A 49,978-nucleotide genomic window follows, 5' to 3' on the forward strand; every position below is an offset into this window, starting at 1 on the left:
GTGGCTAGGCTGGGTCGCGACCGCGACCGAGGTGGCGGTCCCGCCCGACAGGGCCAGCGTCACCGCATTGGCGGTGCTGTTGGCGGCAACGGTCGTGCTGACCGCCCCGGCCACCGGCGCCTGGACGGTGACGGCAAGCGTATAGGCTGCGGATGCGGTCTGGTTGGCGGCATCAGTGACCGTGACAGTGAACGAGTAGGACCCTGCCGTGGTCGGCGTGCCGGCGATGACACCCGTGGCTGAATCCAGTACCAGTCCGGCCGGCAATGTTCCGGTCGTCACGGCGTATGCGAAGGGAGCCGTCCCGCCACTTGCGGCGATCGTCTGGCTGTATGCAGTACCGACGACCGCGCCCGGCAGGACACCCGCCACCGGGGATATCATGACAGCGGGTGCCTGATAGGTGAAGCCTCCTGCCTTGGTGCCGGTGCCGTCCGGATTGATCACGACGACATCTGCCGGTCCGACGGTTCCCGCAGGGACGACCGCGGTAATGCTAGTAGCGGATACCACGCTGAACGAGGTCACCGGATGTCCGCCGATCGTAACGGCGGTCGCGCCGAGGAAGTACTTACCGGTGATCGTAATTGCCGTGCCGCCAGCGGCAGGGCCGGTCGCGGGCGACACCGAGGTGATCGTCGGCGTATCAAACACGCTCAGGACAGCTTCATTCGAATAGGTGATCTGGCCATCGGTGCCGCTCACGACCGCTCTGAAAACATAGCCGTCATATTGCGCCAATGTGGACAGGATCGTCATCGAATTGGATTGCGCGCCTGTGACGATGCTATTGTTCTGGATGTAGGGACCGTTGTAACCAGCGGTTGGTAATCTGGCCTGCCAGCGATAGCTGACCGCGTTGGTGGCCGTAACCGTCAAGGTCGCAGAACTTCCGACACGAACCCGTAGGTTTTGCGGGTGCGAGGTAATCACTGCCGTCTGACCGACAACGTCGATCGTGACCGTCGCCGGCGCACTCGTGCCGCTAGCGTTGGTGGCGGTGTAGGTGAAGCTGTCGCTGCCGCGATAGTTCGTCATCGGCGTATAGGTGATGCCGGTGCCCGAGGCCGTGGCGGTACCGTTTCTCGGGGCCGACGCGACCGCGACTGAAGTCGCCGCGCCACCCGACAGGACGAGCGTAATAGGATTGTTGCTGCTGTTGGCATTAACCGTCGCAGTCACCGCGCCCACCGTCGGAGGCGCCAGCGACGCAATCGGCGTCACTGAGTTAGACGCAGCCGATGCCGGACTGCTCCCGGCACTGTTGATCGCCTTTACCGTGAAGCTGTACGCCGTGCCATTGGTGAGGTTCGGGATGGTGATCGGGCTGGATGCGCCAGTCACCACGGTATTGCCGGGGCTGATCGTCAACTCATAGCCGGTGATGGCGGCACCGCCGGTGTTCGTCGGTCCGGTAAATGTCAGCGTCGCTTGCCCGTCGCCGGCGGTCGCGGTGCCGATCGTCGGCGCGTCAGGCGCGACCGCATTCACCGTAAAGCTGCGCGATACCGTTGCAGCGGCCTGATAGGTCGCGTCCCCCGCCTGATCGGCGTTGATCGTACAAGTGCCGACCGTGACGAATGTCAGCACCCCGGCGCTGGAAACGGTACAGACCCCTGTCGTCGCAGAGGTGAACGCGAGCGCAAGGCCGGAACTGACCGAGGCCGTCAATATCGGGGTGGTGCCGAAATTCTGTGCGCCGGGATCGGCGAACGTGATCGTCTGCGCCGCCTTCGTATAAGTGAAACCGTTCGTCACGGTCGTGGAACCGGCGGACGCTGTAGCAACGACGTTGACTGCCCCTGCAGCGTGTGCCGGGGTGCGGACCGTGACCGACGTTGCGGTGTTGCCCGTGAAGTTCGTCGCGGGAGTGCCGCCGAAGCTGACACTCGTGATGCCGGTCAGATTAGTGCCGGTCAGGGTGACCGAGGTACCGCCTAGGACGGACCCGGTCGTCGGTGAAAGCGATATGACGGTGGGCGTTGCCGAACCAGCCGGAGTACACGACACCGTGATGGTCGCGGTCCGGTTGTACATGGCCGGATTATCGGCACCGGTGGTGTTGCCTCCGGAGTCAAGACGTATCGGCATCGCGGACAGATTGAGAGCATCGTAAGCCGTTTGAACGGTAAACGATCCCGATCCCGATCCGGTCCGATTGAGTGCCGACGACGGGTATGGCGTACCCCCGCTGTCCGTTAGCTGGATATGGACATAGGGCGACGTACCACTGGTCGTGAAGCTCCAACTGATAACGTCCCCAGGCGCGAATTGGTTTGTCCAACCCATGACGTTGACGTCATGGTTGAAATTACCTCGCGAGGTATACACGCCGGACATCCTCGAGGGCGGGGTAAATCCCTGCTGGTAATCGGGAGACGCGCTATTTATTCGGCCGCAGCCGGCTGAAGCCGCGTACGCAACGCTCGGCGCCCATGCGAAAAGAGCACCAATTGCGAGGACAATACGAATCACCGCGATGTTGACCACGGGAAGCAACTTCTTCACTAAGACTATCTCCCTTGGCGGCCATGCAAAAACCGCCACTCCCTCTTATCCGAAAAAACTAAAGAAAACCTGAAAACACACGCCCTATATCTTCAAATGCAAATTCTGGCACAGGTATACAATTTTCATCTATGTCTGCCTGTTGATGAAAATCGGCGAGAATTTTCTTCAAAATTTTTCCTCGTGAAGAAAAATTGTTTTGAATGAAGGCTTTCTGCTGTTGGTAGGGTACCTATTCCCATTCCCCGCCTTGTGCCGATGCCATCGCGTAACCCGCGCTTCCCGGGGTCGGGAAGACGGTAAGGATCGGCGAATGGCGACGACGTGATCTACATTTTCGCCGATCTGCAAACGGGAACGGTTGTCTCCCGAAAGGCAGGCCATCGGTGGCACTGCGCCCAAAATGGTTGATAATGCCCAATCACGGCAATATTGGATGCAGAAGGGGCAGGGAGGCTTTTCAGCAAGTTTATCGTGACGTCTGAGCCGTCAGCCGTTCGCCTGTATAAGGCGCACCGTCCTGCGCTAGTGTCCTATGCCAAGAGGTTGCTGGGCGATTCTGCGACTGCGGAAGACATCGTCCACGACGCCTGGTTGCTATTCGATAATCGCCCTCAGGATCAGCCGGTTCGACAACCTCTGCCGTATCTTCGTCGTATCGTCCGCAATCTTGTCTTCGCGCAGTTTCGCCGACGTCAACACGAAGGTCACGTCGAGCATATCGATATTTCGAGCGTGATCGACAGCATTCCCGATAGCGCGCCATCCGCAGAGGTCGAGATAATTGCACGTGGCGAACTGCGATTAGTGATGGACGTTATCGATCGCTTGCCGGAGCGTCAGGTCGCAGCTTTCAAAATGTATTATTTCGAAGACATGACATTGCGCGAAATCGCCTTGAAGCTTGGCCTGTCCACATCGCGCGTGCACGTGCTGGTGACGGATGCCATAGAGCGTTGTGATGCACTTCGGTCCTTTGCGAAATGACCACGCAGGACGAAGGTGCAGCACGGAGAGACGCGGCGGATTGGTATGTCACGCTTCGCGAGAGCCCCGAAGACGACAGCCTGCACGCTGAGTTCGATCGCTGGCTTCATGCCGACCCCCGCCACGGCCAAGCTTGGACAAGCGTAAACAACACGATGAAGATCTTCCGTCAGGCGCCGGAAGCGTGGCGGGTGCCTGCCCTCACCGGGCCTGACCGACCGCGTAGACACCGCGCGCAACCGTCACGGCGGCATAGGCGGAAGCTGGTCTATACAGCCATTGCAGCCACCGGGGCTTGGGCGCTCCTCTGGCCGACGATAAGCCTTCATCTCCGCGCCGATCATGTCACGGGTACAGCGGAAATCGCACATCTCCGGCTGGGCGACGGCACGTCGGTCGCGCTTGGGCCGCAAAGCGCGCTTGTGTTCGAGACCGTCGGGGGAAAGCGAACGGTTCGCCTACTGGCCGGTCAGGCACTGTTCGATGTCCGGCGCGATCCGTCCCACCCGTTTGTGGTAGAGGCGGACGGCGTAACGACGACCGTGCTGGGTACCCGGTTCGATGTGCGACGATTGGAAGAATCGACCAGCGTCTCCGTGGCGCGCGGGCATGTGCGGGTCGGTGTCGCGGCACGATCATATCGTTCGCCGACAGACCTGTTGGCAGGCGAATGGCTTCGGATCGACGCGCAAGGGCGGGAGCGAAGCGGCAAGGCTGATGCCGTGATGGTGGGCGGCTGGACCAAGGGCGAGGCGCTCGCCGTGAATCGAACCATTGCCGACGTCGTTGACGAGATTCGTCCCTGGTTCCGCGGTCGGATTGTTCTGGCCGATGCAAAGCTGGGCGAGCGGCGCGTCACCGGCATCTACGATGTCCGTCAACCCGAGCAGGCTTTGGCTATGATCGTACATCCCTATGGGGGGCGGATACGGCGCATCACACCTTGGATCCTTATCGTCGATGGTCTGAACAGAGATTTTTAGTCTGCAATGCAATGATTTAAGGCGGCGCGCAAAAAATCGCCTGAAATTTGTGGAAAATACTCGTCCTCCACAATCTCATGATTGAGATGCGAATGCATCGCATTTGCGCAAAAGGGTAGTGGAGACTGAAATGACGATGGGGATCACGCGAGCAGAAGGGCTGTTGGGACGTAGGCGAACCGTGCTCGCTTTCGCAGCGGTATCAAGCGTCTTGGTCCAACTGGCCATTACCTCTCCCGCCTCTGCCCAACACGTCCGAGTCGCGGCTCAGTTCGACATCCCGCGCCAGTCTCTGGCCACGGCGCTAATCCTGTTCGGGCGGCAAGCTGGAATACAGGTAACGGCGGAAGGCGCGCTGGTCGAAGGCAAGATCGGGCAGGCGGTCGAAGGCCGACTTGCGCCGTCGGCGGCCCTTAGCGGATTGCTGGCGGGTACAGGACTAACATATCGGATGACCGACGAAGGCGCACAGATCGCGGCATCGCCGGTGACCGCCGGGGCCCGGCAGGATAAGGATATTCAACTGGGTCCGGTGCGGGTCCAGGGCAATGCTGCAAATGCGGGTTCGATCGCGCAGGCCGAAGACGAGGAACGCGCCACCGGTCCGGTCCCCGGTTATGTCGCGCGACGGAGCGGCACCGGTACGAAGACCGACACGCCGCTTGTCGAAACACCCCAGTCGATTTCCGTCATAACCGCCGATCAGATCGAGGCGACGGGATCGCTGCGGCTGGCCGATGCGCTGGCCTATACGCCGGGTATCGATGTTGCGGCGAACGGCACCGACTCGCGCTATGACTGGCTCACCGTGCGCGGTTTCGACCTGTATTCGCCAGGCTTCTTTCTGGACGGGCTAGCGTTGCGGAATGTCGGAAATTTCGCGGTTTGGCAGATCGAGAATTATGCGGCCGAACGGATCGAGGTGCTGCGCGGTCCCGCCTCGGTACTCTATGGAATGTCCAACGGTGCGGGCATGGTCAATGTGGTCAGCAAGCGCCCGACGGCCGAGCAGCGCGGAGAAATTCAGGCGCAATGGGGCACTTATGGCCGCAAGCAGATCATGGCCGATGTGTCCGGCCCGGTAAATGCGCAAGGAACCTTGCTCTATCGGATGATCGGTCTGGCGCGCGACGCGCGACTTCCCGCCGGTGGGATGCCCGATGACAGGGTGTTCGTCGCTCCCTCGCTGACATGGCAACCAAGCGCGGCGACGTCGCTGACGCTGCTGGGCCAATATGGCCGCATCAATGCCGGGGTCTACACGCGCGGCCGCCGTGCGGTGGGATCGCTGATCCCGACCGCGATAGGTACGACCATCCCGGTCCGCTTCTCCGCTGCCGAGCCCGACTTCGATCGCCTGCGACAGGATCAATGGTCGATCGGCTACCTGCTGGAACAGCGACTGGGCAACGCGTGGAAAGTTCGACAGAATTTGCGGTTCAGCGAGGTCGACAGCGACTTGCGTCAGATCTCGGCGGGTGACTTCGTGACGGCCGACCCGGTCGATCCGCGCAATCCCGCCAATTTCCAAACCGTGTCGCGCAACGTTTTCCTTGCGCAGGATAACGCGCGAAATTTCGGCATCGACACGCAAGTAGAAAGGCAGTTCGATACCGGACCGTTACACCACACGGTCCTGTTCGGTGTGGACTATCAGAACAGTCGGTTCGACACTGTCCTGCACTTTGGTGCGGCGCCGGAGATCAACGTCTATCGTCCCATCTATGGTCAGGCGATTGCGATCCCCGGACCGTATCAGGACAGCCTGACCCGATTGGTCCAGACCGGCATCTATGCGCAGGACCAGATCAAGCTGGGCAATCGATGGGTCGCATCCGTCGGCGTTCGCAACGACCATGCGATTACGCGTGTGACCGACCGGGCTAGCGGGGCGGCGTTCCGAATTGCCGACGACAAGGTGACGACCCGTGCAGGGCTGGTCTATGTGGGGCCGAGCGGCTGGGCTCCCTATATCAGCTATTCGACGTCGTTCACGCCAACTGCCACGATCGATCCCCTGACCGGGCGGTCGTTCGCGCCCGAAACCAGCCGCCAATATGAAGCCGGGCTTCGGTTCCAGCCGGTGGGACGCAACGACAGCTACAGCGTTGCGATCTTCGACCTTCGGCGAAAGAACTACATCACCTACGATCAGAATTTCATGCCGAAGCAGACCGGCGAAGCGCTCGTCCGCGGCCTGGAATTCGAAGGTAAGGTGGCGCCGCTGCCGGGCATGAATTTGATCGGCGCCTATAGCTACACCCCCACGGCCCGCGTCATCAGCAGTGCGACACCAGCGGCGATTGGCCGACAGGCGGTGGCGATGTCGCGGCACAAGGCATCCTTGTGGGTTGACCAGCGGTTCGACGGCGGTCTGCAACTTGGCTTGGGTGGCCGCTATGTCGGGCCGAACCAAGGTAATGAGGAGGCCGTACGCCCCTACAAGGTGCCCGCCTATTTGGTGCTAGATGCCTTGGCGACGATCGATCTGGGACGCTGGCGGCTGGCGGTCAATGCCCGCAATCTGCTGGACAAGGCCTATTTCGCCAACTGCGATGCCTTCGGCAGTTGTTACTACGGCGAACCGCGGCGCGTTACGGCCGCGCTTTCCTTCCGCTGGTAAGCAATGGCGTCTGGCGAGAAAGACAGGATGTCGGATGGGCCGACCGGTCGCGGGAGCAATTGCTTCCCGCAGCCCACATCCATGGAGCCATCCGACGCCGTGACGATCCAGGATGCTGGCACAGTGGGTCGCTATCATCCCGACGTTCGACAGCGGTGGTTCGGCATCGCATCGACCGGCGGTGTTGCCCTGCTGCTGGGCATCGCCTTTCTCATCGTGACATCGTCGGTCCGGTATGTCGAACCCACCCATTCCGCGAGCTTGACGACCTTCGATGTCAACACCCTGGACCAGCAGCCGGAACCGCTGCCTGCCCCTACACCGGCTGAGTCACCGGCTCGGTCGGAAATCGAACGGGCTGCAGAGAAGCGGGCGCTGATCCTGCCTATTCCTACCGCCGCGACACCCCCGATTGTGGCGGCGGCGCAGCAACAGCCCGTGCCTCAGTCGCCCCAACCTCAGGCATCCACACCGCCAAGCATGCAGGTAGCCCGTCAACCTAGTCCGGAAACCGAAGGTCCCGACACTTGGGAAGGTAGGATCCTGACAAAGCTGATCGCAAATCGCCGCTACCCTCGCGCAGCGCTGCTGCGCCGGTATCAGGGAATCCCGGTCATCAGATTGGTGATGGATCGAAACGGTGCAGTCCAATCCGTCCGCCTGGAGAGGTCATCGCGGATACCAGATCTCGACCGGGAAGCCCTGGCACTGCCCAAGCGCGCCGAGCCGCTTCCCACCCCCCCCGAGAGCAGAGAAGGCACGTCGTTCGAGTTGGTAGTACCGATCGAATTCAGTCTTGCACCATGATGCCGTGATCCAGTTGTTATGGTCTGGACCCGTTGATCACACCAGAAGATGACGGTCACAACGAGGACGGCGGCGGAAAAGAAGGCGGTGGGGCAGCGGTCGCCGAGCAGTCACTGCGGCTTCTGCATATCATCGAACAGCGCTGTAGCGCCGGGGTAGTCGCTGACGCAGCCCGCAGCCATGAAGAAGCTCCAGCGGCGCCCGTTCACATCGGCGACGGCATGGAGCTTGGTGTTCATGCCCCCCGGCCTTCGCCGTGCAGGCATTTGGTGCGGCCAATCAGGCGAGCGAGATCCCCATTTTGCCCCATAAGCTCGATGCCGTGCGGTGCGCCTTCAGGTAGAGCCCGCCCCGCCGAAGGCCTGGGTTGCGTCATCATGGGCAGCCAGCTGCAGCCAGACCTTCCATCTTTTGCATAAACACGCCAGCCGCGCCCCAACGCTTTCACCGATTGTACAGCGTATTCTGCGGGCCGTACGATCTATCGGCGCGTGCTGCACTTTATGACTGGCATGCCTGGTGCCAAGCCGAACCTTGAGCGGAATACCGTCCCGCTCTTGCCCTGGCCGGTGATTGACCAAGCGGCGGAGTTCAAAACGGCGCGCGCGTTGTCCCTCACGGTGTTGATCAGCAGTCGCGCCAGAATAACCTGAACGGCAAGGAAACGATGATGAAGGCCTAATATGTCGGCTTCATCGACCGGTTTGCGGCGCGTTACCCTGAGATACGTGTCGTTGCGGCTGGCGCTCTTCCTCGCACGACGAGCACCAGCTTATCTATGAGCCGAACGCATAAGGACATGACGTATTTTCGCTTGGTCGCATGCGTAACGAAATGCGAGATTTTGGTTCTGTCGCCTTGGAGAACCGCCATGTCCCACCCGTTTCGTGTCTTCACCAGGTTTGTTCTGATTGTGGCATTATTCGCCGCCCGGCATGCCGCCGCGCTGCCGAGCGAGCCGGGGGACCGGATGGACGGGGCGCCCGTGATCGACAGGCTGGAAGTTGCCGTCCTGCCCGCCGGCAAGACGCGGCTCTGGCTACGGGTCGACGACAATGAGATCGGACAGGGCTATTATGTGCCGATCGTCGTGGTGAAGGGTACGCAGCCTGGCCCCCGCTTCCTGCTGACCGCCGGTATTCATGGCGACGAACTGAACGGCATCGGCGTTATCCACCAGTTGGTCGAACGGCTCGATCCGGCGGCCATGAAGGGAACGTTGATCGCGGTACCGGGCCTTAATACGCCGGGCCTGCGCAATTCGACGCGCGCTTTTACCGGCGGCCACAATGGCGCAGGCGAAAATCTCAATCGCCTGATCCCTCACGATCCGCACGCGCACGGCGATGAAGGGAGTGCGGCGCAGCGTTATGCCGGGCGGCTATGGTCGCGCCTCTTCACCGGCAATACCGACTTCGCGATCGACCTGCATACCCAGTCGCGCGGCGGCACCTATCCGGCCTATGTCTTTGTCGCCACTCCCACCGCCAAGCATATCGCAATGATGCTGCGGCCAGACAGCATCTATGTGAATGCGGGTTATGACGGCGCTGTGGAGGACATGCTGAACGCCAATGCCATCCCTGCCGTCACCTATGAACTGGGCGGTGCGGAGGTGTTCGACAATGCGATGATCGCACGCGGCCTGCGCGGCGTGCGCAACGTGATGATCGACGAGGGAATGCTGCCTGGCAAACCCGATCTGCGTGATGCCGAACCGTTCCTCGGCAATGTCGTGACCAATGTCGAGAGCCCACGCGGCGGATGGGCGCAGGTGCGCGTGACGCTGAACCAATATGTGAAGAAGGGCGATGTGTTGGCGATCGTCACCGACCCGTTCGGCAGGACCATCGCCACGCTGACCGCCCCGCTCGACGCACGGGTCGCGGGCTTGGGTACCGACCCGCGCACCCAGCCAGGCGACATGGTCGTGCGCCTCTTGTCCTGGGACGACACACTGCCGTGCAAGCGCGATGGTTGCCCGTCAACCGTCGCGCCGATCAAGGCACGATAGACCCTGTCCTTCATTCTCAACCATCATCAACAGATGACGCCATTGCGTTTGGCTATGTCCCTCCCAAGGGCCAATAGCGCAATCGCGTGAACCGCCTGCGCAGGGCGGCCGCCACGTTGCCCGCCCGCCGGTGCATTCCGAATTGAGGATAGGAGCCGTCATGACAGATCCCCTGATGAACCTGTACAATCGCGCGCCGATCGCGGTGGAGCGTGGCGAGGGCGTGTGGCTGACCGATACCGGGGGGCGGCGGTATCTCGACTGCGTGGCCGGCATCGCAACCGATGCCCTGGGTCACGCCCATCCCGCCCTGGTCGCCGCGCTCAGCGAACAGGCAGGCAAGCTGTGGCATGTCTCGAACATCTTTCGCATTCCGGGGCAGGAAGCGCTGGCGCAGCGACTGGTGGATGCATCGTTCGCCGACTGCGTGTTCTTCGCCAATACGGGCACTGAGGCGGTCGAATGCGCGATCAAGACCGCGCGCCGCTATCATCATGTCGCCGGCCGGCCCGAGCGGATCGATATCGTCGGCTTCGCGGGTTCGTTCCACGGCCGTACCTATGCCGCGATCAACGCCTCGGGGAATGCCGGGTATATGGAGGGCTGCGGCCCCCGCCTACCGGGATTCATCCAGCTGTCGATCGACGATGCGGCCGCGATCGAGGAGGCGATCGCCCGCCCGACCACGGCGGCGGTGATCGTCGAGCCGGTACAGGGCGAAGGCGGCGCGCGCGCGCTGACCGGCGAATGGCTGCTGCGGCTGCGCGAACTGACCCGCCAGCACGGCGTCCTGCTGATCCATGACGAGGTACAGAGCGGCATGGGCCGCACGGGCAAGCTGTTCGCGCACCAGTGGTTCGACGGCGCCGAGCCTGACATCATGGCGCTGGCCAAGGCGTTGGGATCGGGCTTCCCGGTCGGGGCGTGTCTCGCCACCACCGAAGCGGCCAAGGGCATGACACCCGGCGTGCATGGCACGACATTCGGCGGCAATCCGTTGGCGATGGCGGTCGGCATCGCCGCGTTCGACACCATCGCGAGGCCAGAGACGCTGGCCCATGCCCGCGCCGCCAGCGCCGATTTCTTCGAACGGCTTGAGGCGTTGCGCAGCCGTTTCCCCGACGTGATCGCCGACGTGCGCGGCAAGGGGCTGCTGATCGGCCTGAAGATGATTCCGAACAATCGCGATTTCATGGGGATCGCGCGTGACCATGGAATCCTGGTCGCGGGCGGCGGCGAGAATTGCGTGCGGCTGCTCCCCTCGCTGTTGATCACGGCAGAGGAGATTGCCGAGGCTGTCACGCGGCTCGAAGCGGCCTGCATCGCGGCGCGCGGTGCCATGGTGCAGGCCGCATGAGCGTCTTGACCTCTCTTTGCCCGGCGACGGGTGAGACGGTCTGGTCCGGTCCCACCGCGACCAAGGCTGATGTCGCCGCGGCGGTGGTCCGTGCCCGCGTGACGTTCCGCGACTGGCGGCGGACGTCGCTCGAGCAGAGGGTGGCCATCGCGCGTTCCTATGCCGCCGAACTGAAGGCGCGAACCGCCGACCTTGCCGAACAGATCGCCCGCGAAACCGGCAAGCCGCTGTGGGAAACCATGCAGGAGGTCACCACGATGGTAGGCAAGGTCGAACTGTCGATCACCGCGCAGGCCGAGCGAGCCGGGGAAAAGCGCAGCACGATGCCGTTTGGGGAATCGGTACTGCGCCATCGCCCGCACGGGGTGATGGCGGTGCTTGGCCCGTACAACTTCCCCGGCCATCTGCCCAACGGGCATATCGTCCCCGCGCTGCTCGCCGGGAACACGGTCGTGTTCAAGCCATCGGAACTGACCCCGGCGGTGGGCGCGGCGATGGCGGCGGCATGGACCCAGGCGGGACTGCCCGAGGGCGTATTGCAGGTCGTGCAGGGCGCACGCGAAACCGGCGCGGCTTTGGTCGCAGCAGACATCGACGGACTGCTCTTCACCGGATCGGCGGCGACCGGCGCGCATTTCCGCCGCGCCCTTGCCGACCGGCCCGACGTGATCCTCGCGCTGGAACTGGGCGGCAACAATCCGCTGATCGTCTGGGACGGTGACGTGGCGGAGGTGGCGGCGCTGATCGTCCAGTCGGCCTATATCACCACCGGACAGCGTTGTTCCTGTGCCCGCCGACTGATCCTGCCGCACGGTGCCTTCGGCGACGCGGTGATCGATGCGGTCGCTGAGCTGATCCCGCATATCCCCATCGGCAGCTGGGACGAAAATCCCTATATCGGTCCGCTGATCTCCGACGCCGCAGCGGCCGCCGCCCGTGCACAGGTCGCCACGCTGGAAGCCGCCGGTGCCCGCTCCATCGTACCGTTTGGAGGAATTGCAGGGCGCAGCGCCGCCTTCGTCACGCCCGCACTGCTCGACGTGACCGGCGTGTCGGTGCCGGATGAGGAGATTTTCGCGCCCGTACTTCAGGTCGTCCGGGTCGCGGACTTCGACGCAGCGGTCGCCGCCGCGAACGACACGCGCTTCGGCCTGTCCGCAGGATTGGTGACCAGCGACGACGCGCTATGGGAACGGTTCGTGCTCGACGCGCGCGCGGGCGTGGTCAACCGCAACCGCCCGACGACCGGCGCGGCGGGCGCGCAGCCGTTCGGCGGGATCGGCGATTCGGGCAATCACCGCCCCAGCGCCTATTATGCCGCCGATTACTGCGCCTATCCGATGGCGAGTTTCGAGGCGGACAGTGCGGCGGGCAACTGGGATACGCTGAAGCCCCTATTGGGAGGCAGTGCGGCGTGACGATGGTCCTGCGTGCCGCCAGTCGGCACGACCTGTCGGCGCTCTACGAGATGGCGCAGACCACCGGTGGCGGGTTCGTGAACCTGCCGCCGGACCGGGCGAAGCTCGCCGAGCGACTGGCCTCTGCCGACGCCGCTTTTGCGCGCCATACCGACCGCTTCGGCGTCGACCGATTCCTGTTCGTGCTGGAGGACGATGCGACGCAGGCGATCCATGGCACTTGCCAGATATTCTCGCATATCGGCACCGACGCGCCCTTCTACAGCTATCGCATCGATCGGCATGGCGCGGACCATGCCGTGCTGGGTCGCTCGGTCGATCACAGCACGCTGACCATCTGCACCGATCATGCCGGGTGCAGCGAAGTGGGCGGGCTGTTCCTGCGTGCCGATGTCCGTTCCGGGGGCGCTGGCACGCTGCTGGCGCGCAGCCGCTATCTGTTCATCGCGATGCACCGCGCGCGCTTTGCCGACCGGACCATCGCCGAATTGCGCGGGGTGGTCGACGAGGCGGGCGAGGCTCCGTTCTGGGACGGTGTTGCCGCACGTTTCTTCGGCATGGGCTTTGCCGCGGCGGATGCGTTCAATGCCGAACATGGCACCCATGTCCTGGCCGGACTGATGCCGACCACGCCCGTCCTGCTGGCGATGCTGCCCGAAACCGCGCGCGCCGTGCTGGGCGTACCGCATCCCTCCGGCCGCCCCGCGCTGCGGCTGCTGGAGAAGGAGGGGTTTCGCCATGACCATTATGTCGACCTGTTCGACGGCGGGCCGACCGTGACCGTCGCGACCGACGACATCGCCACCATCCGCGCCGCCCGTACCGCCATCGTCCGTGCCGTGGGACACAGCGATGCCGCCATCCCCAGCATCGCCGCAGCGGGGCGGCTGGCGGGCTTTCGTGCCTGTTTCGCGCAGGTCCTCGCGAAGGATGACGGTATTCTACTCGACCCCGATGCCGCCCGCGTGCTGGGCGTCGGGATCGGCGACCCCATTACCCACGCCCCGCGCTGACCCTATCTGTCCGAGGTGACCATGCCCCACAGCTTCACGCCCGCCGATGCCATCCGCACCCGCTTTTCCGAAGCCATGTCGACGATGTACCGCGCCGAAGTGCCACTTTACGGCGACCTGCTGTCGATCGTCGCGGACGTCAATGCCAAGGTGCTGGCCGAACGCCCCGCGCTGGCCGCCGAGATGACGGCCGCCGACGAACTCGATCGGCTGGATATCGAACGTCACGGCGCGATCCGGTTGGGCACGGCAGCGGAACTGCGCATGATGCGCCAAGCCTTTGCGGTGATGGGCATGGTTCCGGTCGGCTATTACGACCTGTCGGTGGCGGGTGTTCCGGTTCATTCGACCGCCTTCCGCCCGGTCGACGATGCGGCGCTGGCGGCCAATCCGTTCCGAGTCTTCACCTCGCTGCTACGCCTCGAGTTGATCGAGGATACCGGCTTGCGCGCCGAGGCGGAGGCGATCCTGTCGACGCGCCGGATCTTTACCGACGAGGCGATCCAACTGATTGAACGGCACGCGGCGCAGGGCGGACTCGACGATGCCGAGTCCGAACGCTTCGTTCTGGCGCTGCTCGAAACCTTTCGCTGGCATGGCGATGCGCGGGTCGATGCTGCCACCTATGACCGGCTGCACGGCGCGCACCGGCTGATCGCCGATGTCGTGTCGTTCCGCGGGCCGCATATCAACCACCTGACGCCGCGCACGCTCGACATCGATGCCGCACAGGACGCGATGCAGGCACGCGGCATCGACGCGAAGGCGGTGATCGAAGGCCCCCCGCCGCGCGCCGTGCCGATCCTGCTTCGTCAGACCAGCTTCAAGGCGATCGAGGAGGATGTGACCTTCCCCGGCGACCATCCCGGCCAGCATACTGCGCGTTTTGGCGAGGTCGAACAGCGCGGCGCAGCGCTCACGCCAAAGGGCCGCGCGCTCTACGACCGGTTGCTGGCGACGGCACGCGCTGGGGCGGGATCGCAGGGGGCCAGCTATGCCGACCGGCTGAACACCTGCTTCGCCGCTTTTCCCGACACGATCGAAGCTTTGCGCGAACAGGGACTGGCCTGGTTCCGCTATGAACTGACCGAGGCCGGGCAGCGGCTGATCGCAACTGGCGTTCGTCCCGCAGGCGGCATCGATGACTGGCTGGCGGCAGGCCATGTCCGCGCGCTGCCGATCGTGTACGAGGATTTTCTGCCGGTCAGCGCGGCGGGCATCTTCCAGTCGAACCTGGGCGGCACCGAACAGCGCAGCTATGCCGCATCGCCGGCCCAGGCCGCATTCGAGGCCGCGATGGGCGATGTGGTCCAGGACGAAATGGCGCTCTACGCCGCTGCGGAGGCACGATCGATGATGGAGGTGCGCCAGGCATTGCGCGGGGCGGCGGCGGCCTGATGGCGGCGGTCGCCAACCTGCTTCGCGCCCTGGATCAGACGGGGTTCACCGGCGATGCCGAGGATGGCATCGGCGCGCGGCAGGTCGCGTCGACCGACAACAGCATCTATCAGGTCCGCCCGGCCGCCATCGTCTATCCGCGTACCGGCGACGACGTGACCCTGCTGGTTCGCGCCCTGCGCGACACCGATCTCTCCTTGACAGCACGCGGCGGCAATACTGGTACCAACGGCCAGTCGCTGAACGACGGGATCATCGTCGATTTCGCACGCCACATGCGCGGGATCGGGGCATTCGCCCCGCAAGCGAACACGGTCACGGTCGAACCGGGCGTCGTGCTGGACCAGTTGAACGCCTTTTTGAAACCGCATGGCCGCTTCTTTCCGCCGATGGTGTCGACCGCCAGCCGCGCGACGATCGGCGGCATGGTCGCGACCGATGCTTCGGGCAAAGGGTCGCGCCGCTGGGGCAAGACGTCGGACTATATCGTCGCGCTGGATGTGACACTGTCGGACGGTACTCCATGGCGTGCCGAGCCGATGACGCGGGCACAGGCGGAGGCCATAGCGGCGGGCACCGGCATCGTCGCCGACATCCACCGCGAGGTGCTTCGCATCGTCACGCAGCGTGCCGACGACATCGCGGCGATTTTCCCGGAGATGAACCGGGGCCTGACCGGCTACAATCTGCAAAAGACGTGGGACGCGGACGTCGACCGATTCTTCCTCGGCTATCTCCTCGCCGGCTCCGAAGGCACGCTCGCGATCACCCGTTCGATCACCCTCCGCGTGGCGCACAAACCGAGAAAACGTGCGCTGGCGGTCATCCGCTATGCTGCGTTCGACACCGCGATGCGCGACGTGCAACGCCTGATCGCCGCCGATCCGGTCGCTATCGAGATTCTCGACGACAAGGTGCTGGGCGTCGCGCGGAGCGACATCATCTGGTCGAGCGTCGAGGGGCTGCTGGGTGGGGCGAGCGATGCGCCCGTGGCGGCGATGAACTTCGTCGAATTCACCGCCGACGACGATGCAACCATCGATGCCGGCCTCTCCGCGCTTGCCGCGATCGGCCCGCAAGGCGACATGCGGATCGTGCGCGACGATGCCGCCATCGACCAACTGTGGGCCCTGCGCGAAAAGTCGGTCGGGCTTCTCGCCCGGCTGGGCGGCGCGCGGCAAGGCATTCCCTTCGTCGAGGACACCGCCGTCCCACCTGAAAAACTAGCCGATTTCGTGGCGGAGTTCCGCGCGCTGCTCGACGGGCACGGCCTGAACTATGGCATGTTCGGCCATGCCGATGTCGGCTGCCTGCATGTCCGCCCATTCCTCGACCTGCGCGATCCCGCACAGGCCACGCTGGTCCGCCCGATCTCCGACGAGGTCGCACGGCTGACCAAGGCTTACGGTGGGCTGCTTTGGGGCGAACATGGCCGCGGCTATCGGGGTGAATTCTCGCCCCTGTTCTTCGGCAGCCTCTATCCCGAATTGCAGGCGCTGAAGGCCGCCTTCGACCCCGACAACCGGTTCAATCCCGGCAAGCTCGCCGCGCCGGGAGGACAGAAGGTCGATCGGATCGATGGCGTACCGCTGCGCGGCGAAGCCGACCGGCAGATTGACGAGGCGCGCTCCAAGGCATTCGATCGCGCGATAGCATGCAACGGCAATGGCGCGTGCTTCGCGTGGGACTCACTCGACGTGATGTGCCCATCCTACAAGGCGACACGCGACCGCGCGCAGTCGCCCAAGGGCCGCGCTTCGCTGCTGCGCGCCTGGGCAAGGCTGGATTCGATCGCCGATCCGACTGCGGCGGAGGTTGCTGAGCGCGACGCAATGGCCGCCGACACGCAGGCGTCGCTCGCCACCTGCCTGTCGTGTAAGGCGTGTACGACGCTGTGCCCGGTCAAGGTCGACGTGCCGACGATGAAGTCACGCTTCGCCGAACGCTATTGGGCCACGCGAACCCGCCCCATCCGCCACCACGTTGTCGCGCGGATGGAAGCGATGCTGGCCGCAGCGCGCGTCCTGCCCGGCATCGCCAACCGCATCGCCAGCAGCGACTGGTTGCGCGCGACCCTGGAGCGTAGGTTCGGTTATGTCGATCTGCCTGCCTTAGTGGTTGCCAATCCGAGCACTCTGCCTCCGATCGTCTCGTCCGCTAAAATCAGGAAAATGCGCGCCGAAACGCTCGCGCGCACGGTTCTGCTCGTCGAGGACAGCTTCACTGCCAGCTTCGACGGTCCGCTGGTCGCTGCCGCCGGCCGGGTGCTCGCGGCTTGCGGCTACACCGTGCTGCGCCTGCCGCCACGCAGCAATGGCAAGGTGCTCCACCTGCTGGGAATGCGGGACCGCTTCGCACGCATCGCGCGCGCGCGAATGGCGGAAATACGCGCGCTGGCCGATCTCGGTGTGCGTCTGGTCGGGCTCGATGCCGCCACGGCACTGATGTTCACTCAAGAATTCAGCGAAATGACCGGTGAGAGCGTCGAGGTCGCGGGCCTGGAAGTGGCGCTGGCCCAAGCGGTGCGACAGGGGCGCGCCCCAACCGTCGTTCCAACCGTTCTCCCGCAACGCCTGCTCGGTCATTGTACTGAGCAGGCGCTGCGGCCCCAGGCGCTGGCAAACTGGACGGAGGCGCTGGCAGGCTTTGGCATTACCGCCATTCCCACCAAAACCGGCTGTTGCGGCATGGCTGGGCTGTTCGGCCACGAGGCCCAGAATCAGACACTGTCGCGCAACATCTTTGCGCTCGGTTGGGCTGATGCGACGCGGGACGATGCGATGCTCGTCACCGGCTTTTCCTGCCGCTGCCAGACCCAGCGCCTGACCGGTCGCCGCCCGCTGCATCCGGTGGAACTGATCGACCGGGTGCTGTCGGGATAGATGCGCCGTTGGGGATAGCCCGTATCCCCGCGAGGCATGGTCAAGGACGCGAAGCCCTACCGCCTCAACCGCGTCGCCAGCACGACGGCCGACATCGTTCTCCCGATCCCTTCCAGTCGCCCGATCGCGTCAATCACGTCATTCAACCGCTCCAGGCTGGGTGCCTCCACCAAAGCGATCAGGTCATATTCGCCCGCAATTGCATAGACTCCGGTCAGTTCGGGGATCGCCGCCAGCGCCTCGCTCGTCTCGTCCAACAGCTTGGGCAGCGTCGTCATCATCACATGCGCGCGTACCATGCGCCGGTCATGCGCCTCACCCAGCCGCACGGTATAACCGTCGATCGTCCCGTCCTGCTCCATGCGCGCGATGCTGGCGTAGACATGCGCGCGCGACACATTCAGCACATGCGCCAGTTCCGATACCGGAACGCGCGAATCCTGCCGCAACAGCGCCAGCAATCGCGCGTCCAGCTCGCGCTTCGAAGGATTGAGGTTATCGGCCGACATCCGTTTCTCCCGCATAGATGGCGGTACGTGGGGGTTGGTCGTCCGATATGCTACCACGATACATGCCGTCGCTGTTCATTGCGAAGGCGATGTGACCGCTGCCGTCCATCGCGATCAGCCCACCATCTCCGCCAATCTCGCCCACTTCCTCGATCGTGTCGCCAGCCGCCGTGGCGATGTCCTGCCCCTTCCACTGGACCCGGTCGCAAATTTGGCGCGCAGCGGCCTGCCGGATGAAGAATTCGCCAGTGCCGGTCGCCGACACCGCGCATGTATGGTCCACCGCATAGGTACCGGCCCCGATAATCGGTGAATCGCCGATCCGGCCCCAGCGCTTTCCAGTCAGCCCGCCAGTCGAAGTCGCGGCGGCCAGGTGCCCGCGCTGATCGCGCGCCACCGCGCCGACCGTGCCGAAGCGGTGCGTCGGGTCGAGAGCCGCGTGTATCTTGTCCCGCTTCCAATCCAGATATTCGCGCCAGCGCTTTTCAGTACGGAAATAGGATGGATCAACCTGTTCCACCCCCTGCTCGCGCGCGAACTGGTCCGCGCCCGCCCCGGTCAGCAGGACGTGGCGGCTATGTTCCATCACCGCGCGGGCCAGCACGACGGGGTTCTTGGTCGCACTCACCCCGGCCACTGCGCCCGCGCGCAGCGTTGCGCCGTCCATGATCGCCGCGTCGAGCTGATTCTTGCCCTCCGCATCGAACACCGCGCCACGCCCGGCATTAAAATTGGGATCGTCCTCCAGCACCTGCACCGCGGCCTGTACCGCATCAAGGCTGCTACCGCCCTTCGTCAGCACTGCTGATCCGGCGGCCAGCGCCGCGTTCAGCCCGCTGCGATAGGCACGTTCCTGTTCCGGCGTCAGCGAACCCCTGGGAATCACGCCCGCCCCACCATGAATCGCCAGCGACCAATGGCCGCCCGGCGGCAGCGGTACGTCGATCAGCCTGCCCGCAACCACCTTTGCCGTGCCGACGAACGCCGGCTTCGGCACCGTCATTGTGTTGAGGTCGATCATGCTTTCGGGTGCGATGCCGGTGATGCGAATATCTGCCCAATCTAGCGCCTTGCCGGGGGCCAACTTCGGTGTCCCTTGTGGCTGCACCAGCCAGGCATGGGTATTCGCCGGCCCGTAATAGGTCGCCTGTCCGTCCGCGTCGACACACAGCGTACCCGCTTCATCGACGCCCAGCCCGATGGCGGCCGGATCTCCGGTCGCGCGTGCCTTTGCGACGAAGGCGATCAGCCGCCCCAGCCGGTCGCGCTCATTGAAATGCGTGTCGGTGATGACATGGGCCAGGCGCGGCATGTGCAGGAAATCGCGGACCAGCGTCACCGCATCGCTCAGCGGGTCGGACAGCGCCTTGAACGAATCGATGCTACCGCCGTCCATCGCGCCATAGGCGGTGCCGCCCAGCACGGCGAGGCCCGCACTGGTGCCCGCGATCGGCTTGCCCGCCGCGACATGCGCGTCCAGTGCGCGGGCGACCGGCGTTCCCTGCCAGAAGCGGACATATTTCGCCTGGTCGCCACCCGCCAGGAAGATGCCGTCAGCCTTGGCGATCGCCGCGAGTATGCGCGGGTCGGTCGAAGCCGCGCGATCGGTAAACAGGATGGTCGACACCGATTGGACACCCGCCATCTCGGTGAACATCTCGCGTCCGCCCTCGCCATCGCTCGATGCGCGCAGGATCAGGATATGACCATAGCCCGCCTTCTTCGCAAACCACTGGAAGGCCTGCTTGTCCCAGTCGCCGCCGCCCATCAGCATCAGGCCCTGCGACGTGGCGGCGGGCCGGGGCTTGGCCGGATCGCCGGTCACGAAAAAGCGTGCCCCCGCGACCGCGGCGGTCGCCGCCTGTTGCCCCGCCGCCGGCACAGCCGACGCAATCCCCACGCATATCAACGCGATACCCAGACCATAATGTCGCAAGGCCACACCCCCATCAAAATAATCGAACGACCATCCAATATGACGATTTTATATTTCAATTTGCAAGAAGTCCATGTCATTATGATTGCATATCGGGGCAAAAATTGGGGGCTTTATTATGCGAGGGAACCGAATCGTACGCTTGCTGACGGGTGCGGGGATGATGGCGATGGCGGGCGGCGCGATGGCGCAGGAATTGCCCGCAAACACGCCGATCGCGAATGCGTCGGATGAGATCACCGTCCTGGGGTCGCGCATCCCGCGCGTGCAGAAGGAAGGACCTGCACCGGTCACCATCGTCACGTCGGACGATATCCTGAAGGGCGGCTTCCTGAGCGTTCCCGACGTGCTACGTAGCCTGACCCAGAATAGCGGCGAGACGCAGGGCCAGCAGAGTGCCTCGGGTGCCAGTTTCAGCCCCGGCGCGCAGCAGGTCGACCTGCGCGGCCTCGGCCCCAATCATACGCTGGTGCTGGTCAACGGCCGCCGCATCGCCGACTTTCCCCTGCCGTTTCAGGGGAATAGCAACTTCACCGACATCTCTAACATTCCGGTCGGGCTGATCGACCGGGTCGAGGTGCTGAGCGGCAGCGCCTCGGCGATCTACGGGTCGGATGCGATCGCCGGTGTCGTCAATTTCCAGCTGAAGACAAAGGCCGACGGCACCCGCATCGATATGCGTTACAGCGATACCGAACAGGGCGGTGGCGCGGCATACCGATTGATGGCGACGACCGGCTGGGAAACCGGCGGCTTCCATGGTGTCGCTGGCATCGAACTCCTGAACCAGCGACCGCTATGGCAATATCAGCGCAAGCGGCAGGATTCGACGGCCGACAACCCGACTACGGCGACTCCGCTGGCGCAGCGCGTCTTCCTGCGATCCGACGAGAGTTCGAACTATATCGATCCGGGCCAGGCGACGTGCAGCGCGCTGTCGGGGCTGGACCAAGGTAGCATCTATTACGCCAATCGCCGCCGGTACGGCCAGTTCTGTGGCAGCAACCAATCGGTCGCCTATGGCACGATGATTTCGGACCGCAAGTCGCTCACGGCCTACAGTTCCATGGGCTATGATCTGGGCGGCGGCACCGAATTGTTCGCCGACCTGCAATTCAGCGTGTCAAAGCTGAAGCTCTTCCGCCGGATGAAGAGCTGGTATTATGTGTCGCCTGACGGAAATGAGGAAGGCACCTTCTTCAACCCGAACCTGTCGCGCGATGCGACCAGCAGCGGTTTGCAGCTCGACAACTGGACGCGCCAGTTCACGCCGGAGGAGATGGGCGGGTTTCAAAACGGCATGACCCGCAATCGGTCGATCACCTTCAACATCACGCCCGGCATTCGCGGTCAGTTCGGCGCGAACGAAAAGTGGAAATACGAGGTGTCGTTCAATCACGCGCAGTACACGTCGCGCGTCACCTTCCCCGAAATCGTCATCTCGAAATCGAACGCATTGTTCCTCGGGCCGCAGCAAGGGGTCGATCCGGTCACCGGCTATGCGATCTTCAATGCCGATCCCCGCCGCCTGTACACCCCGCTGACGCCGCAGGAATATCGCTCGATCTCGGTCGATTCGCTCTATCGTCCGCGCTCGTGGACCGACACGCTGTCCGCTTCGCTCAACACGACCGATCTGTTCCAACTGCCCGCCGGTCCAGTCGGCTTCGCGCTTGTCGCGGAGGCGGGCAAGCAGGGCTATGAATTGCGTCCCGATCCGCTGACCCTGACCAACTATTATGTCGGGCTGGTCGATTCGGACGGCAGCGGGTCGCGCAATCGCTGGGGCCTCGGCTATGAATTCCGCGTGCCGGTGCTGTCGTTCCTGCAACTGAGCACCGCCGGCCGCTACGATTCCTTTCACATCGCCGGCAACACTTTCGGGCGTTTCACTTATAATATTGGTAGCGAATTGCGTCCGACCAGGCGGCTGCTCTTGCGTGCCGCCTACGGCACCGGCTTCCGCGCGCCCGACCTGAACTATGTCTTCCGTGGGCCGGGTAACACTCATCCCTCCGCGACCGATTATTATCTATGCCGGACCAACGAGCCGAACAAGACCATCGGCGATTGCAGCTATTCCGACCAGACGATCATCGCCCGCAAGCAAGGCAATCGCCAACTCCGGCCGGAAACCTCGACCTCGTTCACCGGCGGGGTGGTGTGGCAACCATCGAACCGGATCGACGTGTCGGTCGATTATTTCCAGGTCAAGATGAAGAACCAGGTGCTCGACATCAACGTCGATTCGGTGCTGCGCAATGAGTCGCAATGCCGAGCGGGCGGCGATCTCGACCCGTCGTCGCCCACCTGTCGTGACGCCATCGCGCGCGTGGTCCGCTATGCCAGCGGCGCGCTCACCGGACGGCTACAGGCGGTGAAGGTCAATCCGATCAACGTCGCCGAGGAAACCACCGACGGCATCGATATAGCCGCCAATTTTCGCCTACCGACCGCCGCGATCGGTGATTTCACCCTGTCGGGCGGCTATACCTACGTCTTCAATCACACGGTACGGCAATATCCGGGCGATCCGATCATCGACAAGTTCCGGGTCGATAGCAATTTCGACATTCCACGCGAGAAAGGCACGGCTAGCCTGACGTGGAGCCTTGGCGACTTCTCGACCACGCTCACCGGCATGCGGTTGGGCAAGCTGCCCAATTACGACCAGCGCGCCTTCATCAAGGCGAGCTATCTGTTCAACCTGTCGGCGCGCTACGATCTGAACGAACGCCTCCGCGTGACCGGGACCGTCACAAACCTGTTCGACCAAGCGCCGATCCACGATCCGACCTATGCGTCTTATCCCTATTACGACATTTCGTGGTTCGACGGCATCGGTCGAAGCTATGCCGTGCAGCTGACGTGGAAGATGGGCGGTAAACCGCTCTGATCCCTTACGGAAAGCCTGATCAGCAGCCTCAAGCTTCCGCCCTGGCTTCATCCAGCAGCCAGTGGCGGAAGCGGTCGAACAACGGGCTGCCGCGGCGGCTACGCGGCCACACCAGATAATAGGCTTCCGAGGCGCTGAGCGTGACATCAACCGGTGTCACCAATGCCCCCGATTGCAGTTCCGGACGAATCAGGAAGGACGGGATCAGCGCCATGCCCATTCCCGCTGCCGCGGCATGGGCCAGCATCAGGAAATGTTCGTATACCGGTCCGTCACCGATCGCGGCATTAGCCATCCCGGCGGCGGCGAACCAGCGGTCCCACGCATCGGGCCGGGCCTCCAGCGACAACAGCGCGTGCGGCAACAGGTCGACGGGCGTCGCCACTGGATTGCGCGCCAGCCAGTCCGGCGAACAGACGGCCACGACATCTTCATGGAACAGCAGCGCATGGTCCGCGCCGGGCCAATCGGGCAGGCCAAAATGAATCGCCGCATCGAACCGCTCCTCAGCGAAATCGAACGGATGGGACCGTGCGGCGAAGTTCACCAGCAATTCGGGATGCCGCGCGGTCAGACCCGGGAGGCGCGGCGCCAGCCAGCGCATCCCGAAACTGGGCAGCGTCGCAATGGTCAGCGCGCGGTCGGCAACCGGCGTCAGCAACCGCCGCGTGGCGCTCCGCAACCGCTCGACCGCCGGCCCCACCGCGTCGGCATAAGCGAGCGCCGCCGGGGTCGGGGTCACTCGCCGCCCGCGCCGCTCGAATAGCGGAACCCCCAACCACCCTTCCAGCAGCGCGATCTGGCGACTGATCGCACTCTGGGTCAGTGCCATTCGCTGCGCCGCGCGCGAAAAGCTGCTGGTTTCCACCGCAGCCAGGAAACTGGCGAGCGCTGGCAACGGCGGCAGCTCGCGACGGTGGATGTCATGATGATCGCTGGGCATGAAGAGCGGACTGGATCCGGTAGCATTACGTCGGTTCAAACGCTGACATTCCACGCCTGAAACAGCAAGGAAATCATGCCGCGAGCGTACCGGAACCGAGACTCAATCAGTGATCGACTGCTGGCTTCGCGGACATCGGAAGAGTGTTTTGGAACCGAAGGGTTTGAATGAACGGTACGCTGAAGCTGGCAAGCTATTGGTCTGCCGCTCACTTAACCGCGTTTTCGCCGCTTCATTATGACGATCGGTGCCCATCACTGTCCGGCCCGCTGCGGACGAAATGACATGAATCCGGAGCTTTTCATGATGGCGCGCCCGAGGTGAAAGCGATGGGCACTCGGATCATTGGGAAATTCTGGTGCCGAGGGCGACCGGCGTGATGATCAAGGCATCCTGATGCGGACATCCTGATCGCTGGCCCTGGTCGTGCCACCCGCATTCGATCTTTAGGTCGAGTCGGCATTTAGCACTGCTTTTTCTTCTCTCTCCTTGTGAAAGGGGAAGATCCCGCAGACTCCGGCTTCGCGTAGCAAAGGCTTGGTCGGAGTTGGGTGAGGGGCGGGCGCGGATGCGGGCGTTGTTCTGCCCACCGCGTCGTTTCTCCATTTTCTGTCGGGATGAGGTATCACCCAAATGGGATTTAATTTCATCTTTTAATGAGGAAAATGATTGTCTAGCCTTGCCCCCGGCAAGGGGGCTGCATGCAGAATTCTGACGCGGGCAATTTCGACCGATCGAGCCTCGACCGGCCTCAGGAGAAAAGGCCGGTACTCGTAGCGGACATCGCTGGAAGTTTCACCTATGCTTCCTACCAGAATGCGATACCTGTTGTTCGCGGGATAAGAATCGAAAACGCCGATGGCCGACATCATGAAAACATCCGGCTTGAGCTCGCGTCGTCACCTGCTTTCCTCAGGGCGAAATCCTGGACCATCGATCGGCTCGCGCCGGGTGATAGCCTGTCCATCAGTGATCGGAAGATCGAACTCGATGCTGGGTATCTGGCGGGTCTCAACGAAGCCGAGCGCGGCGAAATCACCCTCCGCTTAGCTGCGGGCGACCAGTTGCTGGACGAACAACGCGTCCCTGTCCGCCTGCTGGCGCGGGACGAATGGGGTGGCGTTGCCGATATGGCACAACTCCTGCCCGCCTTTGTAATGCCCAACGATCCTGCCGTCGGGCGCATCTTGCGCAGCGCAGCCGACCGTTTGGCGGAGCACGGCCATCCCAGCGGTCTTGATGGCTATCAGTCCGGCGATCCGCAGCGTGCCTATATGCTGACGGCCGCGATCTATTCCGCAATCGCGGCAATGGCGGTGCATTACGCCGAGCCGCCCGCCAGTTTCGAGGCACGCGGGCAGAAGGTGCGCCGCCCCGCGACGATCGCCGACGAACGATTGGGGACGTGTCTCGATACCACCTTGCTGTTCGCCGCTGCATTGGAAGGCGCAGGCCTGTATCCCGTCATCCTGCTGTTTGATGGCCATGCAGCCGTCGGTGTCTGGCTGACCAAGCGGACGTTTGGCAACACCGTCGAAACCGATCAGATGGATGTTCGCAAAGCGCTCGCTTCACGGGAGCTCATCGTGTTTGAAACGACGGGCGTTACCCATCGACCGGCCATGGCGATGGACGTGGCGCAACGTGCGCTCGATCACCGCATGAGTGAAGATGAAGCGGCGGCCTTCGTCGCCGCGATCGACGTGCGTCGTGCGCGCAGCGGCGGCATCACGCCGCTCGCCTCGCACGACGCCAAGCCGGTCAGTGACCCCGGGCAAGACGGAGACGCAGTCCTGGGCGCCGCTCTGTCGCTGCCGTCCGCACCATCTTTCAATGACCTGCCTGATATGCAGGTAGAGGAAAAGCCGACGACGGCAGCGGGACGGATTGATCGCTGGCAGAAGAAGCTGCTCGATCTCACCCTCCGCAACCGGCTGCTGAACTTCCCGGATTCAAAGAAGACGATCCCGTTCCTCTGCACCGATGTCGCCTATCTGGAAGACAGGCTGTCGGATGGTGCGGCGATTCAGATCGTGTCACTCCCGCAACAGAACCCGCTCGGCGAGCGCGATGCAGCGCTGTATCGCGAAGTGCATGGCCGGGACCTGCACCGCGGTTTTGCTGCGGAGGCGTTAGCGCGAGACGAGCTGCCATCGCTGCTTGATGGCCGCCAACTTGAGTCGCGGTTGATTGACCTGCACCGGCAGGTGCGCAACGATTTCGCGGAGGGTGGCGCGAACACGCTGTTCCTCGCGGTCGGCTTTCTACGCTGGAAGAAGAAGCCGGAGGATCAGCGCAGCTATCGCGCACCACTATTGCTGATCCCTGTCAAGCTGGAGCGGCGCAGCGCCACCGCACCGTTCCGCCTTCGCTTTCATGAGGACGAGCCGCGCTTCAATGCGACGCTGCTGCAATTTCTGGAGCGTGACTTCGACCTGAAGCTGCCGCAGTTCGGCGGCGAACTGCCACGGGACGATAGCGGCATCGATGTGCCGCGCGTGTTGGCGGCGATGCGACAGGCGGTCCGGGACGTGCCCGGCATGGAGGTCGTTGACGAGACGGCGCTGTCGACCTTCAGTTTTGCCAAATTCCTGATGTGGAAGGATCTTGTCGAGCGGACCGAAGCGCTGCGGGAAAATCGGGTCGTCCGCCATCTGATCGATACGCCGGACAAGCCGTTCGGCGATGGCCAGCCCGCCATCCGCGACGAGGGCGAGCTCGATCGTGTCTATGCTCCGGCAGATATCATCTGCCTGCTGCCATCGGATTCTTCCCAGACCGCCGCCAGCTTGGCGGCGGCGGAAGGCCGTGATTTCGTGATCGTCGGACCACCTGGTACGGGCAAGAGCCAGACGATCGCCAACATGATCGCGAACTGCTTGGGCGTGGGAAAGACGGTGCTGTTCGTCGCCGAGAAGACGGCAGCGCTGGACGTGGTGTATCGCCGCCTGCGCGAACATGGGCTGGGCGACCATTGCATCGAACTCCATTCGAACAAGTCCGATCGTCGGCATTTCCTGGCGCAGTTGAAGGCGGCGTGGGAGCATCGAGGGCAGATCGATCCAGCGGAATGGATCACGGTCAACGACCGGCTGAAGCTGCGTCGCGATACGCTGAACGCGTATGTCGAGGCGCTTCACAAAAGCTATCCGAGTGGCTGGACGCCTTATTTGGCGCTCGGGGTGGCCCTGCGGGGAGCAGCGGAGCCCGCGCCGGATTTCGGTTGGCCCAAGGGGCAGGTTCATGACACCGTCACTCTGGCCGCACTCGAAGAACTGGCGGGCGAGATAGGGCTGGTCTTCGCCTCGGTTGAACGTCGTCCGGCGCTGGACCTGGTCGATATTGATGAGCCGGGCACGGCGCGGCAGGACGAACTGCTCGCCGCTGGACAATCCCTGCGCAACGCCGCCGATCTGCTGAGCCAGGCGCTGGATGCCTATCGCGGTGTGCTTGGCCTGGCCGCTTCCGATCAGCCCGTGACATCGAGGGTCGCGACGCTGGGTGATTTGGCCGCAGCGCTGGAGGCCGGACGGGATCGTGACCTGTCGATCGCGTTCCATCCCGATTTCGCGCGGACAAGCGATGAAGTGGCCGCGCTGACGACCGCCATCGAGCTGTACCGGGATGCCGAACAGCAATTGAGTGCGCCCTTTGCGATCGCCAGCGTGCGGGCCATGGATTTGACCGCACTGGATCATCAGTGGCGTGAAGCGAGCGCCTCGATCTGGCCGCTTTCGGCTTTGGGGCGGCGCAAGGTCGCCAACATGCTGCAAGGTTATGCGGACGGTGGGACGGTGGAGCCGGACGAGGATCTGCCCGTACTTCTGCGGATGAAGGAGCAACTGGCGGCGATCGAACATATGCCGCTGAAGGACCGGCAACTTCCGGTCGCGGGCCTCGACACCGATCCGACGGCGCTGCGCGCGATCCTGGAGGGTGCGGGTGAGTTACGGGCGGCTTTGCGGACGGATGGCTGGGGTCCGGGCGAAGCGGAGATCATCGGCAGGCGTGTCGCCGCCGCCATGCGGGATCGCGACAGCAGCCGCGGCCTCTGGCAGAGCGGCTCCCGATTACTTGCCGCACGGCAGGGTTTCGACGCGGCGCGCTCGCGCTTCGCCAAGGCCGCGGGACGGGACGTCTCGTTGGGTGAGGGCCCGGCGGCGCTGTCGGATCTGGCGGCAAGCCTGACGGCATTGGCCGATGCACGCCACTTGCTACGGGACTGGTCGGCTTGGTGCCGTATCCGCAACCGAGCGGTGGCCTCGGGACTGGGCGCGTTGGTCGAGCAGATCGAGGGCGGCGTCGTTCCCGCCGGTCAGGCACGCGCCGCTTTCCGTCTTGGCTATGCCCGATGGTGGCTGCCGACGGTGCTCGACAGCGAGCCGGTGCTGCGCGATTTCCGACGCTTCCAGCATGAAAATGCGATCGACGAATTTCGTGAGATCGACGATCTGGTCCGCACCCACGCGACCGGCCGCGTCGTGAGCGCCCTGGCGCATGGTCTGCCGGCCGTACAGAGCGTGCCGCGCAATTCCGAACTCGGTTTGCTGCGCTACCAGATGGAACTGCAGCGCCCGAGTCAGTCGATCCGCGACCTGATAGGCAAGATGCCGGAGAACTTTTCGAAGCTGGCGCCCTGCATGTTGATGTCGCCCCTGTCGATCGCGCAGTACCTGCCGCCCAACCAGGCCCTGTTCGACGTGGTCATCTTCGACGAGGCATCGCAGATCACGACATGGGACGCGGTCGGCGCGATCGCGCGCGGCCGTCAGACAATCATCGTCGGCGATCCCAAGCAGTTGCCGCCGACCAACTTCTTCGGCAGCAACGAGGAGGACGAGGAGGTCGCCGATCATGAAAAGGACATGGAAAGCATCCTCGACGAAGCCAAGGCGTCCGGTATTCCGGTGCGCGACCTGCGCTGGCACTATCGCAGCCGCAGCGAATCGCTGATCGCCTTCTCAAACCACCATTATTATCACAACCGCCTCGTCACGTTCCCGTCGCCGCAGGTGGACGACCGGGCGGTGCGCCTGCACAAGGTGCCCAACGGCGTCTATGATCGTGGCAAGACCCGCACCAATCGGATCGAGGCGCAGGCGGTGGCGGACGAGGCGGTCGCACGGATGCGCGCATGGCTTGGTCTGCCGGAGAAGAGCCGTCCGACGTTGGGGATCATCACGTTCAATGCGCAGCAGCAGTCTTTGATCCTCGACCTGCTGGATCTCGCCCGCCGCGACGAACCCGCGCTCGAATGGTTCTTCGCGGATGACCGGGTCGAAGCGACGATCGTCAAGAATCTGGAAAATGTGCAGGGCGACGAACGCGACGTCATCCTCTTCTCGATCACCTTCTGGAAGGATGCGGCGGGCAAGCTGACCATGGATTTCGGTGCCCTAAACCGGGACGGTGGCGAGCGACGGTTGAACGTGGCGGTGACGCGCGCGCGGCAGGAGCTGATCGTCTTCTCCGGCTTCACCGCCGATCAGATCGATCCCACGCGCACCAAGGCGCTGGCGGTCCACCACCTCAAGACCTTCCTGGATTATGCTGAGCGTGGTGCCATCGCGCTGCCGGCCGAGACGGCCGGTTCGGTCGGCGGGTTCGACTCTCCCTTCGAGGAAGCGGTGGCAGCGCAACTGGAGCAACGCGGCTGGGTCGTCGTGCCGCAGGTCGGCATTTCGGGCTTCCGTATCGACTTGGGTATCCGCCATCCCGATCTGGCGGGCGCCTATCTGGCGGGTGTCGAATGCGACGGCGCCACCTATCACAGCGCGGCGACGGCGCGGGACCGCGACAAGGTTCGCGAACAGGTGCTGACCGGGCTCGGCTGGAACATGCTTCGCGTGTGGTCGACCGACTGGTGGTATGACAGCACAGGGTGCGCCGAGCGGTTGCACGCGGCGCTCGAGGCATTGCTCGAGCACAGCCGCGCCACCCGCGCCGATCCGGTGGCCGAAGCACATTGGACCATGGGCCATGAGGTCGAGGGGATAGAGGGTATTCGCGACGACGCAGCCGCCCTTCCAGTCGAAGCGGTGAAGTCTGCCCCCGGCCGCATCGAGGTGGAACTCGTCGCTACCGAGGTCGCGCCTCCCGCCATCGAGATACAGTTTGCCGGTGCCCATCCGGTTCCGGCGATCACGCTGCCTTCGGTACAGCCGGACGATCGTTATCGTCTCACGGACCTGGGTAGTTTCCCCGTCGATCCCACCCGATTCTTCGACTTCGCCTATCGCGATACCCTGCGCGACATGATCGTCGCCGTCATGGATGCGGAGAGTCCGTTGCGAACCGATATCCTGTACCAGCGCATTGCCAGGGCCCATGGCTGGTTGCGCACCGGTGGAAAGATCCGCGAGCGCATCGACATGCATCTTCATGATTTCGAGCGGACGCAGGAATCGAGCGGCGAGTTCATCTGGAAGCCGGGCGAGGTGGTCGACTTCCGATCCTATCGCGCGCCAGGCGGGGACGACGCACGGCGGGCCATCCCGGACATTCCGCTCGCGGAATTGTCTGCGGCGGTGCGGGCGCATCCCGCTTTGCTCGACGAACCCGATCCGGCGCGCGAGCTGGCCCGATTGCTGGGCGTCGAACGATTGGCCGCCGGATCACGGGCTCGGTTGGAAGAAGCGATTGCGCGGTGCCGCGAGGCTGCCACGACCGCAACCATGACCACCACGACGCCGGGAGCAGCATGACCATGACGCGTTTCCTGCATTCGAGCGATCTGCACCTGGGCAAGCGGTTCGGGAATTTCGCTGGCGACCTGCCAAGCCGCCTCCGGGAGGCGCGCCATGCGGTTCTCGGCACCCTTGCACGGCACGCCCGCGAAAATGGCGTCGACACGATTCTGTTGGCGGGGGACACGTTCGACACGGAAACGCCCGCGGCCGATGTGCGGCGGCAGGCGCTGACCGAGATGGCGCATCATGTGCCGATCCGGTGGGTGATTCTGCCCGGCAATCACGATTCGCTGCAGGCAACCGAGCTTTGGGCACAGTTGGCGCGCGAGGTGCCGGCCAATGTCGTCCTTGCGACCACGGCGCATCCGATCCCCTTGGCGGACGGCGCAGTGCTGTTGCCCGCGCCGTGCACATTTCGACGACCGGGCAAGGATCTGAGCGACTGGATGGACAGTGCTCCCACGCCGGAGGGGGCCATCCGCATCGGGCTGGCGCACGGTGCCATCCAGAGCTTCTCCGAGGAGGCGTTAAGCGATGACGTGATCGCGCCGGATCGGGCGCGCCGAGCCGGTCTCGACTATCTGGCGCTGGGGGACTGGCATGGTGCCATGGCTGTCGATCCTCGCACCCATTACAGCGGCGCGCCGGAACAGGATCAGTTCAAGCACGAGCGACCGGGCACCGCCTTGCTGGTCGACATCGCGGCAGCCGGTGCCGTTCCCACCGTGAGCCCGCTTCCGACCGGAACATTCACCTGGCGCACATTCGACCTGCATCTATTGGCGGGGGACGATCCAGAAGCGGGCTTGGCGGCCTTGTTGCCTGATATGCGGGATCGGCGGCAGACGCTGGCCCGGATCAGGGTAGACGGACGGGCCAGGCTGGTCGCGCGGACGGCCCTGCTGTCCGCCTATGGGCAGGTCGCCCCCGATTTCGCGTGGCTCGATCTGGACGAAGTCGGTCTGGCGACTGAATGCGATGTGGACGATCTGGACCAAATTGACCGCGCCGGTGCCCTCCGGGAAGCCGCCGACATGCTACTCGCCGAGAGCACCGATACTGCCCAGTCGGCCGAAGCCCGCGCGGTGGCCAGTGCCGCCCTGTCGCGTCTGTACGACTATGCCCAGCGAGTGACATCATGAAGATCGACGCGCTCCGGTTTCACAACGTCAAGCGCTTCGGCGGGCGTGGCGTCGCGATCGAGGGGATCGGCGACGGCGTCAATGTGCTGTGTGCCGCCAACGAATTCGGCAAGTCGACCAGCTTCGAGGCGCTGCACGGCCTGTTCTTCCTGCCGCATTCCAGCACGGCGGGCGGTGTCAGGAACCTGCGCCCCTATAGCGGCGGCAATCCCCTGGTCGAAACGGATATAGCGGTCGGCGGGGCGCGGTATCGGCTGACCAAGAAATATTACAGCGGCGGCTTCGCCAAGGTTGTCGACCTTGCATCGGGGCAGTTGATCGCCCAGGCCGACGAAGCCGAGAACTTCATCACGCGGTTGATCCAGGGCGGCGCGGGTGGCCCGGCCGGGTTGCTCTGGGTGCGCCAGGGCGTGACGGGGATCGAAACGCGCAGTCGGACAGAGGAAGAGAGCGACCGTCAGGTCCGCACCAGCCTGCTCGAATCGGTGCAGGGCGAGGTCGAGGCGATGACGGGTGGCCGCCGCATGGCAGGAGTCATCGCCGCCGCGACGCAGGCCACCGCCGAACTGGTCACCGCAACCGGCAAGCCCAAGGCGGGCGGGCGTTACGCGACCGCGATAGCGTTGCGTGACCGGTTGGCGGAAGAGGCGCTGCAGCTGGAGAAGGAGGTCGCGGCACTACGGAGCGAGCTAGACCAGCGCAGCCTCGCCCAGCGCAGGCTGGCCGAGCTGGAGCAGCCCGATGCGCGCGACAGCCGGAAGCGGGACATTGAGAAAGCTGAGGCGGCCTTCGAAGCCGCCAAATCGCAGGCCGATCGCCTGAAGACCCTGCATGCCGAGCTGGGGTTGGCGCGGGAGCGGCGGGACATTGCCCTGCGGGACCTTCGTCAGTTTGATGGCGCATTGGCGGATGCCCGTGCCCTGGCCGAGGACAATCGCGACGCGCATCGCCGCCGGGACGAGGCCGTCGAACGGCGGCGCTCGACCAGCGACATCATCGCCAGGGCGCAAGCCGATGGCGAAGCCGCCGAACAGGAGGAGATTGACGCCCGTACCCTGCTCGAACGTCTCGACGCGGCGAGCAAGGCGCGTGAAGCGGCGGAGCGCCGGGTGGAAATGGAAGAGCGGCTGCGGCACGGCGAGCAGCTGCGCGACACGATCGAAGGATGCGAAGCCCAGCTGTCCGGCCTTCGCCTGCCGAAGGGCGCCGTCGACGAACTGGCCGATCTCGATATCGAGATCGTTCGTCTTCGCGCAGTGCAGGATGCGGCGCGTCCTTCGGTCCGGATCGCCTATGATCCCGCTGCCAGCGCGCGGGTGACGATGGCGGGTGTTGCCCTGAGCGATGGGGAGGAGCGCGGCTATGACGTTCAGGCGCAACTGATCGCGCCGGGCCTGGGCACCATCACGCTGCGCTCCAACAGGGCAGAGCGTGATGACACACGCCTGACCCAGGCGGAGGGACAGCGCCAGACGCTGCTGGCATCGATGGGGGTCGCCGATCTGGCCACCGCCCGTGCCCAGGAAGTACGGGTGCAGGGAATCGAGGCGCAGGCCAATGAAGCCCGAGCGCGGCTGTCGATCGTAGCGCCCGATGGGGTCGATGCCTTGCGCCAAGCCGTGGCCGTACTAGCCGACATCGCCCCTGCGGACGGCGATCTGGAAGCGGACCCGGCCGAGGTTCGCTCCCAGCGCGAGGCTGCCGTGCAACGCCGCCGTGAGGCAGTGCAGGTCATACGCGCCACCGAACCTGCGCGCGCCCACGCCGATGAGGCCTTTGTCGCTGCCGAAACGCGACTGGCTAGCCTGCGCACGCGGGAGGAGCAGGTCGTCGCGATCCTAGGCCCCGCTGAAGGGCGCGAGGCGCGTCAGCAGGAACTGACCGAGCGTCTGGCGGATCGTGAAGCCGTACTGACGAAAGCGCAGCAGGCGCATGACGAACATGCCGCAGCTGCGATCGACCTCGACGCGGCGGATGCTGCCCTTCGACGCGTTCGCTCGGTGGAACAGGCCGCCGCCATCGAGGCCCAGCAGCTTCGGGAAAATATCGCGGGATGGAGTGCACGCATTGCCACGAAATCCGAGGAGGCCGTCGAGGAACGCTGGCGCGAGACGCTGGAAGCGCGCGACGCCGCTCAGGTCCGTGTGACGGCTTTCGAGCAGGAGGTCGCCGTCCTGTCACGGCTCACCCAAGCGCTGGAATCAGCTCGTGCCGATGCCAGCGAACTTTATTTGAAGCCGGTGATGAACGAACTGCGCCCGCTGCTCGGTCTGCTGTTCGATGACGTTGCCATCACCTTCGACGATCGCACATTACTGCCGCATAAGATTACACGAAGCGGTCAGGAAGAGGATGTCGACCGCCTTAGCGGGGGCATGCGCGAGCAACTGTCGGTCCTGACCCGCCTGGCCTTTGCGCGCCTGTTGGCACGTGACGGTCGCCCGGCACCCGTCATTCTTGACGATGCGCTGGTCTATTCGGACGACGACCGCATCGAACGCATGTTCGACGCGCTTCACAGGCAGGCTCGGGACCAGCAGATCATCGTCTTCTCATGCCGTCAGCGGGCTTTCCAGAAATTGGGTGGAAATGTCCTGCAGATGATCGATTGGGTGCCCTGAGGCGAGCGATCGACCGGCGGCTTGGAAGACAAAACCTTCGAAACCTGATGGCTTGCCCACCGCCGGACGCAAGATCGAGCGACAGCTGGTCTCCGGCGGTAACCATCTGCTGCCGGATCGCCAGTTTATCCGGGGCGGTGCGCCAGTCGGCGCCCGGGCCATCGGCATAGATGGTCGCCTCGTACCGCGCGCCCTTGTCCAGAAAGTCGAGCGGCACCGTCAGGCGGCGCGCCGTGTCGCTGGTGATCGCACCCAGATACCAGTCGAGGCTGTTCCGGTCGCGCCGCGCGACGACGGCATATTCGCCGATCTTTCCCTGCAGCGTGCGGCTGTCCTCCCAGTCTGTCGGAACGTCACGGATGAAGCGGAAGGCGTCGGCGTGCTCGTCATAGTGTTCGGGCAGGTCGGTACTGGCTCCGGCAGGACGATCCGCTACGATGGCGCGATGGAGTTCCTCGCGCAGCAGATCAATCCGCCAGCATCTTGGGAGACGTTCGAGGAACTGTGCCGGGCGCTATTCGCGGCAATCTGGAACGATCCGCTGGCGCAGCGCCATGGCCGAAGCGGTCAGGCGCAGCATGGCGTCGACATCCACGGTGCGCGGCCCGACAGCCCCGGTGAGACGCTCGGCGTCCAGTGCAAGGGCAAGGACCGGAATTTCGGCAAGAAGCCGACTACGTGCGAATTCGATGCTGAGCTTGCCAAGGCGGAAGGCTTCGTGCCCACCCTGGCGGGCTGGACCTTCGCCACGACCTTTGCCGACGACGCTAAGCTCCAGGCGCATGCGCTAGCGGTGTCACGGCAGCGCATCGCCGCCGGCAAATTCCCGGTGAATGCGCTCGGCTGGAACAGCCTGGTGTCGCAGTTGGCCCAGCATCCAGCGGTTATTGAGCAATTCTATCCTGGGCTTGGCGTCCAGCTGCCCCAATTGATGGCGACGCTCGCAACGTTGCCCGAACTTGTGATCGACGCGCTCGGAACGGCGCCGCCAGACCAAGCCGAGGAAGCGTGGATTGAGGAGCGCTTCGATCAGGCGCGCGATCTTGGCCCGGCGCTGCTCGGGCGGCCGCTCGGGGCTGCCGATGTCAGCGCCTGCCCCGAATTGCCCCAGGTCGACCGGCTATGGCGCGAACTCGAAGCAGGGTTCAGCGCGCGGCTGGTAGCAACGGCGGGTGCCGGCAAGTCGGTGTGCTCATTGCAGCTAGCGAAGCGTGCGCATGACAAGGGCTGGCGGGTGCTGCGGCTCAAGGATCCCGCAGTTGGCGCCCTCTCCCTTGCACCCGGCAATCAGCCGACCCTGCGCATCATCGACGATGCCCATCTGACGGACCCACAATTGCTGCGCCGTGCCGAGGAAGCGGAACGGCTGGCCGAGATCAAGCGAAGGGCGCGTAACGCCAAGGGGCGATTACTGTCGGCCACGCGATCAGAGCAGTGGCACCGCATGGCGCTCGCGTGGCTCGAACGCGATGTGGGATATACGGGCGAAATGGCGGCGGCGCGCGTCTGGCTGCGCCACCAGCCGCTCGACGCTTATATTGAGCTGGTCGCACCCTTCGCCGCCGCGATGCCAGGCGCCACGATCATCGCGGCCGAGGTCGCGGCGGTCCGTGCCCATCTCGACGAGTGGACGAAGCGCGGGGAGGCGCTACTGCTCGACCGCGCAGCCCGCGCCTATGCGGAGGACGTCGCGGGCTTTCGCGTCTGGCAGCGTGATCATCCGGACAGCAATGCATGGCGGCGCAAGGCGATGACGAAATCGCAGGGATTCCTGATCGGGCGGATGGTGGCCGCGCTCGATCTCGAGCCGCCCGCGCGGATGAATCGCGGTGAGGCGCACGACTGGATCGAACAGCGCGGCGGGAATCCGCGGCTCGTCGGCCTGCCGATTGATTCCGATACGCCGCGCGGGCCGTCGCACTTCTCGTCGGAGGTCACAGCTGCGTCGACCGGTGAGGTTTCCAGCGCAACCGATCACCGCTCGCTCGGCGACGCGGGCCATCGAGGGGACGCGGCATGACCGACATCCTCGACGAATTCCGCACGGTCGTCGTCGGCGGCCGCGTCGAGCGCTTCCATGGCTACGACGCGCTAGCGCGTCGTGCCGAGGAACTGATCGGCCGGATGCAGCAGATCGAGATCGCTCTGGGTGCGACCCCGCCGGGATCGGAAAAGGACTGGCATGATCTGGCGGCCGCCGCCGAAGCACTGGTCGCCATCACCGCGGCGCAGGAGCAATGGCTCGCCGATCACGATGCCGCGCTCGGCCGCGCGATCGAGCAGGCGCGCAGCGACATACGATCCCTCAACGTTCAGGAAGGTAAGGCGGACGCGGGAGACGTGGCATGAGCATCATCGACGAAATCGCCGCAGCGGTCGCGCAGGCCGGCCTCGACGACGGCATTGATCCGTCCGTCGGTCTGCGGTGTGGCTGGGACTATTGGGTGCCGGGCCAGCCGCTGACCGATGGCTGCGGCATCGCTCGCACGCCACACCGCCTTCCCATCGACCTGGACCCGCTGCCCGAAGGCGCCGTTGCGATCATCGACGGTACGATGACCGCGGCGCAACTCGTCGGATCGATCTGGCGGCAGATCATGATCCGCCCGCGCGATCCTCGCGCAGCCATGGGCCATGACCAGTTCGCCGTCAGCAGCATGGCCGCGCATTGCGGACGTGCCGAGCATCTGGTCACGCTGGTCGGTCATTCGCCCCGCGACTTGGCGATCTATCTCGACGACCTGCGACTGCGCGACCGTGCGGTCTTCGACCGGGTGATCGCCAAGGACTTCAAGGGCGCGATCGCGCTGCGCCCGACGATCGCCGATGATCCGTGGCCCGACCGCGTGCGCGCGTTGTGGGAAGCGCCGGAGGCGGACTATCTCCCGCCCTTCCTCGTCGCCGTCCTTTACGCCGAACTTGCCCGCCTGGCCGTCAACCACGACGGGCTTCTCGTCATGGCATTCGACGGAGGCATCGAGCTCTCGACGCGGCGCTTCGTGCCCCGCGTCCCGCTGGCGGGCGGTCCCCATCAACCGTCAGCGATCAAGCGGGCGATCGAGATGCTGCCCTATCAGTCGATCGCCCTGAGTGCGCCGGGGACCATCCTGCAGCGCGGCGATGCCGAAGCGGCAGCGGCCTGGGCCAAGGTCTGCGCCGCAAGCCTGTCGGCGATGGCCGAAGAGCGGGAGGGTCTCGATATCGCGCCCGCCACGCCCCAACAGGCGAAGGCGATCGCCCGCGATTTCGAGGCCCATCCCGCCTTCTGGCTGGAACAGCGCAACGATCACGGATGGTCGCGCCAGAACCGCCCCGCCGCGACATATTGGGGGCTGGATTGGCGCCAGCACGCCTCGGTCGGGCTGGTGGAGATCATGATGACGGCCCAGGACTGGAACCGTCGCTGCCGGCCGGGGGGACGGAAGCTCAGCACCATGTCGATGCGGCGCGTGTCCTGGGCGATCGCGACGATCAGCTATGCATGGATGACGGAGAATAACCCGGCTGCCGCGGTCTGGCTGTTGCGGCAGGCGCAGGGCAAGAACGAAGATCCGCTCGGCGCGTTCAGCCCCTTCGCGATGGACGATATCCTCAAGGAGAAGTCGGGAAACACGCTGCGCAAGAAAGCCCTTGCGCTGGTTGCCGATCGGCCGAAGCCGGGCGAACTGGGCTACACGGCGCGCTATCAGGCCCATTTGTGGCTCAACGACCGTGGGGACGACATCGCGCATTACCGGCAGTATAAGTGGGACGCGATCATGGGGTACCATAAGGCGAAGGCGGGTATCTTGCCCAAGATCCTCCGGGATACGAGCCGAGTGCCCGAAGAAGTGGCCGCGGTTTTGGGGCGAGCACATGGCGTATCGCCGATTCACGGTGGCATCGGACATAACCGGCCGCCATCCTCCGCCATGACCGACGACATTGCTGCCGCTCGCGGCGCGCAGAACTTCGGCATGATGATCTCGCCCCCGTCGACTGATCTGATGCGCGAAATGCTGTCACGAAAGCGGAAGCACGCGCCGAAAAAGAAGAAGAAGGCGAAGACCAAAACGCGATGACCCCGTCCGTGCCACTCGCTTTCAGCGGATGGCATGGACGGCAATCCGTCGGACGCCAATCGTCCGACACTTGGTCGATCGTCACTGCCTTCCGCTGGTTAGCAGTGGGGTGAAATCAAACCGTTCCGGCTGCCGGTGCGGCGTCGATATGCGGGTGACGGCGCATATGGCCAATAGCGTGTCGGCGCAGATGAACCCGGCAATTTGAGTGAGGCGGCTTTCCTACAAGGATGATATTTCGGGAATCATCGGTCGGGCTGAAAATGTGCGTCCGCCGCGTGACATGGGCCAGCAGAACGCCGCCCTGATACGGCGGGATGGGAACAGGCATTCAGCCTACCGCCGCCCTCGTCAGGGCTTCTGCCAACCGCACGACATCCTCATGCTGCGTCCGCCATGACGAGATACTAATTCGAAAGGCGGGGCGCCCTTGCCAGATCGTCGTCCCGAACCACCCGGCATCGCTTTCCAGAACGCTTTGCCGAACACGCGCCGTTCCCTCGTCGTCCTGGTATCGCACCAGGACCTGATTGAGCGGGACGCGGTTGAGAACGTCGAAGCCGTTCGACCGCAGGCGATCAGCGAGCCAGGCGGCTTCGTCGCAGTGACGGTCCACCAGTTCGGCAACGCCCCGTCGTCCCAGCGTCCGAAGGGCTGCCCAGATGGGAATGCCGCAGGCGCGCCGCGAAAACTCCAGCGTCAGGTTCTTCTGAGCATCCTTCGACGCGCTCGAATAGGCCGCATCGGCGTTCATCGCCTCGGCCAGGGCAGTGGCGTCCCGGCAGATTGCGACCGCACCGTCATAGGGCGTGTTCAGCCACTTGTGCCCGTCCGTTGTCCAACTATCGGCGCGATCGACGCCCTCGGTCAGCGGCCGTCGTGAGGAAGCGCGTGCCCAGAGCCCGAAGGCGCCATCGATATGCACCCACGCCCCTGCGCGTCGGGCGGCCTCGATCAACGGCTCGAAGGGATCGAACTCCCCCGTGTTTACTTCGCCCGCTTGAAGACAGAGGATGGTGTGATCGTCCAGCGCGGGAAGACGCGCGGGGTCGATCCGCCCTTGCGGGTCGGTCGGTGCCACGATGAGGCGGCCCATTCCGAAACCCAGGAGCCGCAGCGCCTTCTTCACGGTGATGTGGACGCTCTCGGAAACGACGACCTTGATCTCCGGCGAGCCATGGAGGCCATTCCGGTCGAAGTTCCACCCCTGACGGTCCAGCAACGATCTACGAGCTGCCGAAAGGCAGGCGAGCGTGCAGGCCGTGGCGCTGGTGCCGAAGCCGACACCGCTTTCGCGCGGAAGGTCGAGCACGTCGAGAAGCCAGTCCCCCGCGATCTTCTCCACCGTCGCAGCCACCGGCGAGTTGTCGTAGGACGAGGCGCACTGGTCCCACGCCAGCATCAACCGCTCAGCCGCCGCAGCGGCGGGCAAGGCCGCTCCGATCACGAAGCCGAAATAGCGCGGTCCGTTCGATCCCGTGGTGGCCGAGGAGCCGTGAAGGTCGAGAAGGCGCAGCGTATCGGCCGCGTCGCGGCCATGCTCGGAAATCGGCTCGGCGAAGGCGGCCAGTCCGTCGCGCGCGGCCTGATCGGGGAAGGGCGGACGGATGTCGAGGGTTGCCAGATAGTTTCTGGCGCGCGCGTCGGCGTCCGCGATCAGATCGAGTTCCTGCATCTTTGCTGTCGCTGCTGCGTCCGCCATCCTCAAGCCTCCGTGATCTTCTTCACACGCGTCCTCTCCCAGCCGAGCGGATGGCCGGCGGGGGTACGCAAATCCAGCCGGGGCACCGGCTTGTTCGTCTCGATATCGATGAGCGACGACCGCGGCTCGTCGGGGCGGTAAAGATGATCCTCGCCCCACTGCCGAAGCGCGACGATGACGAGGAACAAGCCCCGCCCCTTCTCCGTCAGCACATAGTCCCGGTAGGCGCTGCCATCGGAGGCCGGCGCTGTCTCGATGACCTCCTTCTCCGTGAGGTCGCGCAGGCGAGACGCCAGGATGCCCTTTGCGATGCCGAGGCTTGCCTCGAACTCGCCGAAGCGCCGCACGCCGTCAAAGGCATCGCGAATGATCAGCAGCGACCACCAGTCGCCGATCACGTCCAGGGCACGCGCGACCGGGCACGGTGCATGGCCGAAGCTGACCCGTTTGACCATCGTTAGCCCCAACGCCCCCGAACGCATCATCTAGTCCTGTTTTAGAACTAGATTCGAAAAGGCGCAAGTGGTTTCATCATGAGACTACTTGCTCTTACAGGGATCGATCGTGCCGCAGAACCAAGGGGGCCAACCCCATCGCTATGACGGCAGCGGCCTGCCGCGTGCCACCACCTGGGTGTTCGCCGTCGCGGCGGGCCTCAGCGTGGCCAATATCTACTATGCCCAACCTCTTCTCGACCTGATGGCGCAGGATTTCGGCATCGCGCCCGCCTCGATCGGCTGGGTGGTGACGCTGACCCAGATCGGCTACGCGCTAGGCCTCATCGTCATTTTACCGCTTGGCGATCTCATCGACCGGCGTCGTCTGGTCGTCGCGCAGATGCTCATGTCGGCGGGCGCACTTGGGCTTGTATCAACGGCGAAAACGAGCGCGGTGCTGTTTATCGGCATGGCGGCGACAGGTGTACTGGCCGTAGTGGTGCAGGTCTTGGTGGCCTTCGCCGCAACGCTCGCGAGGCCGGGCGAACGCGGCAAGACGGTAGGAACCGTAACGAGCGGGGTCGTGATCGGCATTCTGGGGGCTCGCTTCATTGCCGGGCTGATCGCCGATTTGGGAGGCTGGCGGGCCGTGTACCTGACCTCCGCCGGGGCGACGCTCGTCATGGCCGGACTGCTTCTGCGCACGCTGCCCAGGCGGCTTCTCCCAGAGAGGCAGGACGGCTACGGCGCGGCGCTCCGATCGATCCCGTCGCTCTTCCTGCGCGATCGGGTTATTCTCCGGCGTGGCCTTCTGGCCCTTTTGATCTTCGCGGCTTTCAGCACCTTCTGGACGGCGCTGGTGCTGCCGCTCAGCCAGGAACCCTTTTCCTACTCCCATATGCAGATCGGCTTGTTCGGTCTCGTCGGGATGGCAGGTGCTTTGGCCGCCTCGGGCGCCGGTCGGCTTGCTGATCGAGGGCTCGGCCAAAGGACAACAGGACTATCGCTTGCGCTTCTTACGGCATCATGGGGGCTCATCGCCTGGCTGCCGCACTCGGTCCTGTTGTTCCTGGCCGGTGTGATCCTGCTCGACCTTGCGGTACAAGCCGTTCACGTCACCAATCAGAGTATCATCCTGGCCCGGCATCCGAAGGCCGGCAGCCGTCTCATCGGCGGCTACATGGTGTTCTATTCGATCGGCAGCGCGTTAGGGGCAATTGCCACTACGATCCTATACGCTCAAGCCGGCTGGGTAGGAGTTTGTGGACTTGGTGCCGTATTTAGTTCCCTGGCCCTGTTTACCTGGGGCATCGAGCGCTCCGCCATCGGACAATCACCGACGCTCGGTCCTCAAAATGGCCATCCGATATGATGCGCTCACGGAGCTTTCCCAAAAAGCGAACGGTCAGCGAGACGGCCAGCTCTTTCTCAAAAAGGTGCCATTATGAGAATGGGTGGCTTGGCCCATCAACCCTGACGCTCATGCCCATTCTACTGAGTTACCACACGGTCTTGGAACAGGTTGACAGTGGCAAAGTCGATGAAGGCCCGCAGCCGCGATGATACCAGGCGGCCGGAGGGCCATACGAGTGTGAATTGGCCTTCGGAGCGCACCTTGTCCTCCAGCAGGTGGCAGAGCTCACCAGTCCGAACGGCATCTGCCGCCAGGAAGTCAGGCATATATGCGATGCCCAGACCGTTGATCGCCGCAGCGCGTACGCCCTCCATGTTGCTGCATGCCAGGACTGTACGCGGGTGTCGGTCGAGTTCGAGAGGCCAAGGCTGTAACTGCCCAGAGCCCGGATAGCGGAAGCGCACGGCGTCATAGGTCGCCAAGGCATCGACCGAGCGAGGTTGGCCGTACGTGTTTATGTAGGCAGGAGACGCGCACAGCACGAAAGAAAAGGAGCCGAGCTTGCGCGCGATCAGCGACGACGCGGCCAGTTCACCGCCACGTATCGCCACGTCTATGCCTTCTTCGATCAGGTCGACCAGTCGATCATTGCAATGCAGGTCGAGCTCGATGTGCGGATAGGCAGCGCAAAATGCGGGCAGGTGCGGGACGAGAAACCGATAGCCAATCGTGGGCAAGCTGACCCGAAGGACACCGCGCGGTGTCGCCCCCGCATCCGATACGGCAATCTCCGCTTCGCGCAGATCATCCAGAATGCGCCGGCAGCGCTCCAGGAACAGCGCGCCTTCATCGGTAAGGCGGACGCGACGGGTGGTACGATGCAGAAGGCGCACATTAAGCGCCGCTTCCAGTTTGGCGATATTCTTGCCGACAGCGGATGGCGACAGCCCGAGCGCACGAGCTGCGCCGACGAAGCTCTGCAGTTCCGCCGTTCGAACAAAGCTGGTGATGCCGAGCAGATGATCCACGTCAGCAGATTATAGCCGAAAAGGATATAGACCAAGTCCAACTGACCTGATTATCGCCCTGGGTTCGTGAGATAAGGCGGTGCGCGGAGGTATCCCGCATATGACCAGCTCATCTCATAATCCTGCCGGCACCCGCCCCCGTGCCGCTTTGGCTGCGGTGTGCACAGCCGCCCTCATCCTGCCCATGAGTTTCTCCGGCGGAGCGGTGGCGACGCCTGCGATCGGGCATTTGCTGGGCGGCGACCTGCCGGGGCTCGCCTGGATCACGAACGCCTTCATGCTGACGTTCGGTGGCCTGCTCATGACCGCGGGTGCCCTGGCCGATCGCTGGGGCCGCAAGCGGGTGTTCATGGCAGGCGTGGGTCTGTTCGGTGTCGCCTCCCTCATGCTGAGCTTGGCGCCGACGCTCGGTTGGATCGATCTGCTGCGTGCCGTGCAGGGCGTCGGTGCCGCTGGTGCCCTCGCTGGGGGAACCGCGGCCTTGGCGCAAGAGGTCACAGGCTCGGCGCGCGCGCGGGCATTCAGCCTGCTGGGCACCACCTTCGGCATCGGGCTCGCATTCGGGCCGCTGGTCGCAGGCATGCTGATGGAGGCGTTCGGGTGGCGTGCGGTTTTCGCCGCGCCGGCGGGCGTGGCGGCCTGTGCGCTCCTGCTCGGGGCGGGGTCGCTGCGCGAAACTCATGCAGCGGAATCGTCTGCGATGGACTGGCTGGGCGCAGCGACCTTCTCCATCGCGCTCGCGTGCCTCACCCTCTTCATCCTTCAAGGACCGGTCTGGGGTTGGATCAGCATGCCAATGGCAGGGCTGCTCCTTGCCGCCATCGGCGGGTTTACACTTTTTGTTCGCGTCGAGCGCCGCAGCACTGCGCCGCTGCTCGATCTGACCCTTTTGCGCTATCCCCGCTTCCTGGGGGTGCAGCTGCTGCCGATCGCGACCTGCTACTGCTTTGTCGTGCTGCTGGTTCTGCTGCCGCTGCGATTCATCGGTGTCGAGGGCATGAGCGAAACACACGCAGGCATGAGCATGCTTGGCTTGTCGGCACCTATGCTGGTCGCGCCGACCCTGGCAGTGCGGTTGGCGCGTCGCCACTCCGCAGGGGCCGTATCAGCGGCCGGGCTGCTGGCAGCAAGTTTAGGTCTGCTTTGGCTATCGCTGTGCGGTCCCGGGTCCGGCGCGACACCGGTGCCGGCAATGCTTCTGATCGGTATGGGGGCCGGATTGCCTTGGGGATTGATGGACGGCCTGTCGGTTGCGGTCGTGCCGTCGGAACGTGCCGGCATGGCCACGGGTATCTTCGGCACCACCAGGGTCGCGGGTGAGGGCATTGCGCTGGCCAGCGTGACGGCGGCATTGGCGGCTCTGGTGCGCTGGCACCTTGATAGGCTTACGATCGGCTTCGCTCAGGTCCGGCCGCTTTTGGCCCAGCATCTGGTTACCGGTGACCTTGGCCGGGCCATCCGGCTGGGTGCATCAGCTGAGGCGCTGAAGGAGAGTTATGCGGCCGGATTCGCGCTTCTCCTTTACGTGCTCGCAGGCCTGACTTTCGCATCCGCAGTGCTGGTGTTCGTGACCTTGCGGCGCGTCGACGCTCATGAGGTGTCGGCGAGCTAGGCCGAAGCGCACGGCTGTTCGAGAACGTCAACGGACAATCAAGATGCTGATAGGCTATGCTCGTGTGTCGACCATCGACCAGGATTTGGCACTGCAGACGGATGCGCTAGCCAGGGCCGGTTGCGAGAGAATGTTCGCCGATAAGGCGAGCGGTGCGAAGACTGATCGACCGGGTTTGACGGAAGCTCTGCAATTCCTGCGCACCGGAGACACGCTCGTGATATGGAAACTCGACCGGCTTGGTCGTTCCATCCGGGGCCTTATCGACCTTGCCGCGGGTCTTTCCGACCGGAAGATCGACTTTCGGTCCCTAACCGATGGTTTCGATACCGCCACCCCTTCCGGACGGCTGCTCTTTCACATCCTCGCGTCAGTCGCCGAAATGGAGCGAGAGCTCATTAGGGAGCGTACGATCGCTGGGCTGGCAGCAGCCCGGGCGAAGGGAGGCACCGGTGGAGGCCGTAAGCCAACTATGACGGCCGACAAGATCGATACCGCGCGGAAGCTGCTGGCGGCAGGAGACAAACCTGCCAAAATCGCTAAATTGCTGCAGGTTGGCTTATCGACTTTTTATCGGCATTGCCCAGCAGGCAGCTAAGCCAGCCTGCTGCAACGGTCGCAACCCTTGCCGATTGGGATCGAATTTCGTGAAAGTTTCTCACCGATGGACCGCAACAGGATCCAGTTCGGTTTGGCGCAACAGCTTGCCTGAAACTGCGGTCAAGAGTAACGAACCTGCGTCGCGAAAAACGGCTGTCGGATGGGCAATCGGCCTCCCGCTCCCGCGTGCACGTCGGCCATGAATGGCATGGTCGGCCAGCGTCTCCATACACGATCCTCGCCGGTCACGTCGGCGAGTAAGGAGCGCGAACATGAACCACGATATCGGCATCATCGGCGCAGGTCTTGGCGGCCTCACCCTCGCTTGCGTCCTGCTTCGACACGGCGTTTCGGTAACGATCTTCGAGGGGGAGGCCTCTCCCACTGCCAGGGCGCAGGGCGGCTTGCTCGATATTCACGAGCAAAGCGGACAGCGGGCGCTGGAGGCAGCCGGGCTTCGCGAAGCCTTCCTGCGCCTCGTCCGTCCCGGAGAGGATGCCAAGCGGATCGTGAACAAGGACGGTATCGTCCTGTTCGACAGGGCGGGCGATCCGACATCGACGCGCCCGGAGGTCGATCGCGGCGAACTGCGCGCCATGCTGATCAGGGCGCTTCCGCCAGGAACGATCCGGTGGGGGCACAAGGCCGCCTCCATCATCCCACTCGGCGACGGGCGGCACCGGATCGACTTTACCGGCGGGGCGCGCGTGACGGTCGGACTTGTGGTCGGTGCCGATGGCGCATGGTCAAAGGTGCGACCTCTCGTTTCCGCCGTCGCCCCAGCCTACGCCGGAACCTGCTTCATCGAGATAGCGCTGCCCGGCGACACCGTGGCGCAGCGGTCATCGATTACGGCGATCGGCAGCGGCACGCTGATGGCGGTCGACCCAGGCAAGGGCATCATGGTCCATCGTTACCTGGATGGGAGCGCCCGCGGCTATGCGGCGCTCAACAAGTCGGAGGCGTGGATACGCTCCCTCGACGCGACTGACGATCGCACCGTTCTTACCCGCGTCGCGCGCGAGTATGATGGCTGGGCACCGGCGCTCACCGCGTTCATCCGGGACAGCGGGATCAACCCTGAGCTACGACCTATCTACGCCCTGCCGGTGGGAATGCGGTGGGACCGTGTGCCGGGCGTGACGTTAGTTGGCGATGCTGCGCATCTCATGTCACCTTTTTCCGGTGAGGGCGCCAACCTCGCAATGGACGACGGGTTCAGATTGGCAACCGCCATTCTCGATCACCCAGGTGATTTCGAAGTAGCGTTGACCGCCTACGAGGCGGACCTGTTCGATCGCGTGGCCGGGATCGCGGAGGCTTCCGCTCGGAACCTTGCGACCTTCTTTGGCGATGGTGCACCGTGGAGTGTCGTCAGGCTCTTCGATCCCTGGGCCCAACAGGCTTGAGATGTCCCGGCGAGGCTTCCCGATTAGGAACGGCCAGCGAGACGGTCACGGCCTTCCCAGAAGGATGGTATGCTGGGAATGCTCGCTCAGTGCGCCGTCCGGCAAAGGTCCAGAGGCAATAGCGCCGTGCGTGCGATCCCGTTCAATTCCGCCTCTGAGCAGCCGTCCCGGGCTTGCACCGACATCCCTTGCACGGTGGCTGCGTAGAACGCAGCCAATGCGAGGGTGTCCGTTTCCCGACGCAACTCGCCGGCCTGTTTGCCGCGATCGAGGCGGGCCTTGATCGCGTCGCGCGCAGCCAACCGCCGCTCGGCCATTCGACGCGCGATAGCCTGATGCTCGATACCGCAACTAAGGACTCCGAGCGCGATGAAGCACCCGCCCGCCCGATCGTCACGCGTGTAATTGGTTGCCGCCTCCGCCAGAAGATCCTGGATCGCGTCGAACGCAGTGCCGGCCCGATCCAGTGCCGCGACGGCAAACGCCCCCTCGGTTCGCTGATACAGCTCGACGGCTTCCTCGAAGAGGGCCTCCTTGCTGGGGAAGACGCCGTACAGGCTGGTAGGAGAAACTCCGATTGCCTCGGTCAAGTCGGCAATCGAAGTGCCTTCGTAACCGCGTTCCTTGAACATCGTCAGCGCGGTTGCCACGGCCTGATCCCGATCGAACTGACGGGGACGACCACGCGGACGATTGGTGGATGGGGAGCCTCTTTTCATAGTGGTCGCTACGATAATCTGTTGACACGGCGGTAGACAAGCGCATCTATTTCCGCATCGATCGCTACAAAAAGGAATGCGGATGTTTCGTCGAGCTGTCGCTACCCTGGGGGCGCTCACCTATGGCCTTATCGGCGGGACTGCGGCCCAGGCCGATCCTCATCGCATCCTGATCTATGGTGATAGCAACACCTGGGGTTATGAGGGGCGCAGCGATGACGGGCTCACGTCCCGTTTCCCGGCAGACCGGCGATGGACGGGCATCGTCCAACGCTCGCTCGGATCCAATTACGTGGTGATTGAGGACGGCCTGAACCTGCGCACGACAAACCTCGACGGCGAAGACTGGCCCGGCAGCGTCATGCGGCCTGACACCGTCAACGGGGCGAAGCATCTCCCCGCGTCGATCGCGGCCAACATGCCGCTGGACCTCGTCGTCATCATGCTCGGCACCAACGATCTTCAGGCGCGATACAAGCGGACGCCCCGGCAGATTGCCGATGCCGTCGTTGGGTTGGCACGCTTGGTTCAAGCCTCATCCGGTGGGATCGGCACGGTATATCGAGCGCCAAAGGTGCTCATCGTATCACCGGTCCAAGTTTCCGCGATCCCGATCGATGAGTGGAACAGGCGCTATGCGGGTAGCCGCGAAAAATCGATCGCGTTCTCGGCAGCGTTCAAGGATGCAGCCGATACCGCCGCTATTCTAGAATTTGACGCCGCGGCGGCAATTGGCGGTGCCGCCCATGGTGTTGACGGCATCCACTTGTCGGAAACGGATCATCGGAAGCTGGCTGCCGCCATCCTGCCGACGATCCAACAGGTGATCGGTACGCCATAGCCGAAGCACGTTCAGGTAGGCCTTGCCAAAAGGGAGCGGCCTGCGAGACGGTCGGGGCGTTCCCACAAGGATAGAACTGCGAGAAAGGCGCTGTGCCGGCTTCAATCGGGAGTAAACGCCAGGATGTTTGGCAGAAGCCCTGGGAAGCGCCTTTCGATATCATCCCAGCGCAACACGTTGATGTTCTCGACACCGCGCTTGGTAGTGCAGATCAACCCGCTTTCTCGCAACACCCGGAAGTGGCTGCTGAGGGTCGATTTCGGCACCTGCAGGAACGGAGCGGTCGCGGCCGTGCAGTTCAGCCCTTCCCTGGCCCGGTGAAGCGCTTTCACGATTTGCAGGCGCGTCGGATCGGCCAGCGCCGACAGAATGTGGTGCAGTTCGACGGCATCCGCCGGAGGGTGAACGAAACCGATCATCACCCATACCTATCAGGGGCTGGCGTCAAATTCCATAGTTCCGTATATCCGTACTACCGAATCAACGGAACGAGGATATCAGTGATGACATACGCGGCACTCGTAACGGGGGGAACGGCCGGGATCGGGCTTGCCAGCGCGCACGCGCTCGCCGCTACCGGGCGACCGGTCTACGTCACCGGCAGGACCGAGGAACGACTGAGGGCTGCGGCAGCCGAAGGTCTGATCGGCATCCGCGCGGATATGGCGACAAGCGACGGTATCCGCGCAGTCGCGGAACGTCTGGAAACCGATGGTGTGACGCTCGATGTTCTCGTGGCCAATGCCGGCACTGCTGAGGCGACCAAATTCGGGGATGTCACCGAAGCTGATTTCGACCGCATGTTCGATCTCAACGTGCGCGGGGTCTTCTTCACCGTACAGGCGTTGCTGCCCCGGCTCGCCGATGGTGCGTCGGTTATCCTGATCGGCTCGATCTGCTCGATCAAGGGCATGGCCGACCTCAGCGTCTACAATGCGTCGAAGGCGGCGGTGCGCGCCTTTGCGAGATCATGGGCCAACGACCTTCGTGACCGATGCATCCGCGTGAATACCCTCAGCCCTGGTCCGGTTCGCACGCCCCTCGCCCATCAGTTGCAGGGAGAGGCCGATGGCTCGATCACTGCGTTCGAAAACTGGACCGCCCAGAACGCACCAGCCGGACGGATCGGCGAACCCGAAGACATCGCCTCCGTCGTCAGCTTTCTTGCCGGGCCGGACGCCCGATATGTCAATGGCGTCGAGCTGTTCGTCGATGGAGGCCTCGCACAAATATAAGCGGATGCCGGGCGACCGGACCTTTGGTCCGGCGCCCGCCCAAATACGAACCCGAGGTAGGATTTCGGTTGAGTCGGGTGGTCCAACGTATGCCTGGGACATGGACATTCTCAAAATCCGTTCCCGATTGCCATTTCCCAAAACCACCGTTCTGTGATGCAGACCGTCCGAAAACGCGATGCGAGGCGGTTCGGCGGGAGCGTTCACGGACGAAATCGCTGGAAATCGGATATTTGCCGACGCCTGCGCCTCAG

At 64.1% G+C, this 49,978-nt stretch carries 32 protein-coding genes and 1 pseudogene; 22 read left to right on the plus strand and 11 right to left on the minus strand.

Features of this window, described 5'->3' with window-relative positions; genetic code table 11:
• A partial coding sequence (locus ABIC44_RS16270) for a beta strand repeat-containing protein (RefSeq protein ID WP_354296567.1) occupies positions 1-2,508 on the minus strand: 2,508 nt, incomplete at its 3' end.
• Positions 2,509-2,982: 474 nt separating this feature from the next.
• Between ABIC44_RS16270 and ABIC44_RS16275 the strand changes: the two genes are divergently transcribed.
• The 4 genes from ABIC44_RS16275 to ABIC44_RS16290 all read left to right on the plus strand — a co-directional run bounded on the left by ABIC44_RS16275 (position 2,983) and on the right by ABIC44_RS16290 (position 7,908).
• A complete protein-coding gene (locus ABIC44_RS16275) occupies positions 2,983-3,495 on the plus strand; it encodes an RNA polymerase sigma factor (RefSeq protein ID WP_354296568.1) in 513 nt (170 codons plus the stop codon).
• Positions 3,492-4,478, plus strand: a complete 987-nt coding sequence (locus ABIC44_RS16280) for a FecR family protein (RefSeq protein ID WP_354296569.1) — start codon at positions 3,492-3,494, stop codon at positions 4,476-4,478. The genes ABIC44_RS16275 and ABIC44_RS16280 overlap by 4 nt, the downstream gene beginning before the upstream one ends.
• Positions 4,479-4,608: 130 nt before the next feature.
• A complete protein-coding gene (locus tag ABIC44_RS16285; RefSeq protein WP_354296570.1) occupies positions 4,609-7,101 on the plus strand; it encodes a TonB-dependent siderophore receptor in 2,493 nt (830 codons plus the stop codon).
• 99 nt (positions 7,102-7,200) lie between these two features.
• Positions 7,201-7,908 (plus strand): energy transducer TonB, encoded by a 708-nt coding sequence (locus ABIC44_RS16290; RefSeq protein WP_354296571.1) that lies wholly within the window; start codon positions 7,201-7,203, stop codon positions 7,906-7,908.
• A 119-nt stretch (positions 7,909-8,027) separates the two neighbouring features.
• Here ABIC44_RS16290 and ABIC44_RS19665 read toward each other — a convergent pair.
• Positions 8,028-8,397 (minus strand): annotated as a pseudogene (locus ABIC44_RS19665) (transposase family protein); the annotation flags it as partial.
• 424 nt (positions 8,398-8,821) lie between these two features.
• Here ABIC44_RS19665 and ABIC44_RS16300 point away from each other — a divergent pair.
• From ABIC44_RS16300 to ABIC44_RS16325, 6 genes are all read left to right on the plus strand, one after another.
• Positions 8,822-9,922: a succinylglutamate desuccinylase/aspartoacylase family protein gene (locus tag ABIC44_RS16300; protein ID WP_354296573.1), complete on the plus strand. Its 1,101-nt coding sequence runs from the start codon at positions 8,822-8,824 to the stop codon at positions 9,920-9,922.
• Between the two features lie 160 nt (positions 9,923-10,082).
• Positions 10,083-11,279 carry an aspartate aminotransferase family protein gene (locus ABIC44_RS16305; protein ID WP_354296574.1) on the plus strand — a complete coding sequence of 399 codons (1,197 nt, stop codon included), beginning with the start codon at positions 10,083-10,085 and terminating at the stop codon, positions 11,277-11,279.
• Complete coding sequence (gene astD, locus ABIC44_RS16310; protein WP_354296575.1) at positions 11,276-12,697, plus strand: succinylglutamate-semialdehyde dehydrogenase; 1,422 nt, start codon at positions 11,276-11,278, stop codon at positions 12,695-12,697. Before ABIC44_RS16305 ends, astD begins: the two co-directional genes overlap by 4 nt.
• A gap of 2 nt (positions 12,698-12,699) precedes the next feature.
• Positions 12,700-13,710, plus strand: coding sequence for an arginine N-succinyltransferase (locus ABIC44_RS16315; RefSeq protein WP_354296597.1), 1,011 nt, complete (start codon positions 12,700-12,702; stop codon positions 13,708-13,710).
• A gap of 21 nt (positions 13,711-13,731) precedes the next feature.
• A complete protein-coding gene (gene hglS, locus ABIC44_RS16320; RefSeq protein WP_354296576.1) occupies positions 13,732-15,108 on the plus strand; it encodes a 2-oxoadipate dioxygenase/decarboxylase HglS in 1,377 nt (458 codons plus the stop codon).
• Positions 15,108-17,990 (plus strand): FAD-binding and (Fe-S)-binding domain-containing protein, encoded by a 2,883-nt coding sequence (locus ABIC44_RS16325; protein ID WP_354296577.1) that lies wholly within the window; start codon positions 15,108-15,110, stop codon positions 17,988-17,990. Before hglS ends, ABIC44_RS16325 begins: the two co-directional genes overlap by 1 nt.
• Before the next feature lie 56 nt (positions 17,991-18,046).
• Here ABIC44_RS16325 and ABIC44_RS16330 read toward each other — a convergent pair whose 3' ends face one another.
• Positions 18,047-18,499: an Lrp/AsnC family transcriptional regulator gene (locus ABIC44_RS16330; RefSeq protein ID WP_354296578.1), complete on the minus strand. Its 453-nt coding sequence runs from the start codon at positions 18,497-18,499 to the stop codon at positions 18,047-18,049.
• Positions 18,486-20,399: an isoaspartyl peptidase/L-asparaginase gene (locus ABIC44_RS16335; protein ID WP_354296579.1), complete on the minus strand. Its 1,914-nt coding sequence runs from the start codon at positions 20,397-20,399 to the stop codon at positions 18,486-18,488. The genes ABIC44_RS16330 and ABIC44_RS16335 overlap by 14 nt, the downstream gene beginning before the upstream one ends.
• A 178-nt stretch (positions 20,400-20,577) precedes the next feature.
• Here ABIC44_RS16335 and ABIC44_RS16340 point away from each other — a divergent pair, with 178 nt between their 5' ends.
• Positions 20,578-23,331 carry a TonB-dependent receptor domain-containing protein gene (locus tag ABIC44_RS16340; protein WP_354296580.1) on the plus strand — a complete coding sequence of 918 codons (2,754 nt, stop codon included), beginning with the start codon at positions 20,578-20,580 and terminating at the stop codon, positions 23,329-23,331.
• Between the two features lie 28 nt (positions 23,332-23,359).
• Here the strand turns inward: ABIC44_RS16340 and ABIC44_RS16345 are convergent, their stop codons facing one another.
• On the minus strand, positions 23,360-24,328 hold the full coding sequence (locus ABIC44_RS16345) for a LysR substrate-binding domain-containing protein (RefSeq protein WP_354296581.1): 969 nt from the start codon (positions 24,326-24,328) through the stop codon (positions 23,360-23,362).
• 647 nt (positions 24,329-24,975) lie between these two features.
• On the opposite strand from ABIC44_RS16345, the gene proA reads away from it, so the two are divergent.
• Genes proA through ABIC44_RS16360 form a run of 3 tightly spaced genes read left to right on the plus strand, consistent with a single transcriptional unit; the run spans position 24,976 to position 34,726 of the window.
• Positions 24,976-30,978: an anti-phage protein ProA gene (gene proA, locus ABIC44_RS16350; RefSeq protein WP_354296582.1), complete on the plus strand. Its 6,003-nt coding sequence runs from the start codon at positions 24,976-24,978 to the stop codon at positions 30,976-30,978.
• A 2-nt stretch (positions 30,979-30,980) separates the two neighbouring features.
• A complete protein-coding gene (locus ABIC44_RS16355; protein ID WP_354296583.1) occupies positions 30,981-32,105 on the plus strand; it encodes a metallophosphoesterase family protein in 1,125 nt (374 codons plus the stop codon).
• A complete protein-coding gene (locus ABIC44_RS16360) occupies positions 32,102-34,726 on the plus strand; it encodes an AAA family ATPase (protein ID WP_354296584.1) in 2,625 nt (874 codons plus the stop codon). The genes ABIC44_RS16355 and ABIC44_RS16360 overlap by 4 nt, the downstream gene beginning before the upstream one ends.
• Here the strand turns inward: ABIC44_RS16360 and ABIC44_RS16365 are convergent.
• Complete coding sequence (locus ABIC44_RS16365) at positions 34,647-35,198, minus strand: glycoside hydrolase family 97 C-terminal domain-containing protein (protein ID WP_354296598.1); 552 nt, start codon at positions 35,196-35,198, stop codon at positions 34,647-34,649. The two genes, ABIC44_RS16360 and ABIC44_RS16365, sit on opposite strands and share 80 nt — an antisense overlap.
• A gap of 1,544 nt (positions 35,199-36,742) precedes the next feature.
• On the opposite strand from ABIC44_RS16365, the gene ABIC44_RS16370 reads away from it, so the two are divergent.
• Both ABIC44_RS16370 and ABIC44_RS16375 read left to right on the plus strand, forming a co-directional pair.
• Complete coding sequence (locus tag ABIC44_RS16370; RefSeq protein ID WP_354296585.1) at positions 36,743-37,075, plus strand: hypothetical protein; 333 nt, start codon at positions 36,743-36,745, stop codon at positions 37,073-37,075.
• A complete protein-coding gene (locus tag ABIC44_RS16375; protein WP_354296586.1) occupies positions 37,072-38,787 on the plus strand; it encodes a hypothetical protein in 1,716 nt (571 codons plus the stop codon). Before ABIC44_RS16370 ends, ABIC44_RS16375 begins: the two co-directional genes overlap by 4 nt.
• A 331-nt stretch (positions 38,788-39,118) precedes the next feature.
• Here ABIC44_RS16375 and ABIC44_RS16380 read toward each other — a convergent pair whose 3' ends face one another.
• The gene (locus ABIC44_RS16380) at positions 39,119-40,489 is read right to left on the minus strand and encodes a pyridoxal phosphate-dependent decarboxylase family protein (protein WP_354296587.1); all 1,371 of its coding nucleotides are present in this window, start codon (positions 40,487-40,489) and stop codon (positions 39,119-39,121) included.
• 2 nt (positions 40,490-40,491) lie between these two features.
• A complete protein-coding gene (locus tag ABIC44_RS16385) occupies positions 40,492-40,944 on the minus strand; it encodes a winged helix-turn-helix transcriptional regulator (protein WP_354296588.1) in 453 nt (150 codons plus the stop codon).
• Positions 40,945-41,053: 109 nt separating this feature from the next.
• On the opposite strand from ABIC44_RS16385, the gene ABIC44_RS16390 reads away from it, so the two are divergent.
• Positions 41,054-42,298, plus strand: a complete 1,245-nt coding sequence (locus ABIC44_RS16390; RefSeq protein ID WP_354296589.1) for an MFS transporter — start codon at positions 41,054-41,056, stop codon at positions 42,296-42,298.
• A gap of 119 nt (positions 42,299-42,417) precedes the next feature.
• Here ABIC44_RS16390 and ABIC44_RS16395 read toward each other — a convergent pair whose 3' ends face one another.
• Positions 42,418-43,308, minus strand: a complete 891-nt coding sequence (locus ABIC44_RS16395; RefSeq protein WP_354296590.1) for a LysR family transcriptional regulator — start codon at positions 43,306-43,308, stop codon at positions 42,418-42,420.
• A gap of 100 nt (positions 43,309-43,408) precedes the next feature.
• Between ABIC44_RS16395 and ABIC44_RS16400 the strand changes: the two genes are divergently transcribed.
• From ABIC44_RS16400 to ABIC44_RS16410, 3 genes are all read left to right on the plus strand, one after another.
• Positions 43,409-44,920, plus strand: a complete 1,512-nt coding sequence (locus ABIC44_RS16400; protein ID WP_354296591.1) for an MFS transporter — start codon at positions 43,409-43,411, stop codon at positions 44,918-44,920.
• A gap of 43 nt (positions 44,921-44,963) precedes the next feature.
• Positions 44,964-45,518 carry a recombinase family protein gene (locus tag ABIC44_RS16405; RefSeq protein ID WP_354296592.1) on the plus strand — a complete coding sequence of 185 codons (555 nt, stop codon included), beginning with the start codon at positions 44,964-44,966 and terminating at the stop codon, positions 45,516-45,518.
• A 274-nt stretch (positions 45,519-45,792) separates the two neighbouring features.
• Positions 45,793-46,929: an FAD-dependent oxidoreductase gene (locus ABIC44_RS16410; protein ID WP_354296593.1), complete on the plus strand. Its 1,137-nt coding sequence runs from the start codon at positions 45,793-45,795 to the stop codon at positions 46,927-46,929.
• Positions 46,930-47,015: 86 nt separating this feature from the next.
• Here ABIC44_RS16410 and ABIC44_RS16415 read toward each other — a convergent pair whose 3' ends face one another.
• Complete coding sequence (locus ABIC44_RS16415; RefSeq protein ID WP_354296594.1) at positions 47,016-47,579, minus strand: TetR/AcrR family transcriptional regulator; 564 nt, start codon at positions 47,577-47,579, stop codon at positions 47,016-47,018.
• Between the two features lie 151 nt (positions 47,580-47,730).
• Here ABIC44_RS16415 and ABIC44_RS16420 point away from each other — a divergent pair, with 151 nt between their 5' ends.
• Positions 47,731-48,489 carry a GDSL-type esterase/lipase family protein gene (locus tag ABIC44_RS16420; protein WP_354296595.1) on the plus strand — a complete coding sequence of 253 codons (759 nt, stop codon included), beginning with the start codon at positions 47,731-47,733 and terminating at the stop codon, positions 48,487-48,489.
• 101 nt (positions 48,490-48,590) lie between these two features.
• Here the strand turns inward: ABIC44_RS16420 and ABIC44_RS16425 are convergent, their stop codons facing one another.
• Entirely contained in the window at positions 48,591-48,908 is a 318-nt protein-coding gene (locus ABIC44_RS16425) for an ArsR/SmtB family transcription factor (protein WP_354296596.1), read from the minus strand.
• 84 nt (positions 48,909-48,992) lie between these two features.
• Here ABIC44_RS16425 and ABIC44_RS16430 point away from each other — a divergent pair, with 84 nt between their 5' ends.
• Positions 48,993-49,724: an SDR family NAD(P)-dependent oxidoreductase gene (locus ABIC44_RS16430; protein ID WP_307103820.1), complete on the plus strand. Its 732-nt coding sequence runs from the start codon at positions 48,993-48,995 to the stop codon at positions 49,722-49,724.
• Positions 49,725-49,978: the final 254 nt, after the last annotated feature.

Source organism: Sphingomonas sp. 1185 (genome assembly GCF_040544655.1).
Lineage (GTDB): Bacteria > Pseudomonadota > Alphaproteobacteria > Sphingomonadales > Sphingomonadaceae > Sphingomonas.

Coding starts and splice junctions, on each gene's coding strand:
- ABIC44_RS16425 (WP_354296596.1), bottom strand. CDS start 48,908: ATGATCGGTTTCGTTCACCCTCCGGCGGATGCCGTCGAACTGCACCAC.
- ABIC44_RS16410 (WP_354296593.1), top strand. CDS start 45,793: ATGAACCACGATATCGGCATCATCGGCGCAGGTCTTGGCGGCCTCACC.
- ABIC44_RS16420 (WP_354296595.1), top strand. CDS start 47,731: ATGTTTCGTCGAGCTGTCGCTACCCTGGGGGCGCTCACCTATGGCCTT.
- ABIC44_RS16355 (WP_354296583.1), top strand. CDS start 30,981: ATGACGCGTTTCCTGCATTCGAGCGATCTGCACCTGGGCAAGCGGTTC.
- ABIC44_RS16315 (WP_354296597.1), top strand. CDS start 12,700: ATGGTCCTGCGTGCCGCCAGTCGGCACGACCTGTCGGCGCTCTACGAG.
- ABIC44_RS16375 (WP_354296586.1), top strand. CDS start 37,072: ATGAGCATCATCGACGAAATCGCCGCAGCGGTCGCGCAGGCCGGCCTC.
- ABIC44_RS16360 (WP_354296584.1), top strand. CDS start 32,102: ATGAAGATCGACGCGCTCCGGTTTCACAACGTCAAGCGCTTCGGCGGG.
- ABIC44_RS16285 (WP_354296570.1), top strand. CDS start 4,609: ATGACGATGGGGATCACGCGAGCAGAAGGGCTGTTGGGACGTAGGCGA.
- ABIC44_RS16370 (WP_354296585.1), top strand. CDS start 36,743: ATGACCGACATCCTCGACGAATTCCGCACGGTCGTCGTCGGCGGCCGC.
- ABIC44_RS16330 (WP_354296578.1), bottom strand. CDS start 18,499: ATGTCGGCCGATAACCTCAATCCTTCGAAGCGCGAGCTGGACGCGCGA.
- ABIC44_RS16280 (WP_354296569.1), top strand. CDS start 3,492: ATGACCACGCAGGACGAAGGTGCAGCACGGAGAGACGCGGCGGATTGG.
- ABIC44_RS16325 (WP_354296577.1), top strand. CDS start 15,108: ATGGCGGCGGTCGCCAACCTGCTTCGCGCCCTGGATCAGACGGGGTTC.
- ABIC44_RS16405 (WP_354296592.1), top strand. CDS start 44,964: ATGCTGATAGGCTATGCTCGTGTGTCGACCATCGACCAGGATTTGGCA.
- proA (WP_354296582.1), top strand. CDS start 24,976: ATGCAGAATTCTGACGCGGGCAATTTCGACCGATCGAGCCTCGACCGG.
- ABIC44_RS16430 (WP_307103820.1), top strand. CDS start 48,993: ATGACATACGCGGCACTCGTAACGGGGGGAACGGCCGGGATCGGGCTT.
- ABIC44_RS16305 (WP_354296574.1), top strand. CDS start 10,083: ATGACAGATCCCCTGATGAACCTGTACAATCGCGCGCCGATCGCGGTG.
- hglS (WP_354296576.1), top strand. CDS start 13,732: ATGCCCCACAGCTTCACGCCCGCCGATGCCATCCGCACCCGCTTTTCC.
- ABIC44_RS16380 (WP_354296587.1), bottom strand. CDS start 40,489: ATGGCGGACGCAGCAGCGACAGCAAAGATGCAGGAACTCGATCTGATC.
- ABIC44_RS16400 (WP_354296591.1), top strand. CDS start 43,409: ATGACCAGCTCATCTCATAATCCTGCCGGCACCCGCCCCCGTGCCGCT.
- ABIC44_RS16385 (WP_354296588.1), bottom strand. CDS start 40,944: ATGGTCAAACGGGTCAGCTTCGGCCATGCACCGTGCCCGGTCGCGCGT.
- astD (WP_354296575.1), top strand. CDS start 11,276: ATGAGCGTCTTGACCTCTCTTTGCCCGGCGACGGGTGAGACGGTCTGG.